Origin of the sequence: Pseudomonas sp. LAMO17WK12:I5, from assembly GCF_900215165.1 — a bacterium.
Taxonomy (GTDB): Bacteria; Pseudomonadota; Gammaproteobacteria; order Pseudomonadales; family Pseudomonadaceae; genus Aquipseudomonas; species Aquipseudomonas putida_A.
The window spans coordinates 1-57,671 of the sequence record NZ_OBDS01000015.1; the positions used below are offsets into that span (position 1 = coordinate 1).

Annotated in this window: 41 protein-coding genes (1 of these 41 running past the window's edge); 24 read left to right on the forward strand and 17 right to left on the reverse strand. The window is 61.4% G+C overall.

Annotation, left to right across the window (positions count from 1 at the left end):
* Positions 1–230, reverse strand: a 230-nt coding sequence (locus CRO59_RS24230) for a DUF6124 family protein (RefSeq protein ID WP_371917842.1), incomplete at its 3' end; no start/stop codon positions are given.
* A 140-nt stretch (positions 231–370) separates the two neighbouring features.
* Positions 371–745 carry a DUF6124 family protein gene (locus tag CRO59_RS24235; protein WP_097090102.1) on the reverse strand — a complete coding sequence of 125 codons (375 nt, stop codon included), beginning with the start codon at positions 743–745 and terminating at the stop codon, positions 371–373.
* Between the two features lie 682 nt (positions 746–1,427).
* Between CRO59_RS24235 and CRO59_RS24240 the strand changes: the two genes are divergently transcribed.
* Both CRO59_RS24240 and CRO59_RS24245 read left to right on the forward strand, forming a co-directional pair.
* Positions 1,428–2,210: an endonuclease/exonuclease/phosphatase family protein gene (locus CRO59_RS24240; RefSeq protein ID WP_027613718.1), complete on the forward strand. Its 783-nt coding sequence runs from the start codon at positions 1,428–1,430 to the stop codon at positions 2,208–2,210.
* A 268-nt stretch (positions 2,211–2,478) separates the two neighbouring features.
* Complete coding sequence (locus CRO59_RS24245; RefSeq protein WP_097090101.1) at positions 2,479–3,549, forward strand: autotransporter outer membrane beta-barrel domain-containing protein; 1,071 nt, start codon at positions 2,479–2,481, stop codon at positions 3,547–3,549.
* A 122-nt stretch (positions 3,550–3,671) separates the two neighbouring features.
* Here CRO59_RS24245 and glgB read toward each other — a convergent pair whose 3' ends face one another.
* From glgB to CRO59_RS24260, 3 genes are all read right to left on the reverse strand, one after another.
* The gene (glgB, locus tag CRO59_RS24250) at positions 3,672–5,903 is read right to left on the reverse strand and encodes a 1,4-alpha-glucan branching protein GlgB (RefSeq protein WP_096797348.1); all 2,232 of its coding nucleotides are present in this window, start codon (positions 5,901–5,903) and stop codon (positions 3,672–3,674) included.
* A gap of 2 nt (positions 5,904–5,905) precedes the next feature.
* Complete coding sequence (gene treS, locus CRO59_RS24255; protein WP_097090100.1) at positions 5,906–9,247, reverse strand: maltose alpha-D-glucosyltransferase; 3,342 nt, start codon at positions 9,245–9,247, stop codon at positions 5,906–5,908.
* Positions 9,248–9,437: 190 nt separating this feature from the next.
* Entirely contained in the window at positions 9,438–11,435 is a 1,998-nt protein-coding gene (locus CRO59_RS24260; protein ID WP_097090099.1) for an alpha-1,4-glucan--maltose-1-phosphate maltosyltransferase, read from the reverse strand.
* A 217-nt stretch (positions 11,436–11,652) separates the two neighbouring features.
* Between CRO59_RS24260 and CRO59_RS28805 the strand changes: the two genes are divergently transcribed.
* On the forward strand, positions 11,653–11,811 hold the full coding sequence (locus tag CRO59_RS28805) for a hypothetical protein (RefSeq protein ID WP_003224520.1): 159 nt from the start codon (positions 11,653–11,655) through the stop codon (positions 11,809–11,811).
* A gap of 105 nt (positions 11,812–11,916) precedes the next feature.
* Here CRO59_RS28805 and CRO59_RS24265 read toward each other — a convergent pair whose 3' ends face one another.
* Complete coding sequence (locus CRO59_RS24265; protein WP_027613723.1) at positions 11,917–12,429, reverse strand: MgtC/SapB family protein; 513 nt, start codon at positions 12,427–12,429, stop codon at positions 11,917–11,919.
* 123 nt (positions 12,430–12,552) lie between these two features.
* Here CRO59_RS24265 and CRO59_RS24270 point away from each other — a divergent pair, with 123 nt between their 5' ends.
* From CRO59_RS24270 to mapR, 3 genes are all read left to right on the forward strand, one after another.
* Complete coding sequence (locus CRO59_RS24270; protein ID WP_027613724.1) at positions 12,553–12,801, forward strand: DUF3203 family protein; 249 nt, start codon at positions 12,553–12,555, stop codon at positions 12,799–12,801.
* Positions 12,802–12,996: 195 nt separating this feature from the next.
* The gene (gene ccoG, locus CRO59_RS24275; RefSeq protein ID WP_097090108.1) at positions 12,997–14,427 is read left to right on the forward strand and encodes a cytochrome c oxidase accessory protein CcoG; all 1,431 of its coding nucleotides are present in this window, start codon (positions 12,997–12,999) and stop codon (positions 14,425–14,427) included.
* A gap of 141 nt (positions 14,428–14,568) precedes the next feature.
* Complete coding sequence (gene mapR, locus CRO59_RS24280) at positions 14,569–15,978, forward strand: GntR family transcriptional regulator MpaR (RefSeq protein ID WP_008087199.1); 1,410 nt, start codon at positions 14,569–14,571, stop codon at positions 15,976–15,978.
* A gap of 134 nt (positions 15,979–16,112) precedes the next feature.
* Here mapR and CRO59_RS24285 read toward each other — a convergent pair whose 3' ends face one another.
* From CRO59_RS24285 to tpx, 7 genes are all read right to left on the reverse strand, one after another.
* Entirely contained in the window at positions 16,113–16,859 is a 747-nt protein-coding gene (locus CRO59_RS24285) for an SDR family oxidoreductase (RefSeq protein ID WP_007968514.1), read from the reverse strand.
* Positions 16,860–16,957: 98 nt separating this feature from the next.
* Positions 16,958–19,036, reverse strand: a complete 2,079-nt coding sequence (locus CRO59_RS24290; protein WP_097090098.1) for a bifunctional diguanylate cyclase/phosphodiesterase — start codon at positions 19,034–19,036, stop codon at positions 16,958–16,960.
* Positions 19,037–19,324: 288 nt separating this feature from the next.
* Positions 19,325–20,794 carry an efflux transporter outer membrane subunit gene (locus CRO59_RS24295; protein ID WP_097090097.1) on the reverse strand — a complete coding sequence of 490 codons (1,470 nt, stop codon included), beginning with the start codon at positions 20,792–20,794 and terminating at the stop codon, positions 19,325–19,327.
* Positions 20,791–23,898, reverse strand: coding sequence for an efflux RND transporter permease subunit (locus CRO59_RS24300; RefSeq protein WP_097090096.1), 3,108 nt, complete (start codon positions 23,896–23,898; stop codon positions 20,791–20,793). The genes CRO59_RS24295 and CRO59_RS24300 overlap by 4 nt, the downstream gene beginning before the upstream one ends.
* A gap of 142 nt (positions 23,899–24,040) precedes the next feature.
* Complete coding sequence (locus tag CRO59_RS24305; RefSeq protein ID WP_097090095.1) at positions 24,041–27,142, reverse strand: MdtB/MuxB family multidrug efflux RND transporter permease subunit; 3,102 nt, start codon at positions 27,140–27,142, stop codon at positions 24,041–24,043.
* On the reverse strand, positions 27,139–28,446 hold the full coding sequence (locus tag CRO59_RS24310) for an MdtA/MuxA family multidrug efflux RND transporter periplasmic adaptor subunit (RefSeq protein WP_097090094.1): 1,308 nt from the start codon (positions 28,444–28,446) through the stop codon (positions 27,139–27,141). The genes CRO59_RS24305 and CRO59_RS24310 overlap by 4 nt, the downstream gene beginning before the upstream one ends.
* Before the next feature lie 175 nt (positions 28,447–28,621).
* Complete coding sequence (gene tpx / locus CRO59_RS24315) at positions 28,622–29,122, reverse strand: thiol peroxidase (RefSeq protein ID WP_041066982.1); 501 nt, start codon at positions 29,120–29,122, stop codon at positions 28,622–28,624.
* A 364-nt stretch (positions 29,123–29,486) separates the two neighbouring features.
* Here tpx and CRO59_RS24320 point away from each other — a divergent pair, with 364 nt between their 5' ends.
* The 16 genes from CRO59_RS24320 (at position 29,487) to CRO59_RS24395 (ending at position 49,531) form a co-directional block, all read left to right on the forward strand.
* On the forward strand, positions 29,487–29,912 hold the full coding sequence (locus tag CRO59_RS24320; RefSeq protein ID WP_097090093.1) for a YciI family protein: 426 nt from the start codon (positions 29,487–29,489) through the stop codon (positions 29,910–29,912).
* A 339-nt stretch (positions 29,913–30,251) separates the two neighbouring features.
* The gene (locus CRO59_RS24325) at positions 30,252–31,043 is read left to right on the forward strand and encodes a hypothetical protein (RefSeq protein ID WP_097090092.1); all 792 of its coding nucleotides are present in this window, start codon (positions 30,252–30,254) and stop codon (positions 31,041–31,043) included.
* A 10-nt stretch (positions 31,044–31,053) separates the two neighbouring features.
* A complete protein-coding gene (locus CRO59_RS24330; protein ID WP_097090091.1) occupies positions 31,054–32,505 on the forward strand; it encodes a DUF1254 domain-containing protein in 1,452 nt (483 codons plus the stop codon).
* A 13-nt stretch (positions 32,506–32,518) separates the two neighbouring features.
* Positions 32,519–33,922, forward strand: a complete 1,404-nt coding sequence (locus CRO59_RS24335) for a DUF1254 domain-containing protein (RefSeq protein WP_097090090.1) — start codon at positions 32,519–32,521, stop codon at positions 33,920–33,922.
* A 12-nt stretch (positions 33,923–33,934) separates the two neighbouring features.
* The gene (locus CRO59_RS24340; RefSeq protein WP_027613736.1) at positions 33,935–34,885 is read left to right on the forward strand and encodes a transporter; all 951 of its coding nucleotides are present in this window, start codon (positions 33,935–33,937) and stop codon (positions 34,883–34,885) included.
* Positions 34,886–34,907: 22 nt separating this feature from the next.
* Positions 34,908–35,888: a MoxR family ATPase gene (locus CRO59_RS24345; protein ID WP_097090089.1), complete on the forward strand. Its 981-nt coding sequence runs from the start codon at positions 34,908–34,910 to the stop codon at positions 35,886–35,888.
* Entirely contained in the window at positions 35,885–36,820 is a 936-nt protein-coding gene (locus CRO59_RS24350) for a DUF58 domain-containing protein (RefSeq protein ID WP_097090088.1), read from the forward strand. Before CRO59_RS24345 ends, CRO59_RS24350 begins: the two co-directional genes overlap by 4 nt.
* Positions 36,817–37,416: a DUF4381 domain-containing protein gene (locus CRO59_RS24355; RefSeq protein WP_097090087.1), complete on the forward strand. Its 600-nt coding sequence runs from the start codon at positions 36,817–36,819 to the stop codon at positions 37,414–37,416. The genes CRO59_RS24350 and CRO59_RS24355 overlap by 4 nt, the downstream gene beginning before the upstream one ends.
* Positions 37,403–38,395 carry a VWA domain-containing protein gene (locus tag CRO59_RS24360; RefSeq protein WP_097090086.1) on the forward strand — a complete coding sequence of 331 codons (993 nt, stop codon included), beginning with the start codon at positions 37,403–37,405 and terminating at the stop codon, positions 38,393–38,395. The genes CRO59_RS24355 and CRO59_RS24360 overlap by 14 nt, the downstream gene beginning before the upstream one ends.
* A 1-nt stretch (position 38,396) precedes the next feature.
* Positions 38,397–39,977: a VWA domain-containing protein gene (locus CRO59_RS24365; protein WP_097090085.1), complete on the forward strand. Its 1,581-nt coding sequence runs from the start codon at positions 38,397–38,399 to the stop codon at positions 39,975–39,977.
* The gene (locus tag CRO59_RS24370) at positions 39,974–41,407 is read left to right on the forward strand and encodes a BatD family protein (RefSeq protein WP_097090084.1); all 1,434 of its coding nucleotides are present in this window, start codon (positions 39,974–39,976) and stop codon (positions 41,405–41,407) included. The genes CRO59_RS24365 and CRO59_RS24370 overlap by 4 nt, the downstream gene beginning before the upstream one ends.
* Positions 41,404–42,426, forward strand: coding sequence for an HAD family phosphatase (locus tag CRO59_RS24375; RefSeq protein ID WP_097090083.1), 1,023 nt, complete (start codon positions 41,404–41,406; stop codon positions 42,424–42,426). Before CRO59_RS24370 ends, CRO59_RS24375 begins: the two co-directional genes overlap by 4 nt.
* Positions 42,427–42,497: 71 nt before the next feature.
* Entirely contained in the window at positions 42,498–44,087 is a 1,590-nt protein-coding gene (locus CRO59_RS24380) for an arylsulfatase (RefSeq protein ID WP_097090082.1), read from the forward strand.
* Between the two features lie 209 nt (positions 44,088–44,296).
* Positions 44,297–46,801: a fused MFS/spermidine synthase gene (locus CRO59_RS24385; RefSeq protein WP_097090081.1), complete on the forward strand. Its 2,505-nt coding sequence runs from the start codon at positions 44,297–44,299 to the stop codon at positions 46,799–46,801.
* Between the two features lie 100 nt (positions 46,802–46,901).
* A complete protein-coding gene (locus CRO59_RS24390; protein ID WP_097090080.1) occupies positions 46,902–48,530 on the forward strand; it encodes a J domain-containing protein in 1,629 nt (542 codons plus the stop codon).
* Entirely contained in the window at positions 48,527–49,531 is a 1,005-nt protein-coding gene (locus tag CRO59_RS24395; protein ID WP_256578487.1) for a DUF3829 domain-containing protein, read from the forward strand. Before CRO59_RS24390 ends, CRO59_RS24395 begins: the two co-directional genes overlap by 4 nt.
* A gap of 48 nt (positions 49,532–49,579) precedes the next feature.
* Here CRO59_RS24395 and CRO59_RS24400 read toward each other — a convergent pair whose 3' ends face one another.
* A complete protein-coding gene (locus CRO59_RS24400; protein ID WP_097090079.1) occupies positions 49,580–50,251 on the reverse strand; it encodes a DUF3313 domain-containing protein in 672 nt (223 codons plus the stop codon).
* 213 nt (positions 50,252–50,464) lie between these two features.
* Here CRO59_RS24400 and CRO59_RS24405 point away from each other — a divergent pair, with 213 nt between their 5' ends.
* Complete coding sequence (locus tag CRO59_RS24405) at positions 50,465–52,825, forward strand: tetratricopeptide repeat protein (RefSeq protein WP_097090078.1); 2,361 nt, start codon at positions 50,465–50,467, stop codon at positions 52,823–52,825.
* A 132-nt stretch (positions 52,826–52,957) separates the two neighbouring features.
* Here the strand turns inward: CRO59_RS24405 and CRO59_RS24410 are convergent, their stop codons facing one another.
* From CRO59_RS24410 to CRO59_RS24420, 3 genes are all read right to left on the reverse strand, one after another.
* Positions 52,958–53,932 carry a hypothetical protein gene (locus CRO59_RS24410; RefSeq protein ID WP_096797325.1) on the reverse strand — a complete coding sequence of 325 codons (975 nt, stop codon included), beginning with the start codon at positions 53,930–53,932 and terminating at the stop codon, positions 52,958–52,960.
* 204 nt (positions 53,933–54,136) lie between these two features.
* On the reverse strand, positions 54,137–54,616 hold the full coding sequence (locus CRO59_RS24415) for a DUF934 domain-containing protein (protein ID WP_096797324.1): 480 nt from the start codon (positions 54,614–54,616) through the stop codon (positions 54,137–54,139).
* A complete protein-coding gene (locus tag CRO59_RS24420) occupies positions 54,613–56,286 on the reverse strand; it encodes a nitrite/sulfite reductase (protein WP_097090077.1) in 1,674 nt (557 codons plus the stop codon). Before CRO59_RS24420 ends, CRO59_RS24415 begins: the two co-directional genes overlap by 4 nt.
* A 348-nt stretch (positions 56,287–56,634) precedes the next feature.
* Between CRO59_RS24420 and ccoN the strand changes: the two genes are divergently transcribed.
* Positions 56,635–57,671 carry the 5' portion of a cytochrome-c oxidase, cbb3-type subunit I gene (gene ccoN / locus CRO59_RS24430; RefSeq protein ID WP_047294666.1) on the forward strand. 391 nt of this gene lie beyond the right edge of the window, so 1,037 of the gene's 1,428 nt are visible here — the first part of the coding sequence; its start codon is at positions 56,635–56,637; the stop codon falls past the right edge of the window.

The following is a 57,671-nucleotide window of genomic DNA, read 5'->3' on the forward strand; positions in this document are numbered from 1 at the left end:
ACCGTGGCCGAGGCCAGGGATTCGCAGGCGTTGGCCAGCAGGGATTCGGTGTCGGTTTGTGGATTGACGAGGAACATGCTGCTGGGGGTGTATGGCGTTGCCATGATGTTCGCGGGCGCGAGGTAGTGGTCGAGGGCGCGTTCGGCGGCTTCGTGGAGTTTTCTGGAGTTGAGGGATTCGTAGGGCGATACCGATTCTGTGACCGGCGGATTGGGTGGGGTTTCGGGCATCAGTTGGAACTCCGATCGAGGCACTTTGGAAGAATGACTTCCTGTAGGAGCTGCCGAAGGCTGCGATCTTTTGATGTTGCTTTTAAAGATCAAGATCAAAAGATCGCAGCCTTCGGCAGCTCCTACAGGGGGCCGCGTGATTAGTTCGGCACGCGGCGGCCATCGAGTACCCGGTTGACCATCAGTTCACTGAGCATGATCACCTGATGCAGCATCAGCATGGCCCGGCGCTGTGGGTTGTCGACGGTGTCGCCGATATCGCGGGCCATGTCGCTGGCGGCGGCTAATGACTCGCAGGCTTCGACGAGCAAGGTTTCTTCGTCCACGGTGGGGTCGATGAGGAAGATTCTGTTCGCCTTGCATGACGAGGTTGAAGGGATCGAGATCTTCAGGGCGCCGGGGTTGAGGTAGAAGTTGATGGCGCGGTCGGTTGCCGCTTTTATCTTCTGCGGGTCGAGGGCCGGGTCGTACGGGATAGGGTCGACGTCCGGGGGGTTGGGTGTGGCTTTGAACATAAATATCTAATTCCTGATTGAGGGCCGCGACCGTTCTCTACTAAAAGAAGGGTGGCGGCTGTGCACAGGTTAGTAGACCGGAGGAATTAGCAAGACCGGCGCGCTCGAGAGCGCCCTGCGCACAACCACCATCGAAGTGCAGGCAATAGATACGCCTGGCTCAATGGGACTCATGCACTTACTAAAACCATACGGGCTACTAAACCCGACCACCGATGGGCAGTGGCAGGGAAACGATATAGCGCAGGGTATGGTCGTGTAAGCCGGCGGATTCTGGCGTACGCGTAGGTAACGGCGCAAGACGTTGTAGCCGGTATGGCGTAACGGTTCGTGTACTTTAAACGTGGTTGCGGGGTTATGTTAATGTGCGGGGTTTGCTCTGTTGTTTTGATGTTGTCTGGCAAGCCGCTTTCGCGAGCAAGCTCGCTCCCACAGTTGGAATGCGTGCATTCAGGTGGGAGGTTGGTCGGCCGTCATCGCTGGCAAGCCAGCTCCCACAGTTTGACCGAGTGCATTCAGTCAGAGATTGGTCGATCGGGAGGCCGCTTTCGCGAGCAGGCTCGCTCCCACAGGTTTCCTGACGGCTCTGGTGATTTGTATTACGGCCTGAGGCATCTGGAAGGAACTGCCCGCTTCCAGACCAGTCGCATGAACAGGAAGCCGTTTTTTCAGAGGAGTGAACGTGTCCAGCGATCCCAAGCGTCACGCCGTAGACGCACCCGTCATCCATCGCCTGCGCGTGTTGACGGTCAACACTCACAAGGGTTTTACCGCCCTCAACCGGCGCTTCATCCTGCCGGAACTGCGCGAAGCGGTGCGCAGCACCTCGGCCGATCTGGTGTTTCTGCAGGAGGTGGTGGGCGAACACGAGCGCCATTCCAATCGCTACCAGGAATGGCCGCAAACCTCGCAATACGAATTTCTCGCCGACAGCATGTGGAGCGATTTCGCCTACGGGCGCAACGCGGTCTACCCCGATGGCCACCATGGCAATGCCCTGCTGTCGAAATACCCGATCCGCGAATACCGCAACCTCGACGTGTCGATCACCGGCCCCGAGCGCAGAGGCCTGCTGCACTGCGTGCTGGACGTGCCGGGCCACGCCGAAGTCCACGCGATCTGCGTGCACCTGAGTCTGCTGGAAAGCCACCGCCAACTGCAGTTGCAACTGCTTTGCCAGTTGCTCGAATCATTGCCCGACGATGCGCCGGTTATCATTGCCGGCGACTTCAATGACTGGCAGCTGCAGGGCAATGCCGCCCTCGCCCGCCGCGATTACCTGCACGAAGCCTTCGAACGCCACCACGGCCGCCCGGCCAAGACCTACCCTGCGCGTTTTCCACTGCTGCGCCTGGACCGCATCTACCTGCGCAATGCCAGCAGCCATGACCCGCAGATCCTCGGCAACAAGCCGTGGACGCACTTGTCGGATCATTTGCCGCTGGCGGTGGAAGTGCATTTGTAAGCACAGACAATGACTTGGATATGTGCAGAAAAACAAACGCTTGCGGCGCATGATTTAGCTGTACCGCTCATCGTGCAGTTTCTTGACGCATGGGCATCACTCTTCTTATCTCTACCTTACTACCCCCGGAATCACTCACCGGGGCGACCCTTCCGGCACTCGCGAAATCGAGCGCCGCGGTTCGCCCCGCTCCATTCGGTCGCCCCTCGTTCGGGGTAGGAGAGACGCCAGAAAAGAGATCCCGCATGCGCTTGCAAGGTAGACCTCCATGAAAAGCTCATTCACCCCACAAGAGATCAAAGTGACGTTTTGCACAGTGTCGAGTTCGATTCTGCTGTGCTCATCCATGGAGGCGCAGGCCGGACCTGCGGCGGATGAAACCACTCCCTGGTATCGCCAGGACATGCCCGTTCTGACCCTGCCGGCGACCGTTGTCACCCCCGAGCCACAACGCCTGAGTCCACGTCCCGATTTGCGCGGCACCGACCTGATCACCGAAGATCTGGCGCCAGCAGCCTGGGACCGGTTGTACGGACAAAGCGCCCGGCAAGCGCAAACCGACGTACTTTCGCCAGGTTTTGCCACCCCCGGCAACGGCGACTTCAAAGGCCCGCCCGTGCTCACCGTGCAAAGCGCCGGCGGTCACACCCAGACGCTCGGCCTGATTGGCGGATACAACCAGATCCAGGCCAACAGCGCCGGCCTGATCAGCAGCCGCGCCCTCGCCGATCCGACCACCGACACCCTGAATCTGCAAGGCCAGAGCCTCGGTGCTTATTACCGTCTGACTGGCGCGCAGGGCTGGCATGTCGACCTGTCGGCCAGCGGTGGCCGGGTCAGCGGTTTCAGTCGTAACGAACAAGGCGCGCGCCAGGCCACCGAAGGCAGTGCAATGACCTTCTCGGTCGAAGGTGGATATCCGATCGGCCTGGGCGGCAACTGGGTGGTTGAACCCCAGGCGCAACTGATCAACCAGCGCATCACCCTCGACACCCCATACGCGGGTTCCGGCAATGCTTCGTCAACGGATCTGTCGGCGTGGAGCGGCCGCGTCGGCGCCCGCCTCAAAGGCAGTTACGATGTGAACGGTCTGCCGGTGGAACCCTACGTGCGTACCAACCTCTGGCATACGGTGTATACCGGCAACACGGTGACTCTCGATCAGGTCGACAAGATCAGCAGCAGTCGCAAGTCATCGACGGTCGAATTAGGACTGGGATTGGTTGCGCGGGTGACGCCGGCGGTCAGCCTGTATGTCAGCGCCGATTACAGCAGCGACGTGGATGACAATGACTTGAACGGGTTGATTGGCAGCCTGGGGGTGCGGATGCGTTGGTGATTTCGGCTTGAGGGGCGATGGCCTCTGAGCTGAAGCCATCGCGAGCAGGCTCACTCCTACAGGGAGACGCATTCCAAATGTAGGAGTGAGCCTGCTCGCGATGACAGCGACGCGGTTGCGGATCAACCCTCCGGCTTGAGAATCAACACCGCCAGCGGCGGCAGATTCAGTTCAAGCGACAACGACTGGCCATGGCTCGGCACCTCTTCGGTAAACGCCCCGCCGCCATTGCCATAATTCGAACCGGCGTAGGTGTCGGCATCGCTGTTGAGCAGTTCGTTCCAGCGCCCGGCAAACGGCACGCCGACCCGGTACGACTGACGCGGCACCGGAGTAAAGTTGGCCACCACCAGCACCGGTTTTCCGTCCTTGCTCCAGCGCAGCCACGCGTACACGCTGTTGATCGCGTCATCGCCGATCAACCACTGGAAACCCTGCGGCGCATCATCCTGGTCGTGCAGCGCCGGCTCCTCGCGGTACAAACGGTTGAGGTCGCCGACCAGTTTCTGCACGCCTTTGTGTTCCGAGTATTGCAGCAGGTACCAGTCCAGTTGCTGATCGTGATTCCACTCGCGCCACTGGCCGAATTCGCAGCCCATGAACAACAGCTTCTTGCCCGGATGGGTCCACATGAAGCTCAGATAGGCGCGCAGGTTGGCGAATTTCTGCCAGCGGTCGCCGGGCATCTTGTCGATCAGCGAGTGCTTGCCGTGCACCACTTCATCGTGGGAGATCGGCAGGATGAAGCGCTCGGACCAGGCGTAGACCAGACCGAAACTCAATTCGTTGTGATGGTGCGCGCGGTACACCGGATCCTGCTGGATGTAGTGCAGCGAGTCGTGCATCCAGCCCATGTTCCATTTGTAGGCGAAACCGAGACCACCCTGCTGGGTGCTCTGGCTGACGCCCGGCCATGCGGTGGATTCCTCGGCGATCACCAGCGCCCCCGGGGCCTCCAGCTCGACCACGTCATTCAAGTGCCGGAGGAAATCGATCGCCTCGAGATTCTCGCGCCCGCCATGGCGGTTCGGCACCCATTCGCCGGCCTTGCGCGAATAGTCGCGATAAAGCATCGAGGCCACCGCATCAACGCGCAAACCGTCGATGTGGAAATGCTTCAACCAGTGCAACGCCGACGCCAGCATGTAGCCGTGAACTTCGGTGCGCCCCAGGTTGTAAATCAGCGTGTCCCAGTCCTGATGAAAGCCTTCCAGCGGGTTGCCGTATTCGTACAGCGCGGTGCCGTCGAACTGCGCCAGGCCATGGGTATCGGTAGGGAAATGCGCTGGCACCCAGTCGAGGATCACGCCGATATCGGCGCGGTGACAGGCGTCGACGAACTCACCGAACTGCTCTGGCGTGCCGTATCGGGCACTCGGGGCGAATTGCGAGAGCAACTGATAACCCCACGAACCACCAAACGGGTGCTCCATGATCGGCATCAGTTCGATGTGGGTGAAACCCAGCTCCTTGACGTAAGGAATCAAGCGCTCGGCCAGTTCCGGCCAGGTGTACTGGCGGGCGACTTCGCCTAGATCGTCCAGTTCGCACTGCCACGAGCCGGCATGCAATTCGTAGATTGACAGCGGCGCTGAATGCTTCTGCCGCTCGCGGCGGCCGTTCATCCAGTCCTGATCCTGCCAGTTGATCTGCAGCGGCGCGGCGACTTTCGACGCGGTGTCCGGCGGCAGGCTGGTGGCCAAGGCCATCGGGTCAGCCTTCAGCGGCAGGATGCCGTGGGCGCCGAGGATTTCGTACTTATACAACTCCCCTGCTTGCAGGCGCGGAATAAACAACTCCCAGACCCCGGATGGATGGCGCAGGCGCATCGGATGGCGGCGACCATCCCACACGTTGAAATCACCGACCACCGACACTCGGCGAGCATTCGGCGCCCACACGGCAAAGCGCACACCGTCGACGCCATCGACGGTGGTCAGTTGCGCGCCGAGGCAGCTGCTCAGATCACGGTGATTGCCTTCAGCGAACAGATACAAATCCATTTCGCCGAGCAACTGGCCGAAGCTGTACGGATCTTCCGCCACCTGTTCGCCGCCGGCCCAACGCGTGCGCAGCAGATACGGCCGCGCCTGATCGAAGTGACCAACAAACAATCCCGGTGTTTCGGTGGCTTGCAGTTCGCCACGCTCTTCACCGCTGTCCTTGTCCAGCACTTCGACTTTCAATGCACCGGGCAGATAAGCGCGGATAAATTGCCCACCGGCACCATCGCCATGCGGGCCGAGAATGGAAAACGGGTCGTGGTGTTCAGCGCGCACCAGGGCGTCGATGTCCCGCGCCGCCGGCAGTAACGCTTCTTTAGCGTGACCCTGTTCCTTGTTCGAGACACTCATGACTACTCTCCACCAAGATCGGAAAAGGGTTTAAGCCCCGTCAATAACCCATACAAGCCGTGCAACGGCACGGGCAGCCACGTGGGGCGATTTTCGGCTTCATAGGCCACTTCATAGGCCGCCTTCTCCAGGCCGAACAGCGCAACCGCAGCGTCGGCACCTGCAGGATCCTGCCAGGCATGATCAAGACTAGCTGCCGCTTGGCGATATGCCTGAACAAATGCCTCGCGCGCCTCACGCAGATAGCGCTCGGCAACGCGATGGCGGGCCGCTTCCGACTCTGGACTGTGATCGACGTTGTGCACGTTGATCGTCATCGCCGCCGCGTAATCGAAGGAACGCAGCACGCCGCTGACGTCCTTGTACGGACTGTGTTTGCCACGCCGTTCGTGCAGCGGCCGCGCCGGTTCACCCTCGAAATCGATCAGATAGGCATCGCCCTTGATCACCAGCACCTGCCCCAGGTGCAGGTCGCCATGCACGCGGATCCGCAAGCCGCCCACAGCTTTCTGCGCAAGTTCCTGCACATGGCCGAGGATGACTTTTTTGTTGTCCAGCAGCCGCGCGACCATTTTCTGATCCGCCGCGCTCAGATGACTCTGATGCTGCTTGAGCAACTTCAACGCATGCTCGACCTGCGCCGCAACGTCCTTGCCAGTGGCTTGGGCGTCCTTGGCACTGGTGGTTTGCGGGGCGAAGTCAGCGTTGTCGCTTGGTGCCGCCAGTACTTGGTGCATTTCGCCGAGACGCTGGCCGAGCATGCCGGCAAAGTCCTTAAGCTCGCCGAGGGCGTTGTAATGCTGCTCCTGCTCGGACATCGCGTCCGCCAGTTCATCACGCAACGCTCGTTCGAGGTTGTTCTGCGTCCATTCCCAGGCATCACCCTGATTGCTCAGATAGCCTTGGGCGATCATCAGCAGATTGTCTTCGCCCGCGCCATCGCGGCGGATCACCGAGCCGAGCAGCGGCGAGATGTTGGCGAAACCGGCCTCGGTCAGGTACGCGCTCATTTCCAGTTCCGGGTGAACACCCGAGGCGACCTTGCGGATCAGCTTCAGCACCAGACTGTTGCCGATCACCACCGAACTGTTCGACTGCTCGGCCGACAGATAGCGCACCTCGGATTCGGCACCGAGGCCGAGTTTTTCAAGCTGCGCGGTCGGCGCGAAACGAATCTCGCCCTGTTCGGAGTTGAGCACGGTGTTGCTCTGCATGCCTTGCAGCACCGCGTGCACGAACGTTTCGAGGCTGAACGCGTCAGTGATCAGACCGACCTGACGCCCGCGACGAACACGCGACAATGCCAGTTGCTGCGGCAACGCCGGCCCGACCTGATCTTCGGCGATGAAGCCGAACGGCAGTTGATAGCGGCTGGTTTGCCCGGCGCTGGTGACTTCGATCTCGCTGAGCAGCACCGGATGCTGCGCGTCGCCGAAGCGCACGCCGTAGGCCAGATTGACCTGCTCGATGGCCGCGTCCTTGCCGGCGAACCAGCGGCGGTTCTGCAGCCAGCTCGGCAGGATGCTCTGCTCCAGGGTGTTGCGGGTCGGCGTTTCGAGAAGTTCCTCCATGCGTTTTTTCAGCACCAGGGTGGTGAAGTCCGGCAGGCTCTGCGCCGGTTCCACGTGCCAGCTCGGCATCTGGTTTTCTGCAGCCAGGGCGAACCAGTAGAAACCGTACGGCGCCAGTGTCAGTAGGAAATTCAACTGGCCGATCGGCGGGAACGCATTACCGCCGAGCATCTCCACCGGGACCATGCCGACGTAGGCCGACAGATCGAGTTCCGCCGCCTGCGCGCTACGCGAGACGTTGGCCACGCAGAGAATGATTTCGTGCTTGCCGTCGGCGTCGGTGAACTCGCGGGTGTAGGCCAGAATCCGTCGGTTGCTCGGCGAGAGCATCTTCAGCGTGCCACGCCCGAACGCCTTGGACTGCTTGCGCACGGCGAGCATGCGTCGCGTCCAGTTCAGCAGCGAGTGCGGGTCGCCGGCCTGGGTTTCGACGTTGACCGACAGATAACCGTATTGCGGGTCCATGATCGGCGGCAGCACCAGACTGGCCGGATCGGCGCGGGAGAAGCCGCCGTTGCGGTCGATCGACCATTGCATCGGCGTACGCACACCGTCGCGGTCGCCGAGGTAGATGTTGTCGCCCATGCCGATTTCATCGCCGTAATACAACGTCGGCGTGCCGGGCATCGACAGCAGCAGGCTGTTGAGCAACTCGACGCGGCGACGATCACGCTCCATCAACGGTGCCAGACGCCGACGAATGCCAAGGTTGATCCGCGCGCGGCGGTCAGCGGCGTAGTAATTCCACAGGTAGTCGCGCTCTTTATCGGTGACCATCTCCAGCGTCAACTCATCGTGGTTACGCAGGAAAATTGCCCACTGGCAGTTGGCCGGAATCTCGGGGGTCTGACGCAGAATGTCGGTGATCGGGAAGCGATCTTCCTGGGCCAGCGCCATGTACATGCGCGGCATCAGCGGGAAGTGAAACGCCATGTGGCATTCGTCACCGTTGACGCCCTCGGCATCGGTGTCGCCGAAGTACAGCTGGGTGTCTTCCGGCCATTGGTTGGCTTCGGCCAACAGCATGCGGTCCGGGTAATTCGCGTCGATCTCGGCACGGATCTGCTTGAGGACGTCGTGGGTCTCCGGAAGGTTCTCGTTGTTGGTGCCGTCGCGTTCGATCAGGTACGGAATGGCGTCGAGGCGCAGGCCATCGATGCCCATGTCCAACCAGTAGCGCATCACCGACAGCACGGCTTTCATCACTTGCGGGTTGTCGAAGTTGAGGTCGGGCTGGTGCGAATAGAAACGGTGCCAGAAGTACTGGCCGGCGACCGGGTCCCAGGTCCAGTTGGACTTTTCGGTGTCGAGGAAGATGATCCGCGTGCCGTCGTACTTCTGATCGTCATCCGACCACACATAGAAGTCCCGCGCCGCCGAACCGGGCTTGGCCTTGCGCGCCCGCTGGAACCACGGGTGCTGATCCGAGGTGTGGTTGATGACCAGCTCGGTGATCACCCGCAAACCACGCTTGTGCGCCTCGGCGATAAAGCGCTTGGCATCGGCCATGGTCCCGTAGTCGCTGTGTACGCCGCGGTATTCGGCGATGTCATAGCCGTCATCGCGACGTGGTGACGGATAAAACGGCAGTAGCCAGATGGTGTTGACGCCGAGTTCGGCGATGTAATCGAGTTTGGCGATCAGGCCGGGAAAGTCGCCGATCCCGTCATTGTTGGAGTCGAAAAACGATTTGACGTGTACTTGATAGATCACCGCATCCTTGTACCAGAGCGGGTCTTTGATAAAGGTGGCTGCCTTGGGTTTCTTCGCCATGTGAAACTCCTGTTCAATTCTGTCAGACCACACGGATGCCCTGTGATGAGGGGCTCTGTGGTGAGGGGATTCATCCCCGACGGGCTGCGAAGCGGCCCTGCTTTTATTCAGTTTTACCCAGTTGTTCTTTGTGGCTGCTGCGCAGCCAGTCGGGGATAAATCCCCTCACCACAAGTTTTTGAGCAAGGTCTTACGCGGCAGTAATCCGCCAAATCCCGAACGGCTGGTACGCCGGGTCAATGCGCATGAACTGATACTTGCCATGCCAATCCCAGCGATGCCCGTTCATCAAGTCCTCACCGTGGGTGGTCGCGTCGTCGGGCAGGCCCATCTCCCACAGCGGCAGTTCGAAATTGGCTTCCTGCACGTTGTGCGGATCGAGGCTCACCGCCACCAGAATGAAATTGCTGCCGTCAAAGCTGCGCTTGCCGAAGTACAGAATGTTGTCGTTCCACGCGTTGTAGATTTTCAACCCCAGATGCGTGTGCAGCGCCGGGTTCTGCCGGCGGATGCGGTTGAGCTGGGCGATTTCGGCAATGATGTTGCCCGGCGCATTGAAGTCGCGAACGCGGATTTCGTACTTCTCCGAATCGAGGTATTCCTCCTTGCCCGGTACCGGTGCCGCCTCACACAGCTCATAACCGGAATACATGCCCCACAGACCCGAGCCCATGGTCGCCAGCGCCGCGCGGATCAGAAACCCCGGCCGCCCTGATTCATGCAGGAACGCCGGGTTGATGTCCGGCGTGTTGACGAAGAAGTTCGGCCGGTAGCATTCGCGCCACGGCGATTCGTTGAGTTCACTGAAGTAGGCCGCCAATTCGGACTTGGTGTTACGCCAGGTGAAATAGGTGTAACTCTGGCTATAACCGACCTTGCCCAGACGCGCCATCATCGCCGGCGTGGTGAACGCCTCGGCGAGGAAGATCACTTCGGGGTGCAGTGCCCGCACATCGGCGATCAGCCATTGCCAGAACGGCAGCGGCTTGGTGTGCGGATTGTCGACGCGAAAGATCTTCACGCCTTCGTTGACCCAGCCGACCACAATATCGCGCAGCTCCACCCACAGACTGGGGATGGCGTCCGGCGCATAGAAGTCGACGTTGACGATGTCCTGGTATTTCTTCGGCGGGTTTTCCGCGTATTTGATCGTGCCGTCGGGGCGCCAGTTGAACCAGCCCGGATGCTGCTTGAGCCACGGGTGATCCTGCGAGCACTGAATGGCGAAATCGAGGGCGATTTCCAGGCCATGCTCAGCGGCGGCGGCCACCAACCGGCGGAAGTCTTCGCGGGTGCCTAGTTGCGAGTGAATCGCCTCATGACCACCCTCCTCGCTGCCGATCGCATACGGACTGCCCGGATCATCGGGACCTGCGGTCAGGGAATTGTTGCGGCCCTTGCGGTGGGCGCGGCCGATCGGGTGGATCGGCGTGAAGTACAACACGTCAAAACCCATGTCCTGAATCATCGGCAGTCGCGAGTGCACGTCGTTGAAGGTGCCGTGACGCTTGGGATCGTCGGTGATCGAGCGCGGAAACAGCTCGTACCAACTGGCAAACTCGGCCAGTTCCCGTTCGACATCCACCGGGAATTCGGCGCTCAGGCTCAGATAGGCACGGTGATCGGCCTGCGCCATCAATTGCGCACTGCGCGAGTGCAGAAACAGCGCCACCTGCTCGGTTTCGAGCAGGCCGGACAATTCATGATGCAAGGCGGCGAGTTGCTCGCTGAGCTGACCGTCGCTGCGCTCGGCGGCCTGCTGCACCATGCTGCGGCCTTCCTGCAGTTCGAGCGACACCGGGACGGCGGCGTTGTGCTTCTTCTCCAGTTCGTACTGGAAACTAGCGAAATGGTCGATCCACGCTTCGATGCAGTACAGATAGCGACCCTGGCGGTCCGGACGAAACTGCCCCTGCCAACTGTTATTGCCCAGCTCGTTCATCACCTCGCTATGCCAGGACTCTTCGCCCTCGGCACGCCAGCGGATGCGCACGGCCAGCTTGTCGTGGCCGTCGGCAAAGACCTTGCTGGTGACGATCACGTCGCGCTCGACGATCGACTTCACGGCAAACTGCCCGCCATCGAGGGTCGGCATGGTGTTTTCGATCACGATGCGCGGCAGCAGCAACGCCTGCGACAGCGGCATGTGCGGGTTGTAGCTCTGCTCTGAAGGTTTTTCAGCAGACATCGAGCATCTCTCCTTAACGCCCCAAGGACGCTCTTGTGCCGGAACAGTGTTCACAATGAGGCACCCGCCCCGACTTGAACTCACTTAGGTTCCGAGCGACCGGCGCGGGGAAAAGTTCACAGGGATTTGCAAGGACAAAAAAGCGGATCGAATTCATCACACGGTGGTCAATCCACTTAAGCACTTCTCACGCCATGTGCCACACGGAGGTCTACAGATGAACATCCCGATCCCGGCCGAAACGCCTGATCCGAACATCGACAAACCCACCCTGCCCGAGACCGAGCCGCAACCGATTCCCGAGCAGGAACCCCCAGGCACCACGCCACCGCCGAAGGAAGAACCGCCGACGACGATGCCCCCCGTCATCGTCTGAGCAGCACGCCCCCCCTGTAGGAGCTGCCGCAGGCTGCGATCTTTGCTTTTAAAGATCAACAGATCACAGCCTGCGGCAGCTCCTACAGGGGTTAGTGCGAGGCAATTACAGATGTTGGTTTTTCTCCCCATCCTTCTCAAACATCCTGACCACCCGTGGCATCACGCTGAAAATCCCAAGCGCCAGCAAAGTGCTGAGCAGCGCCGTCGCTTCCCTGCCCAACCCGGCCGCCACGCCGATCGCCGCCGTCATCCACAACCCGGCTGCCGTGGTCAGTCCTTTCACGTGCCCTTCGTCACCTTCCTGATTCTTCAGAATCGTCCCGGCACCGAGAAAGCCGATCCCGGCGATCACTCCCTGCAACACCCGGCTCATCGCATCGGATTCGGCCCCCGAGGTCTGCGGCACCAGCACAAACAGCGCCGCCCCTAACGCCACCAACATGTGCGTGCGCACCCCGGCGGCCTTGCCCTTGTGCTCCCGCTCGAAACCGAGAATTCCGCCCAGCACCGCCGCCATCAACAGGCGCACGGTGATGCGCGTCAGTTGCGAAGCATCGCCGACATCGGCGAACTCCGCTTGCAGCGTCACCCACACTTCATGCCACCAGGCGTTCATCGCTCCCTCCTTTCTTATTGGTCGTTAGTGGATGGACAGCGGCGACCATTAATCAGTTGCGCAGAACGATCGGCAAAGCGCGCGCCCTAACCTTTCAGGTACTCATGAAAAAAGGACAGCCTCATGCCCGTTCGAATCGATGAATCCAATCCCGAAGCAAAAGTGTGTTTTTTCACCGTCGAAAATGGTGAAGAAATTCGTATCTGCGACACGCTGGAAGTCAAAACCGATAGCGAAAAAGCCATGTCGTTCGTTGAGATTGAAGGCCGGCGCGTTTACATCACCGAAGCAGAGGCGGATGCCTTGACCGTCGCCGGCGCGAAAGACGGTCGCAAGCACCTGAAGGCCGACGAGAGTGATTCGGTGATTTGACTGACCCGGATCAACATCCGGCGCAGACGCCTGCGATAGGCGTTTGCGCCTGCGCCTGCGGGCTGCTTCAAGTTGTCGCAGGATGTGTACCAAACGCCATCTGATACGCTTTTTATTCAAATAGCTGAGTCTGTTATGCAAACAGATCGGCGCTCATAGTTCGTCCGCCTGATGGAGGCTGATGAGCGAATGACCATGAGCGAACAAATCCCCGTCCGAACCGTAGAAGCAAGCCCCACCATAAAAAATGTGCCTGGTCGCCCGATGAAGGCGAAGGCCGGCTCCACCGACAATCACATCCACACCCGCAGTTTCACCGGCCTGTTCCGCACCTTGCGCATCAGCGGCGCGGGCTTTCTGTTTCTGCTGTTCTTCGGCACCGTGTGGCTGAACTGGGGCGGTCGTCAGGCCGTGCTGTGGGACTTGGCCGAAAGCAAATTCCATATCTTCGGCGCGACCTTCTGGCCACAGGATTTCATCCTGCTCTCGGCGCTGCTGATCATCGCCGCGTTCGGTCTGTTCGCCATCACCGTGTTCGCTGGCCGGGTCTGGTGTGGTTACACCTGCCCGCAGAGCTCGTGGACATGGATCTTCATGTGGTGCGAAAAAGTCACCGAGGGCGAACGCAACCAGCGGATCAAACTGCAAGCGGCGCCCTGGGGCCTGAACAAACTGGCCCGGCGCGCGGCCAAGCACACCCTGTGGCTGGCAATCAGCGTGATGACCGGGCTGACGTTTGTCGGCTACTTCACGCCGATCCGGCCGCTGGCCGAAGAGCTGTTCACCCTGCAGATCGGCGGGGTCAGTCTGTTCTGGGTTCTGTTCTTCACCGCCGCCACTTACATCAACGCCGGTTGGCTGCGCGAAGCGGTGTGCATGCACATGTGCCCGTATGCGCGGTTCCAGAGCGTGATGTTCGACAAGGACACCCTGGCGATTTCCTACGACGTCGCCCGTGGCGAAAACCGTGGCCCGCGCAAACGCGACGTGAAGCCCGCCGAAGCCGGCCTCGGTGATTGCATCGATTGCCAGTTGTGCGTGCAGGTGTGCCCGACCGGCATCGACATCCGCGATGGCCTGCAGATGGAATGCATCGGCTGCGCGGCGTGCATCGACGCCTGTGATTCGATCATGGACAAGATGAATTACCCGCGCGGCCTGATCCGCTACAGTTCCGAACGCGAATTGCAGGGCGGCAAGACCCATCTGCTGCGGCCTCGGCTGATCGGTTACGTCGCGGTGCTGCTGGTGATGATCGGCGCACTGGCTCTGGCCTTGGTCGAACGGCCGATGGTCTCGCTGGACGTGACCAAGGATCGCGGGTTGTTCCGCGAGAACGGTCAGGGCCAGATCGAAAACATCTACACCCTCAAGGTCATCAACAAGACCCAGCAGCGCCAGGACTACAACCTGAGCCTGGTGGACGGCGACGGCTTCCAGTTGCAGGGCAAGACCGAACTGAGCCTGGCGCCGGGGGAGATTGTCGATGTGCCGGTTTCGGTGGCGATGACCACGGAGCGCCCGGCCAGCAGCTCGCAGACCTTGAGCTTCAAGATCGCCGACAGCGACGAGCCCGAGATTTATAGCGTGGCGAAAAGCAGGTTTGTGGCGCCGATGAATCGCTGATCCCTTAGACTGCGGCGCGGCCATTCGCGAGCAGGCTCGCTCCCACAGGGTTTTGTGGACACTGATATCCAGTGTGGAAGCGAGCCTGCTCGCGAATGAAGGCACCGCGGTCTTCCAGAATGAACCCAACCCGGACCCAAGATGAAACGCTACGAAAAATTCGCCGACGACATCGCTGAACTGATCCGCTCCGGCGTGCTCGGCCCCGGGCAACGGGTGCCGTCGGTGCGCTACGCCAGCCAGACCTACGGGGTCAGCCCGTCCACGGTGTTCCAGGCCTATTACCTGCTGGAACGTCGCGGTCTGATCCGCGCGCGGCCGCGCTCCGGCTACTTCGTCAACACCCACGCACCGAGTCCGTTCTCGGAGCCGGTGATCAGCAGCCACGTCAACGACTCCACCGAAGTCGACGTCAGCGAACTGGTGTTCTCGGTGCTGGAATCGATCAAGGACCCGAGCACCGTGCCCTTCGGCTCCGCGTTCCCCAGCCCGACCCTGTTCCCGTTGCAACGTCTGTCACGTTCGCTGGCCAGTGCGGCGCGGGAGATGGACCCGCGCATGGTGGTCACCGACATGTCGCCGGGCAATCCGCAACTGCGCCGGCAGATCGCTCTGCGCTACATGGTCGGCGGGCTGATGCTGCCGATGGAAGAACTGCTGATCACCAACGGCGCCCTCGAAGCGCTGAACCTGTGCCTGCAAGCGGTGACCGAGCCGGGCGATCTGGTGGCCATCGAAGCCCCGGCGTTCTACGCCAGCCTGCAAGTGCTGGAGCGCTTGAAACTCAAAGCCGTGGAAATCCCCGTGCACCCGCGCGACGGTATCGACCTCGGCGTGCTCGCCCAGACCCTGGAGCGCCATCCGATCAAGGCCTGCTGGTGCATGACCAGTTTCCAGAACCCAATGGGCGCGACCATGCCCGAGGCGAAGAAACAGGAACTGGTGGAACTGCTGCGCCGGCATCAGGTGCCGCTGATCGAGGACGATGTCTACGCCGAACTCTATTACGGTCAGCAGGCACCGAAACCGGCCAAGGCCTTCGATACCGAAGGGCTGGTGATGCACTGCGGTTCGTTCGCCAAGAGCCTGGCCCCCGGCTACCGCATCGGCTGGGTCGCCGCCGGGCGTTACGCACAGAAAATCGAACGGCTGAAACTGATGACCTCGCTGTGTGCCTCGATGCCGGCGCAAGCGGCCATCGCCGACTACCTGCAACACGGCGGCTACGACCGCCATCTGCGCAAACTGCGCTACGCCCTGGAAGAACAGCAAAGCGCGATGCTCGCAGCGATTGCCCGCTATTTCCCGGCGCAGACCCGCGTTAGTCAACCGGCCGGCGGCTATTTCCTGTGGCTGGAACTGCCACCGCAGATGGATTCGTTGAAGTTGTTTCAGATGGCGTTGGCGCAGGGCATCAGCATCGCGCCGGGGCCGATTTTCTCGCCGACTCAGCGGTTCAGGAACTGCATTCGCCTGAATTACGGCAGCCCGTGGACCGAGGATTCGGAGAAGGCGATGGAGACGTTGGGGCGGATTGTGCGGTCGTTCTGACAGCCCTGTGTTGTCTGGGCTATTGCCTTCGCGAGCAGGCTCGCTCCCACCCTGGATTTGTGCAGGACACAGAACCAATGTGGGAGCGAGCCTGCTCGCGAAGAGGGCCGACCTGACAGCGAAACTCTCTGGACTTAACGCCCTCCACCCAAATCAACAAACGTCCCGGTCGCATAAGAAGCCTTGTCCGACAGCAACCAGACAATCGCCTCCGCCACCTCATCCGGGCGCCCGCCCCGGGCCATCGGAATCGCCGACTCAAGTTTGCTGACCCGATCCGGATCGCCGCTCAATGCATGGAAATCGGTATAGATATAGCCCGGACGCACCGCGTTGACCCGAATCCCCTCACCCGCCACTTCCTTGGACAAACCGATGGTGAAGGTGTCGAGCGCACCTTTGGACGCGGCGTAGTCGACGTACTCGTTGGGCGAGCCCAGGCGTGCGGCGACCGAGGAGACGTTGACGATGCTGCCGCCCTGCCCGCCGTGTTTTGGCGACATGCGCAGGATCGCGTGCTTGGCGCAGAGGATCGGCGCCAGGACGTTGGTTTTCATGATTTTGAGAATGCGGAATTCGGACATTTCATCGACCCGCGACTTGTGCCCGACGGTGCCGGCGTTGTTCACCAGCGCGGTGACCCGCCCCAATTCGGTGTCGACCCGCTGAAACAGCGCGATGACTTCGTCTTCGATGCTGACATCGGCGCGTACCGCAATGGCTTGCGCCCCCAGCGCCCGCACTTGCTCCAGCACGCTTTGCGCGGCCTGTTCATCCGACTGATAGTTGATGCAGATCCGATAGCCCTGCCCGGCAGCCAACAACGCCGTAGCGGCGCCAATTCCGCGCCCGCCACCGGTGATTACCATGACTTTATCCATGCTGGCCCTTCCCCCCAATGCACACGTAACAGTCGGGTTGAAGAATAACCGCCATTGGGCGGTTTTGCATGGGCTCTGATCACCTCACCACAGCAATCTCAAACGACCAACGGCTGCGGATTGACAATGTTCTGCATGAACGCGTCAGCAGGCATCGGATGGCCCAACAGATAGCCCTGCAACGAATCACAGCCCAACTGCGTGAGGAAATCCTGCTGCACGCCGGTCTCCACCCCCTCGGCAACAATGCGCAAACCGAGTGCCTGGCCCAGCGCCACGATCGCCGAGACGATGGCCGCGTCATCGCTGTCATGCTCCAGATCGCGGACAAAACCGCGGTCGATCTTCAGCTCGTTGGCCGGCAAACGCTTGAGGTACATCAGGCTCGAATAACCGGTGCCGAAGTCGTCGATCGACAGGTCGACGCCCATGTCGGACAACTCCTGCAACACCTTCATGCTCGCATCCGCGTCGCTCATGGCCGTGGTTTCGGTGATCTCCAGGGTCAGGCTGTTGGCCGGCAGGTGGTGGGTCGCCAGCGCCTTGGCCACGCTCTGCACCAGCCCCGCGTGGCAGAACTGCAAGGCCGAGAGGTTCACCGCAATGCGCCAGTCGGTGTAACCGAGCACGTACCATTCGCGCATCTGCCGGCAAGCTTCATTGAGCACCCATTCACCGATGGCGATGATCAGGCCGGTCTTCTCTGCCAGATCGATAAATTTGTCGGGCAGCAACATGCCCTGGGTCGGATGCTGCCAGCGCAGCAGCGCTTCGGCACCGACCGGACGACCACTGATGGCGTCGAATTTGGGCTGGAAATACAGGCTGAACTGACTGTGCTCCAGCGCGGCGCGCAGATCCTGCAACAGCTGCAACTGCTTGCGCGCGTTGCTGTTCATCGAGGCATCGAAGAAGCTGTAACCGTTTTTGCCGCTGCCCTTGGCGTGATACATCGCCGCGTCGGCGTTCATCAGCAGTTCCTGAGCGCTCAGGCCGTTGCCCGGGTACAGGGCGATGCCGACGCTGGCAGAAATCTGCAAGTCGTGCTCGGCCACGCGGAACGCCTGACCGAGCAACCCGACCTGACGCGCGGCCAGCCCCAGAGCATCGTCGGGTTCGCTCAGACGCACCAGCAGCACGAACTCGTCGCCGCCAATTCGCGCGAGCGTATCCTGACTGCGCAGATCTTCGCGCAGGCGCACCCCGACTTCACGCAGCAACTGGTCACCCATGTGGTGGCCGAAGGCATCGTTGACCGGTTTGAAACCGTCCAGATCGATAAACATCAACGCAAAACAACCGCCCTGCTCCTCGACCTTCTTCATCGCCTGATTAATCCGGTCGTCCAGCAGCATACGGTTCGGCAGACCGGTCAGGGTGTCGTGCAATGCCAGTTGCGTCAGTTCACGGTTGGCCAGGGTCAGCGAGTGCGCCAGATCGGCGGTACGCGCTTCAAGGCGCGCATCGAGAATTGAGGTGAGCAAGGCGATCGACAGCACCGCCAGCGTGGTGATCAGCACCAGATTGTCGAGGCCATTGCCCTTGAGGCCGTCGAGCGTCGCACCGCAGAAACTGCCATCAGGAAACTGCGCGGCGGCCATGCCGGTGTAGTGCATGCCGACAATCGCGATGCCCATGATCACTGCCGCACCACCACGAATCAGACGCACATAAGGCGAGTGCTGGCGCAGGCGGAAGGCGATCCATAACGCCGCTGCCGAAGCTGCGACAGCAATCAGCAACGAAGCGCCGAACAGGCTCGGGTCGTAATCGATGCCAGGCGTCATGCGCAGCGCGGCCATGCCGGTGTAATGCATTGCACTGATGCCGGCGCCCATGATCAAGGCGCCGAAACCCAACTGCAGGATCGGCAATTTCGGCTGGCTGACCAGCCACAGGGCAAACCCGCAGGACAGCACGGCAATCAGCAGCGACAGCGCGGTAATCGCAATGTCGTAACCCAGTTCGATCGGCAACTTGAAGGCCAACATGCCGATGAAGTGCATCGACCAGACGCCGACTCCCATCGCCAGCGCGCCGCCCGCCGTCCAGAAATGCACTGCGCGGCCACGGGCGCTGGCGATGCGCCCGGTCAGATCGAGCGCGGTGTAGGACGCGAGGATCGCCACACACAAAGAAATGAAAACCAGGGTGAAGGAATAATTACCGATGAGCATGAAGATTCTCGCGACCACCCACGCCGTACTGCGTCCATTCTCGGCCGGGCAAATGCGGCGATTGTACTGATTGCGCAGAAGAACGCACTGACAAAGTAATCATTTTGCCATCAAGCCGATGAAACGCTTGTTTGATGGTTTTGCGAGGCTCTGGCCCGGGCCTCGTTCTCAGGATTCCGGCAATCAGCGCGATTGATGTGGGAGCGAGCCTGCTCGCGAAAAAGCCAGCACGTTCATCGCAGATATCGACCGAACTGACGCCTTCGCAAGCAGGCTCGCTCCCACGGATCAGCGATTGTCGCTGACATCGAGTTGTCCGTCCCAGCCGCCACCCAGCGCCGCAATCAATTGCACACTGGCGATCAAGCGGTTCTGCAGAATGTTCAGCACAGTCCGCTCGTTGCTCAGCGCCGTGGCTTGCACCACAACCACATCGATGTAGGCAATCAACCCGGCCTTGTACTGGTTCTGGGTCAGGCGCAGCGAATCGCGCGCGGCATCCAGCGCTTCCTGACGCACCGCCGCCTCGTCTTCATACACCTTCAATTGCACCAGATAGTTTTCCACTTCACGGAAGCCATCGAGTACGGTCTGGCGATACTTGGCGACGGTCTGGTCGTACGCCGCCTCGGTGCGATCAACTTCGGCCGAACGGATGCCACCGTCGAATATCGGCAAGTTCAGTTTCGGCCCGACCGACCAGAAACGGTTCGGTAGCGTTAAAAGATTTTTCGAGGTACTGCTGCTGTAGCCGCCGCTCATGCTCAAGGTCAGATCGGGGTAATACGCGGCTTTGGCCACGCCGATATTGGCGTTGGCGGCGATCACCGAGCGTTCCGCCGAGGCAATGTCCGGACGTCGCTCCAGCAACTGCGACGGCAGGCTCAGGGGAATCTGCGGCAGATTTGGAATGTTCTGCGTTTCGGCGATGCTGAATTCGGCCGGCGCCTGTCCGGTGAGCACGGCGATGGCATTTTCAAACTGCGCCCGCTGCCAGATCAGGTCGACCAGATCGGCCTGAGTGGTTTTCAACTGGGTCTGCGCCTGCGCCACCGCATCACGCCCGGAAATCCCCGCGCGGTACTGGTTCTGGGTCATTTGCAGGGATTTTTCGTAGGCCGCGACGGTGGCTTCGAGCAGGCGTTTCTGTTGGTCGATGACCCGCAGTTGCAGGTAGTTCTGCACCAGCTCCGACTGCTGGCTCAGACGCATCGCGGCCAGATCGGCGAAGCTCGCCTGGGCGCTGGCCTCGTTGGCTTCCAGGCCTCGGCGCAATTTGCCCCAGATATCCGCTTCCCAACTCACGCCCAACTGCGCGTTGTAGGTATCGCGAATACCGCTGGCAGAACTGCTCAGGCTCGAACTGCTGCTGCCGGTGCCCTGGCTGGAGCGGGTCTTGCCCACGCTCAGGTCGACACTGGGATAAAACGCCCCACGGGCGCTGCGCACTAAGGCCTGGGCTTGACGGAACTGCGCTTCGGATTGCGCGACGGTCTGGTTGGAACTGTTGAGTTTTTCGATCAGGCCATTGAGCTGCTGATCACCGTACAACTCCCACCAGGCGCCGCGCGCCAGCGAGTCGCTCGGATTAGCCTGACGCCAGCCTTCGGCCTCTTTGTATTGCGCGACCTCGGCGGTCTGCGGACGCTGATAGTCCGGGCCGACGGCGCAGGCACTGAGCATCGCCACGCACAGCGACAGGCTCAACAAGCGCGAACCGCGCGCAGTGGCCAGATTGAGAAGCGAACGGTCAGTCATATCGGAGTTTCCAGAGCGGCGTCAGTACGCACGCCGCGCCACTTGTTGAAGCGGTGGCGCAGCTTGTCGAGATAGAGGTAAACCACAGGCGTGGTGTAAAGGGTCAATACCTGGCTGAAGACCAGGCCGCCGATGATGGTCAGGCCCAATGGCTGGCGCATTTCCGCGCCCTCCGCCCGGCCAAGCAGCAACGGCAAGGCGCCGAGGATCGCCGCCAGGGTGGTCATCAGAATCGGCCGCAGCCGTTGCAGGCAGGCGCTGCGGATCGACTCCAGCGGCGACAGGCCCTGATGGCGCTCCAGTTGCAGCGCCAGATCGATCATCAGGATCGCGTTTTTCTTCACCACCCCGATCAACAGGAACAATCCGAGCAGCGAGATCAGGCTGAACTCGCCGCCCAGCGCATAGATCGACAGCAACGCACCGACCCCGGCCGACGGCAAGGTCGAAAGAATCGTCAGTGGGTGAATGTAGCTTTCATACAGCACACCGAGCACCAGATACACCGCCAGCAGCGCGCCGAGGATCATGAACGGCTGACTCTTCTGCGTCGCGGCAAAGGCATCGGCGGTGCCGGCCATTTTCGCGATCACGTCTTCTGGCAGACCGACCTTGGCAATCGCCCGTTCGATCGCGGCACTGCCCTGCTCCACGGTCACGCCTTCGGCCATGTCAAACGCGATGCTTTCGGAAGCGAACTGGCCTTCGTGGCTGACGCGGTCGTCTTCCAGGCTGTTTTCGTAATGGGCGATGGTCGACAACGGAATCCGCGCACCGTCAGCGGTAATCACCTGCACCTGATTGAGCGTCACCGGATCCTGCGCGTATTTCGGATTGACCTCCATCACCACCTGGTACTGGTTGAGGCTGTCGTAGATCGTCGAAATCTGCCGCTGGCTGTAGGCGTTGTTCAACACCGCCGTGACCATGTTCATGTCGACCCCGAGGCGTTTGGCCTGATCACGGTCGACAATCAACGTCACCTGCTGTGCGCCGCGCCCCTCGCGGGCATCAATGGCGGTCAGCTCCGGCAATGCGCGCAGCGCGGTCACCACTTTCGGGTACCACTCGCGCAACGCCCCCAGATCGCCGCTTTGCAGGATGTAGCTGTATTGCGAGGTGGTCTGCTCGCGGCCACCACCGAACTGCAGATCCTGATCCGCCATCAGCATCAACTGGGCGCCGGGCACCTTGGGCATTTCCTTGCGCAGGCGTTCGATGACTTTCTGCGCCGACAGGTTGCGTTCCTTGATCGGCTTCAGCCGTACCAGCATGAACGCGTTGTTGGTGCCGTTGCTGCCGCCGATAAACCCGGCGACGCTTTCCACTGCTTCGTCCTTGAGCACGGCGCGGCGGAAGGTTTCCATTTTCGGCTGCATCACGCTGAACGACAGACCGTCGTCACCCCGGACGAAACCGATCAACTGGCCGGTGTCCTGCTGCGGCATGAAGGTCTTCGGTACGACTACGTACAGCGCAACGTTGACCCCGACCGTGATGATCAGACTAAGCAAGGTCAGACGCCGATGGCGCAGCACCCAATCGAGGCTGGTCGCATATTTGCCGACCATCCAGTCGTTGGTCCGGCGGCTCCAGCGTTGCAAACGGTTTTCCTGGCCCGGCGTGTGCGGCTTGAGCCAGCGCGCGCAGAGCATCGGAGTCAACGTCAGCGAGACCACCAGCGAGACCACGATGGCTGCTGCCAGGGTGATGGAAAACTCGCGGAACAGACTCTCGACAATCCCGCCCATGAACAGGATCGACAGGAACACCGCCACCAGCGACACGTTCATCGACAGCAAGGTGAAACCGACTTCCTTGGCCCCGAGATAGGCAGCCTTCATCGGTTTCACGCCTTCGTCGATGTGCCGGGAGATGTTCTCCAGCACCACGATGGCATCGTCCACCACCAGTCCGGTCGCCAGAATCAGCGCCATCAGCGACAAGTTGTTCAGCGAGAAGCCATAGAGGTACATCACCGCAAAGGTGCCGACCAGCGACACCGGCACTGCCAGCGTCGGAATCAGCGAGGCGCGGAAATTCCCGAGAAACAGGAACACCACCAGAATCACCAGCGCCACGGCGATCAGCAGGGTCATTTCCGCTTCGTGCAGCGTGGCCTTGATCACCGGCGAGCGATCCATCGCCAGGTTCAGCTTGACGCTGGCCGGCAGTACCGCCTGCAACGCCGGCAACTGCGCCTTGATCTCGTTGACCGTCTCGATGATGTTGGCACCGGCCTGACGATTGATCACCAGCAGTACCGCCGCGTCATCGTTGAAGAAGCCGCTGTTGTAACGGTCTTCGACGCCGTCGCTGACCTTGGCCACGTCCTTCAGGCGCAGGGCCGCGCCGTCCTTGTAATGGATGATCAGCGACTCGTAATCCTTGGCCTTCTCCAACTGGTCGTTGGCCTGGATCTGCCACAGGCGCTCGCCGTCTTCGACCGAGCCCTTGGGCCGGCGCACGTTGGCCCCGGCGATGGTCTTGCGCACATCATCGAGCGCCACGCCGTACTGGTTCAGCGCCTGTGGTTCAAGTTCGATACGTACCGCCGGCAGCGAACTGCCGCCGATCTGCACTTCACCCACGCCCTGCACCTGGGACAGGCTCTGCGAGAGGATGGTCGAGGCCAGGTCGTAGAGCTGGCCTTTTTCCAGCACATCCGAGGTCAGCGACAGCACCATGATCGGTGCCTGCGACGGGTTGACCTTCTTGTAGGTCGGCATGCTGCGCATCCCGCTCGGCAACAGGTTGCGTGAAGCGTTGATCGCCGCCTGCACTTCCCGCGCCGCGCCGTTGATATCACGGTCGAGGTCAAATTGCAGAATGACCCGGGTCGAACCCTGGCTGGAACGGCTGCTCATGGTGTTGACACCGGCAATCGCGCCGAACGAGCGCTCCAGCGGCGTCGCCACCGTGGACGCCATCACCTCGGGACTGGCGCCGGGCAGACTGGCCTGGACCACGATCACCGGGAAATCCATTTGCGGCAGCGGCGACACCGGCAACAGACCGAAACTGACACCGCCCAGCAGCATGATCGCCAGACTCAGGAGCATGGTCGCGACCGGGCGCTTGATGAAAGGACCGGACAGGTTCATTGACCAAGATCCTTACTTTCACCGCACTCCCCTGTAGGAGTGAGCCCGCTCGCGATGAGGTCGGCACATTCAATATCGGTAGGGACAGACACACCGCTATCGCGAGCAGGCTCACTCCTACAAGGGGTATGTGTACGGACAGTCATACCGAAACCTCTTCACGGTCGGCATTGGTCTTGCCAAAGCGCCGACCGAGGCGGTCGAAATACAGGTAGATCACCGGCGTGGTGAACAGGGTCAGCACCTGGCTCACCAGCAAGCCGCCGACCATCACCAGACCCAGTGGTTGACGCAACTCAGCCCCGGAACCGGTGGCGAGCATCAACGGCACCGCGCCGAACAGCGCCGCTAGAGTGGTCATCAGAATCGGCCGGAAGCGCAGCAGCGCCGCCTGATAGATCGCCTGCTCCGGCGCCATGCCCTGGGTGCGTTCGGCGTCGAGGGCGAAGTCGATCATCATGATCGCGTTCTTCTTGACGATACCGATCAGCAGGATGATGCCGATGATCGCGATCATGCCCAGGTCATTGCCGCTGAGCAGCAACGCCAGCAAGGCGCCGACCGCCGCCGACGGCAGGGTCGAGAGAATGGTGATCGGGTGGATGTAACTTTCGTAAAGTACGCCGAGCACGATGTACATGGTCACCACCGCCGCCAGAATCAGCAGCAAGGTGCTCGAAAGCGACGCCTGGAACGCTTCGGCCGCGCCCTGAAACTGGGTCTGCACGCCAATCGGCATGCCGATGTCCTTCTGCACCTGATCGATGATGTCCACCGCATGTCCCAGAGCCACACCGGGAGCCAGGTTGAACGACATCATCACCGCAGGGAACTGACCGATGTGGGTGATCGCCAGTTGCGCCTGACGCTCCTCGACATGGGCCAGGCTCGACAGGCGCACCTGCGCACCGTCAGTGGTCTTGACGTGAATCTGATCCAGCGCCGCCGGCCCGATCTTCTCCCCGGCCTGCGCCTGCAGCACCACGCGGTACTGGCTAGCCTGCGTATAAATGGTGGAGATTTGCCGCTGACCGAAGGCGTCATACAGCGCATCGGTGATGTTCTGCACCGAGACACCGAGGCGCGAAGCCGCATCGCGGTCAATCACCAGATAGACCTGCAGGCCTTTATCCTGCAAGTCGCTGGCAACGTCGGTCAGTTCCGGACGCTGGGCCAGGGCTTCGACCAGACGCTCGCTCCACTGGCTGAGCAGTTCAGAATCCGGCGAGGACATACTGAATTGGTACTGGGTGCGGCTGACCCGATCCTCGATGGTCAGATCCTGCACCGGCTGCATGAACAGGCGGATGCCGACCAGTTTGTCCAGTTGCGGTTGCAGGCGCGCGATCACCTCGGTGGCGCTCAGGTCACGCTGGCCGTGGGGCTTGAGGTTGATCAGCAGGCGCCCGCTGTTGAGCGTGGCGTTGTCGCCGTCGACACCGATGTAGGACGACAGGCTTTCAACCGCCGGATCTTCAAGGATTACCTTGGCCAGCGCCTGCTGGCGCTCGCCCATGGCCGCGAAGGAAATCGACTGCGGCGCCTCGGAAATGCCCTGGATCACCCCAGTGTCCTGCACCGGGAAAAAGCCCTTGGGCACCACCATATAAAGCAACACGGTCAGCGCCAGCGTACCGATAGCCACCAACAGGGTCAGCGGCTGGTGTTTGAGCACCCATTGCAACTTGCGCCCGTACGCGGCGATCATCCAGTCGATGAAGCCGCCGCTGGCCCGGTAGAAGCGGCCCTGCTCGTGGGCTTCCGGCTCACGCTTGAGCAAGCGCGCGCACATCATCGGCGTCAGGGTCAGCGAGACCACCAGGGAAATCAGGATCGCTACCGCCAGAGTGATGGCGAACTCGCGGAACAGCCGCCCGACCACGTCAGCCATGAACAGCAGCGGAATCAGTACCGCGATCAGCGACAGGGTCAGGGAGATCAGGGTGAAGCCGATCTGCTTCGCGCCTTTGAGCGCCGCCTGCATCGGGCTGTCACCCTCCTCGATGAAGCGCGCGATGTTCTCCAGCATCACGATCGCATCGTCGACCACGAAACCGGTGGCGATGGTCAGGGCCATCAAGGTCAGGTTGTTGACCGAGAAGCCGGCCAAGTACATCACGCCAAACGTACCGATCAGCGACAGCGGCACCGCAACCGACGGGATGATCGTCGCGCTGGCACGCCGCAAAAACAGGAACGTCACCATCACCACCAGCGCAATGGCGATCAGCAGTTCGTGCTGCACGTCAGTCACCGAGGCGCGGATGGTCTGGGTGCGGTCGGTGAGTACGGTGACATCGAGCCCGGCCGGCAGGTTGTCGGTGATGCTCGGCAGCAACGCCTTGATCCGGTCGACCACCTCGATCACGTTGGCGCCCGGCTGACGCTGGATATTGAGCAGCACTGCCTGATTCTGGTTGGCCCACGCGGCGAGACGTTCGTTCTCCGCGCCGTCGACGATTTCCGCCACATCCTTCAGACGCAACGGCGCGCCGTTCTTGTAGGCGAGGATCAGGTTGGCGTAGTCCTTGGGCGACGTCAGCTGGTCGTTGGCATCGAGCATCGAGACCCGGGTCGGGCCGTCGAAGTTACCTTTCGGCTGGTTGACGTTGGACGCGCCAATCAGCGTGCGCACGTCTTCCAGGTTCAGGCTGTTCGCCGCGAGGGCTTCCGGGTTGACCTTGATCCGCACCGCCTGCCGCTGGCCGCCGGCAATGCTGACCATGCCGACGCCGCTGATCTGGGCGATCTTCTGCGCCATGCGCGTATCGACCAGATCATTGAGCTTGGGCAGGAGCATGGTTTTCGAGGTGATCGCCAGGGTCAGCACCGGGGTATCCGCCGGGTTGACCTTGTTGTACACCGGCGGCGCCGGCAAGTCGGTCGGCAGCAGGTTGGTCGCGGCGTTGATCGCGGCCTGCACCTGCTGTTCGGCGACGTCCATGTTGATGTCGAGGCTGAAGCGCAGGGTCAGCACCGAAGCGCCGCCGGAACTGGTCGAGGCCATTTGCGTCAGGCCCGGCATCTGCCCGAACTGGCGTTCGAGCGGCGCGGTGACGGCACTGGTCATCACGTCCGGACTGGCGCCGGGGTACAGGGTCATGACGCGAATGGTCGGATAATCGACCTGCGGCAATGCCGAGACCGGCAGCAGGCGATAGGCAATCAGGCCGGCCAGCACAATGGCCAGCATGCTCAGGGTGGTGGCTACCGGACGGAGGATGAACAGCCGCGAAATGTTCATGCGCCCTTCTTGGCCTTGTCAGCCGCGGCAGCGTCCGGCGCACTGGCGGCGGGTTTGCCTTGCAGGTGCCCGGTCGGGGTGGTCGGCACCTCATTGCTGTCGTTGACCACTTCGACTTCGCTGCCTTCCTTGAGGCGGTCGGTGCCTTCCAGCACCACGCGATCGCCCGCGGCGAGGCCTTCGGTGACCACAGTGTTGGTGCCGTCACTGGCGCCGATCTTCAGTTGGCGGATGGTGACTTTCTTGTCGCCGTCCAACGCGTAAACGAACGTGCCGTTGGTGCCGAACTGAATCGCCGCCGACGGTGCCAGCACCACGCCTTTGAGGGTGTCGGCCAGCAGATGGACGTTGACGAACTGATTGGGGAACAGCGACTGGTCGCGGTTATCGTAACGGGCCTTGAATTTCAGGGTGCCGGTGGCGACGTCGATCTGGTTGTCGAGGCTTTGCAGCACGCCGCTGGCCTGGATCCTGGTATCGCCGCGATCCCATGCCTCGGCCGGCAGTTTGGCGCCGCTGTGGTAGCGCGCCAATACGGTTTCGAGGCTGTTTTCCGGCAAGGTGAAGACCACGCTGATCGGTTGGGTCTGAGTGATCACCGCAAGGAACGTGGTGTCGTTGGCGGCGACGAGGTTGCCGACGTCGACCTGACGCAGACCGACGCGACCGGCAATCGGCGCGCGGATCTTGGTGAATTCGAGATTGAGCTTGGCGTCGTTGACCGCTGCCTGATTGGTCTTGACCGTGCCCAGGTACTGGCCGACCAGCGCTTCGGCGGTGTCCAGGGTCTGCTTGGCGATGCTGTCTTCCTTGTACAGACCGCGATAACGCTCGACATCGACCTGAGCGTTTTTCAACTGCGCCTGATTCTGCAGCAAGGTGCCTTCAGCCTGGAGCAAGGCGTTCTGGTACGGACGCGGATCGATCTCTGCCAGCAGGTCGCCAGCCTTGACCATCTGCCCTTCCTCGAAGTTGATCTTCACCAGTTCGCCGCCGACCCGGCTGCGCACGTTGATGGTGTTGAGCGCGGTCACCGTGCCCAGCGCCTTGTAATACAGCGGGAAGTCGCCCGTGACCGCCGGGGCCACACGCACCGGAATCGGCCCGGCCGCGCCGCCGAAGCCCGGCCGCATCATCCCCGAACGTCCGGCATGACCGCTCGCCGCCTTGTCGGCGCCCTCCTTGTGGGCCGAACCGGCGGGCCAGAATTTCCAGCACAGGACGGCGATGACCAACAGGACGAGCAGGCTGATCAGCCAGCGACGGGAGTTGCGAGGGGACGATTGCATGGATTGATTAACCATTGGGCGCGTGGGCTTCTTTTACGGGAGGCTGAACGATAAGCACTGATCGGATTTAAGCAAAGCAGCTTTACCGGCAATTTACCTTCAACTTACGTTTCAAGGTGTGAGGCAAAACACTGATACACAAATGAAAACGGCCTGGACAGGGCCAGGCCGTTAACAATTGTAAAAGCGCTTATTTCAGAACGGCGAGTGCTGCGTCGTAGTTCGGCTCTTCAGCGATTTCCTTGACCAGTTCGCTGTGCAGAACGTTGTCGTTCTCGTCCAGAACTACCACGGCACGGGCGGTCAGGCCTTTGAGCGGGCCGTCAGCGATGGCCACGCCGTAGTTTTCGATGAACTCGGCACCGCGCAGGGTCGACAGGTTCTGCACGTTTTCCAGGCCTTCAGCGCCGCAGAAGCGGGCCTGGGCGAATGGCAGGTCAGCCGAGATGCACAGCACCACGGTGTTGTTCAGTTCGTTGGCCTGAGCGTTGAACTTGCGTACCGAAGTCGCGCAGGTCGGGGTATCAACGCTTGGGAAGATGTTCAGCACTTTGCGCTTGCCGGCAAAGTCTTTCAGGGTGACGTCGGACAGATTGCCGGCAACCAGGGAAAAGGCTGGCGCCTTGGAACCGGCTTGTGGCAACTGGCCGTTGACTTGAACCGGGTTGCCTTTGAGGGTGACTTGAGCCATGACTTTAGTCCTTCTTAACGTGGTTATTGAGCATGCAAGAGGCCGAAGTTAACCACGAAATTGTCCGACGACCTATGCCCTGAATGAAAATTGTCAGGGGCCTGCGCAAAAAATTGTATACAACCGCGCAACGATCCTCTGTAGGAGTGAGCCTGCTCGCGATGGCGGTGTATCAGGCAGCTATTCGCTAACTGAAATGACGCCATCGCGAGCAGGCTCACTCCTACAGAGGATCCGTGTGGTCTGTAGTGCTTTTGCTGCTTGTTAAAACGCCGGACTGCATCTTTTATTCAGAGACGTGTCGATTCACGCCCTGCCCGTTCGACTAAGCAGTGAATCAACCCCATTCCCTGGAGAAACCACCATGCGATTCATGATCCTTGTCAAAGCCAGCGCCGATTCCGAAGCCGGCATCATGCCCAGTGAAGAGCTGATCACCGCCATGGGCAACTTCAACGAAGAACTGGTCAAGGCCGGCATCCTCATTGACGCCAATGGGCTGCACCCGAGCAGCAAAGGCGCGCGCGTGCATTTCTCCGGCGACAAGCGCACGGTCATCGACGGCCCGTTCATCGAAACCAAGGAGCTGGTGGCCGGCTACTGGATCTGGGAAGTGAAGTCGAAGGAAGAAGCCATCGAATGGGTCAAACGCTGCCCGAATCCGATGCCAGGCGATTCTGATATCGAAATCCGCCAGATCTTCTCCGCAGAGGATTTCGGCGCCGAGTTCACGCCTGAGGCGCGGGCGCAGGAAGAGCGTGTTCGCGAGCAAGCGAAGAAAAATGCCTGATCCCATGCCGGGTTGAATTTGAAATTGCCATCGCGGGCAAGTCACGCTCCCACAGACATCGAGTCGGTCACAGGATTTGTGAACGCTTCAATACCTGTGGGAGCGTGGCTTGCCCGCGAAAGCGTCAGCACTGACAACACACATTTGATTGATCAGCTCACCACCCGACTGAGACCCCTTAGACAAAACCAAAGAATTAATCCCTTCGACTGGCTAACTCCCGATTAGCTGCTAGCGTGAATCAGACGTGTCCTACAGGCTTGATTAAGAAAGGAATTACGTCCAACGGCCGAGAAGTGCCGGGTCGTCCATGCAGTAGCCACCAGGGAAACGGGGATCATGTCGAAAAAATTGGGGATTCACGCCTTGCTGCTGGCGAGCTCGCTGGCGCCTGTGTTCTGTGCTCTGGCAAATAACGCCGAAGAGGCCAACAAAAGCAACAACCCGCTGAACCTCGCGCCCGGCGCAAACCTGCAGGATTACTACACGCCGAAGCTGTTCGACAGCAACCTGCACACCAACGATGCTTTGCTGCGCGGCACGTTGCCGATTGCGCCCAACGATTTCATCGGTGTGCCGCAATTGCTGCGGGCAACGATGCCGATCAGCACCCGCCCCGATCCGCGCGGCGGCTACAGCACCGGCATCGGCGATCTCAATCTGTTCGACATCTTTCTGCTCAAGACCGACGGCGTGCAGTTGGGTATTGGCCCGCAGATCACCGCGCCGACCGCTGCCGAGGACGAACTGGGCACCGGCAAGTGGCAGGCCGGCCTCGCTGCGGTAGCGATCGATTCGTCGCCGCGCGGCCTGCTCGGTGCGCTGGTGCAGTACCAGAGCTCGTTCGCCGGTGACCACGACCGCGCGCATGTCGAAACGGCAACCATGCAGCCCTTCATCATCCATAACCTGGAAAAAGGCTGGTACCTGCGCTCCACCGGCACCTGGACGTTCGACCTGAAGAACAACACTCACTACATCCCGATCGGCCTGGGTGCGGGCAAAGTCTGGAAGTCCGGGAGCAATATTCTCAACGCCTTCCTCGAACCGCAGTGGACCGTCGAACGCAAAGGCGATGGCGTGCCGCAATTCACCCTGTTCGCCGGGATCAACGTGACATTCGGAAAATAAGGACATCGCCATGCACATCGCTTTACGCGCTGCCGGTTTCAGCCTGATGACCCTGTTCGCCAGCTGCGGCGTCGGTGCCCAGGAGCTCGACACGCGTATCGGCAAGATCGCCATGGAAGGCGAACTGCCGGCCCATGAGTCGATTGCCAGACTCTACGCCGAGCTGGATTTCCAGCAGGCGACCCAAAGTTACCTGTGGGCCTTGCCACTGGTGTCCTACGCGCAGTGGCAGGAAGAGTTTCGCGACAAGCTTGGCGCACGCAACGGCGATCTGATGGTGCTCAACAGCTACGAAGACAAACTCGGCGTGATCACCGCCAACGCCACCACGCCGTACATTCTCGGCTTCGTCGACCTCAGCGAAACCGGGCCGCTGGTGATTGAACTGCCACCGGGACCGACCGCCGGCGGCATCGGCGATTTCTGGCAGCGGGCGATTATCGACATGGGTCAGACCGGCCCGGACAAAGGCCAGGGCGGCAAATACCTGGTGCTGCCACCGGGCGCGGAGCCACCGGCCGATGCCGACAAGTATTACCTGGCCAAATCGGAAACCATGAACGTGCTGGTGGGCTTCCGGGTGCTGGATCCGGATCCGGCCAAAGGCAAGGCGCTGGTCGAGAAATTCAAGATGTACCCGTACGCCAAACGTGCCGAGCCGAGCAAGACCCGCCTGCTGTCGCCTGACGGTAAAAAATGGTCGGGCACCCAGCCGCGCAGCATCGCTTACTGGCAGCGGCTGCACCAGATCATCCAGAAAGAACCGGTGAATGAACGTGATCGCTTCTACATGGCGATGCTCGCCAGTCTCGGCATCGAGAAGGACAAACCCTTCAACCCCAATACCCGGCAGCGTCAGGCCCTGGAGTCCGGCGCGCAGGTCGGTGAGCTGATCGCCAAGGCCAACACCTTTGCCAAGCGCTTTCCTCAGGCGCAGTACTGGCCCGACCGGCATTGGGACACGGTGCTGAACATCGCCGAACCGTCGCAACGCGTGGCCTATTACGACCAGTTGTGGGAACGCAGCGCCTGGTTCTATGAAGCGGTGACCAACACCAAAGGCATGGTCTCCAAGACCCCGGGCCTCGGCCAGACCTATCTTGGCGCCTACACCGACGCCAAGGGTGACTGGCTCGACGGCGGCAAGACCTATCGCCTGCACGTCGGCGCCAACCCGCCAGCCAAGCAGTTCTGGTCGATGACCGTGTACGACATCGACAGCCGTTGCCTGATCGACAATCCGCAGCGCAAGGCCGACCTGTCTTCGCGTCAGGACTTGAAAAAGAACGCCGACGGCTCGGTGGACCTGTACTTCGGCCCAAGCGCGCCCAAAGGCTTCGAAAACAACTGGGTGCAAACCGTGCCCGGCAAGCACTGGTTCAGCTATTTCCGCCTGTACGCGCCGACCGAAGCCTATTTCGACAAGAGCTGGAAACTCGACGACATCACGGTCGTGCAATGAATAAGGACGCTGCATGAACACACGCAATCTATGGCTGACCGGTATCACCCTCGCCCTGAGCTGTAGCGCCTGGGCCGATTTCAGCGCCAGCCCCGAAGAAGCCCGAGGCATCGCCAGGGAAGCCTATCTGTATGGCTTCCCGGTCGTGGAGATGTACAAGACCCTGTACACCCAGGCCGTGGACAGCAAGAGCCCGAACTTCAAGGCACCGTTCAACCAGATCGGCAACACCGCCAAGGCCTTCACCGCCAAGGACACCGCGTTCGTCACGCCGAACGCCGACACGCCCTACTCGTTCGTCTGGATGGACTTGCGCAGCGAACCGCTGATCCTGACCTTGCCGCCGATCGAAGAACACCGTTACTACTCGGTGCAACTGATCGACGCCTACACGCAGAACTTCGCTTACCTGGGCACCCGCAGCACCGGTAATAACGGTGGCCACTTCATGATCGCCGGGCCTGACTGGCAGGGTCAGCAACCGATCAACATCGAGCGGCTGGTGCGCAGCGAAAGCAACATCGCCTACGCGCTGTACCGCACGCAGCTGTTCGACGAAAAAGATCTGGGCAAGGTCAAGCAGATCCAGAAAGGCTACAAGGTCGAGCCGCTGAGCCACTACGTAAAACAGAAGGCCCCGGCGCCGGCGCCGAAAGTCAGTTGGCCGAAACCGACGCCGACCATGAGCGAAACCCCGGAGCTGTTCCGCTACCTGAACTTCATGCTCGCCTTCACCCCGCCGCAGGATGTCGAAAAAGACCTGCTCGCACGCTTCGCCAAAATCGGCATCGGCGCCGGTCAGCCATTCGACCTGAAAACGCTCAGCACCGAGCAACGCAAGGCCCTCGAAGACGGCATCAGTGACGCCAAGGCCGAATTCGCCGCGTTCAAGAAAGACAAGGTCGACACGCACGAAATCAGCAGCGGTGACCTGTTCGGCACCCGCGATCACCTCAAGGGCAATTACCTGTATCGCTACGCCGGCGCCAACATGGGCATCTTCGGCAACTCTGCCGAAGAGGCGAACTACATCGGCTATTTCGTCGATAAGGACGGCCAGCCGGCCAACGCAGCGAAACACGACTACACCCTGCATTTCGACAAAGGCGCCCTGCCCCCGGCCGACGCTTTCTGGTCGCTGACCATGTACGACGGCAAAAGCAAGTTGCTGGTGGCCAACCCGCTCAATCGCTACCTGATCAACTCGCGGATGCTGCCGGATCTCAAGCTCGATGCCGACGGCGGACTGACCCTCTACGTGCAGCACGACAATCCCGGCAAGGACAAGCAGGCCAACTGGCTGCCGGCACCGAACGGGCCGTTCTACGGCGTGTTGCGCCTGTACCTGCCGAAACCGGAAGTGGCCAGCGGCGAGTGGAAGATGCCATTGCTCAACCCGGTCAACTCAAAACAATAAACGGAGCCAGTGATGGTCAAGCCTTACGTTGTGCGTCCGCTGCTGGCGCTGTGCATGATCGGCAGTACTCAACTCTATGCAGCCGAGGGCGGCGTGGGCCGGCCGATCACCGGGCAACAAGTATATTCCAACGCCGGGATCATCCCGCCCGAGCCGGGCTGGGTAGTTTCGGTCACCAGCATCTGGTACGACGGATCGCTCAAGGGCAGTCGTGGCGCGCCGATTTCCGGTGAAGTCAGTGCCGGGATCGACATGAAAGTCTCCTACACCATGACCAACCTGACGCACATCTGGGACACCGGCAAAGGCCCATGGAACTTCGCCTCGGCAATCGGCGTTCCAGTGCAGTACACCGACATTGACGCGGCCATCACCGGCCCGCGCGGACGTACCCTCGGCACCAGCGATTCCGGGACTCAGTTCGCCGACGCGCTGGTCACACCGATTGCCGCCGGCTACCACTTCGACGAGCTCAACCACATCGCGTTCTCCCTGCCGATCTACGTGCCGACCGGTGCCTACAACGACAATCGCCTGGCCAACCCGGGGCAGAACAATTACACGTTCATGCCCACCGTGGCCTTCACCCATCTGGACGGCAAGGGTGGCGAGTTCACCCTGTCCAGTGGCCTGGAGTTCTACACCGAAAACACTGCCACCGATTACCGCAACGGCAATATTTTCACCCTCGACGCCTTGTGGACTCATGGCTTCGGCAGTGGCTGGAGCGCCGGTCTGGCGGCGGGTTATATCCAGCAAATCACCGACGACAAGGGGCAGACCGCCGACAGCCTGAATGGCTTCCGTGGACGCTCCGTCGGCGCCGGGCCGGTGGTCGCCTGGGCCGGAAAATTCGCTGACGCTCAGGCCAACATCAGTGCGCGTTGGGTGCCGGAGTTCGACACCAAGAACCGCCCTGAAGGCAACGGAATTGCCGTCAACATGACCCTGGCGTTTTTCTAGACCGGCCACAAAGGACTGTCCCATGACCACACTCACCGACCTCAATGCCCTGCAAGCGAGCATCGCCGAAGCCGTACTCGGCCAGGATCAGGTCATTCGGCAGATCCTCCTTGGCCTGCTGGCCAACGGGCACTTGCTGCTGGAAAGCCTGCCGGGGCTGGCCAAGACGCGCACGGTCAAGGCGCTGGCCACGCATCTGGACGCGAAGATGAGCCGCATCCAGTTCACCCCGGACTTGCTGCCCTCGGACATCACCGGCGCCGAAGTGCTGCATCAGGTCGCCGGGCAAAACGAGATCCGCTTCCAGCCCGGTCCGCTGTTCGGCAATCTGATCCTCGCCGACGAGATCAACCGCGCCCCGGCCAAGGTCCAGGCGGCGCTGCTGGAAGCCATGGAGGAACGGCAGATTACCGTGGCCGGCACCAGCCATGTGCTGCCGGAGCTATTCATTGTGGTCGCCACGCAAAACCCGATCGAGCAGGAAGGCACTTATCCGTTGCCGGAAGCGCAGATGGACCGGTTCCTGATGAAGGTGCTGCTGGATTACCCCAGCGCCGACAATGAAAGCCAGGTGCTGCGCCTGTTGCGCGCCGAGGAGTTTGCCCAAGGCGCGAACTCCGCGCCGGGCAAAGGCTTCAGCCTGTCACAGGAAGTGATCTTCGCCGCGCGCAAGGAGGTCAGCGCGGTGCACGTATCACCGGCCATCGACCGCTACCTGATCGACCTGATCAATGCCACTCGCCACCCGGCCGATTACGATGAAGACCTCGGACGCTGGATCAGCATCGGTGCCAGTCCCCGGGGCGGCATCGGCCTGGATCGTTGCGCGCGGGCCGACGCGTGGTTGCAGGGCCAGGATTTCGTCTCGCCGGACAACGTGCGCGCCGTGGTGCATCCGGTGCTGCGTCACCGCCTGCAATTGAGCTACGACGCGGTCGCGGACGGCGTGACGGCCGATCAGGTGCTCGACCGTTTGCTGGATAAAGTGGCGATTCCGGCATGAACACGGAGGGCCTGGTCTACGTCTCTCTCGCGCAATTGATGGCGCTGGAGTTCAAGGCCCGTGACCTGAGTTTTCTGGCGCGTCAGCCTCAAGGCAGCATCCTTGCCGGCAATCATGCCTCGCGCCTGCGTGGCCGTGGTTTGAACTTCGATGAGTTGCGCCGCTATCAACCCGGCGATGATTTGCGCCATCTCGACTGGCGTGCCTCGCTGCGCACCGGCAAACCGGTGGTACGCACTTTTACTGAAGAGCGCGACCGCCCGGCGTTGATCGTGGTCGATCAGCGCATGTCGATGTTCTTCGGCTCGCAACACAGTTTCAAATCCGCCCTCGCCGCTGAACTGGCGGCACTGGCGGCGTGGATGGTGTTCAACGCCGGTGACCGGGTCGGCGGTCTGGTGTTCAACGATCAGCGCATCGACTGCATCGCGCCGTTGCGCAGTCGCAAACGGGTCGAAGCCCTGCTCAGCCGCGTGGCGCAACAGAATCAGGCGCTGAACGCGGCCAATCCCGACGCCGAAGACGAGGATCAGTTGGACAAGGCCTTGCAGCGTTGCCTGGCGTTGGCCGGTCACGACCATTTGATCTGCATCGTCAGCGACTTCGCCGGGGCGGGTGAACGCACCTTGCAATTGATGCGGCAACTGCGCGCGCACAACGACGTGATTGCCCTGCAAGTCTACGATCCACTGGCCTTGAAGCTGCCGAGCGATGGCCGGCTGCTGGTCACCCAAGGCCAATTGCAGGTGGAACTGGCTGTCGAGAAACGCAGCGTGCATCAGCCGTTGGGTGATTATCTCGGTGGCCGCCTTAAGGACGTCGCCACCCTGCTGCGCCGCAGTCAGGTGCCGCTGATGATGTTCAGCACCGCCGAAGAGGCCCACGCGCAATTGCGCGCCGAGCTTGGCAAGTCTGCCGGCCCACGGCGATGAACCCGAATATCCCCGACATCAGCCAGCTCAAGGAGCTGAGCCTGCCGGCGCCGGTGAGTTATGCGCCGCAGACCTGGGGCTGGTGGCTGTTGCTGACGCTGTTGGTTGTGCTGGCGTTGATGGTTGGCGTGCGGCGTTATGTGCAGTGGCGACAGGATCAGTATCGGCGCGAAGCGCTGGTGCGATTGACGCAGTTGCGTGAGCGCAGTGATGACCTTAATGCCCTGCGCGAGTTGCCCGAACTGCTCAAACGCGTGGCCCTTTCGATGCCAACCCAATCCCGGAATTGGAACGCAACCCCTGTGGGAGCGGGCTTGCTCGCGAAGGCGTCGGCACATCCAACATTGATGGCGCCTGACACAGCGCTTTCGCGAGCAAGCCCGCTCCCACAGAGTCCTGCGGCGCTGGGGGGAGATGAGTGGCAAGCCTTTCTGCAGCAGCACTGCAAAACCAGGCTACCCGACGACTTCAGCGATCAACTGGCCCTACTCGCTTACGCCCCCGACGCCACCTTGCGCGCCCTCCCCGCCGAACAGCGCCAGGCGCTGTTCGACACCTGCCAACATTGGGTGGAGCAGCACCATGTGGCAGCTTGATTACCCGTGGTTGTTGCTCCTGCTGCCGCTGCCGTGGCTGACCTTGCGTTATCTACCGGCGTATCAGGAGGCGCGCAGCGCCGTGCGCGTGCCGTTTTTCGGCGCCATGAGCCGCGCCGTCGGGGAAGCGCCGAGCCGGGTCGGCAATCGTCAGAACCCCTGGCAAATGCTGCTCAATCTTCTGGTGTGGACGTTGATCCTGCTCGCCGCCGCGCGCCCGGTGTTCGTCGAAAAGCCCATCGAACGCCAGCAACCGGTACGCGACCTGATGCTCGCCATCGACCTCTCGCAATCGATGGAGACTGAAGATTTCAGCAATGCCGATGGCCAGAAAATCAATCGCCTCGCCGCCGTCAAACAGGTGGTGCAAGGCTTCATCGCCAAGCGCAAGGATGACCGCATCGGTCTGATCGTGTTCGGCAGCGGCGCCTATCCGCAGGCACCCCTGACCCTCGACCACGCCAGCCTTGCGCTGTTGCTGGCCGACACTGGTATCGGCATGGCCGGGCCCAACACCGCCATCGGTGATGCCATCGGATTGAGCCTGAAGCTGCTCGACCAGGCGCACGAACAGCAAAAGGTGCTGATCCTGCTCACTGACGGCAACGACACCAGCAGCGCGATCACCCCCGACCACGCCGCGGAAATGGCCGCCAACAAAGGCGTGGTCATTCACACCATCGGCATCGGCGACCCGACGGCGTCCGGCGAGGCGCAGGTCAATCTGCGCGGGCTGCAACAGATCGCCCAAACCACTGGCGGGCAGTTCTTTTGCGCCGAAGATCGTACGGCACTGGATCAGGTCTACAGCACCCTCGATCGCCTCACGCCGCATCAAGTGAAAACCCTTAGCCATCAGCCGCAACGCGAGTTGTTTCATTGGCCGCTGGGCGCGGCGCTGACGCTGTTGGCGCTGTATCACCTCGGTGCCCTGCTGCGCCCGCGCCTGGCGCTGGCCCGCCAGCGGCAGGAGGCCTGAGATGGAGATCAATCTCAGCGACTTCCACTTTTTACGCCCGCTGTGGTTGCTGCTCGCGCTGTTCGCCGCGCTGCTGCCGCTGCTCTGGCGCCGCAGCCGCGACTTGCAACGGCGGCTGCGCAGCAACATCGCCGAACACTTGCTGCCGCACCTGCTGGTCACGCCAACGGATCAGCAGCGTCTGCGCCCGGTGCACTGGCTGTGCGCGGTGTTGGCACTCGGGGCGCTCGCCGCCGCCGGGCCGACCTGGGAGCAGGATCGCCCGGACTTTCTGCAGAATCGCGCGCCGCTGATCGTCGCCGTGGATCTGTCGCCATCGATGGACGCCAGCGACGTGCCACCGACGCGCCTGCAAGCGGCCAAGCACAAACTCCACGACCTGATTCAGCGTCGCGCCGGCGCCCGCACCGCACTGATCGCCTATGCCGGCAGCGCGCATCTGGTGTTGCCGCCGACCGACGATCCGGCGCTGCTCGACACCTTCATTCAGGCGCTGGGCACAGGTCTCATCGACAAACCGGGCAAGGACGTTAGCGCCGTCATCGAGCAGGCCAAACGCCTGCTCAGCGCCGAGCAAACCCCGGGCAGCCTGCTGTTGATCACCGACGGCGCTGACGTTGCACAGCTCGATGGTCTCGGCAAACAACTCGACGACAGCCAATTGCAGGTACTGGTACTGGCGGTGGGCAACGCGGATGGCGGCGTGATTCAGGGCGCCAATGGCCAGCCGGCAGTCGACAGCAACGGGCGTCCGCTGCTCGGCCATTTCGATCCGGCGGCACTCAAGCAATTGGCCGCCGCCCTTGACGCGCCGCTGGGCAGCCTCACCCTCGACGACGATGATCTGGACTGGATTGAGCTGCACGCGCAACAACATTTCCAGAGTGCCAGCGCCGAACAACAGCAATTGCACTGGAAAGACGCCGGTTACTGGCTGTGCTGGCCTCTTCTATTGTTGGCGCTGCTCGGTGTGCGCAAGGGCTGGAGCATCAACTGGGTACCGGCGCTGCTGTTGGCCACAAGCCTTGGCTGGCCTGCTGCACCCGCCCAGGCCAGCGCACTGACCGACGCGTTCTTCACCCGCGATCAGCAAGGGCGCTGGGCCGCCGAGCATGAGCATTGGCCGCAAGCGGCGGCGCTGTTTGTCGATCCGTACTGGAAAGGCGTGGCGGCCTATCACGCAGCAGATTACGACCTCGCACTGGCGACCTTCGCCCGGCTGGACACGGCGCAAGCGTGGTTCTACCTGGGCAACATTTACGTGCGGCGCTTCAAGTTCGATCAGGCGATCGCCGCCTATACCCAAGCCTTGCAACGGCAACCGCAGTTCCCTGAAGCCACGGCCAATCTGGCGCTGGCGCAGGCGTTGCTCAAGGACACCGACAGCGCCGAAAAGAACGCCCCCGAGACCAAACCGGACGAAGTGAAATTCGACAAGGCGCCGGGCAAGGGCCAGAGCAAAAAGGTCGAGACCGAGCAGGCGACGTCCGATGCGTTGTGGCTGCAGAACCTGAGCACCTCGCCGGCGAAGTTTCTCAAGCAGAAATTCAGTTTGCAGGATCAGTCGGGGGCCAGGCCATGAACCGGGTTGGCTTCATCGCTGGCAAGCCAGCTCCCACAAGGTTTTGCGCTGTTAACTCGATTGGCGAAAACACAGACACCCCCTGTGGGAGCTGGCTTGCCAGCGATGAGGCCAGATCTGCCAGCAAAAAAATCTGCACCTTGCTCATGACCGGCTTGCTCAGCCTGAATGCCTCTGCCGCCGAACCCCAACTGAAAATCCAGGCGCACCTGCAACCCGCCGAAGGCGCGATGGTCGGCGGACTGCTCGAGCTGCAAGTCGACGTGCTCACCGACACCTGGTTCACCAGCGCCGCCACCCTGCCCGAGCTGAAACTCGACGGCGCCCTGGTCACGCCGCCGGACGGCCAGGCCCAACACCTGAATCAGACCATCGACGGGCAATCCTTCAGCGGCTTGCGCTACAGCTACCTGATCACCCCGAATGTCGCCCGCCGCTTCGATATTCCGCCGTTGACGGTCAGTGCGACACCCGGTCAGGCCAGCACAGCAATCAGCGCCCAAAGCCAACCGTTGCACTTCAGCACCACCCAGCCACCCGGCTTCAAACCCGGAGAAACGCCGTTGGTGGCCAGCGATGTGCGCCTGAGCCAAAGCTTGATCAACTCGGCAACCCCGTTGAAAACCGGTGACAGCATCACCCGGCAACTGATCCTGCAAGCCGATGGCGCACTGGCGATGGCTCTCCCGGTTCCGTCATTGGCTGACGTGGCCGGCCTGAGTCGTTATCTGCAGACCCCGCAAGTCACCCGCCTGGATGACGGTCGCGGCAACGTGCTCGGTGGTCGGCGCATCGACGCCGTCACCTACCGCATCGACAAGGCTGGCGCCTACACCCTGCCGGCCATCGCAGTGAAATGGTGGGATGTCAAAACGCAGCAGAGCCGAACGGCGCAGGTGCCCGCCATATCCTTTGAGGCCACAGCCAATAGCGCCTATAAACCGGTGTTTTCGATCACCGAGGATCTCCAGCAACTCGGCCGCAACAACCCGCATTTTTCCATGCGCTGGCTGCTGTGGCTGGCGCTACTCGCCGTGTGCATTGGCGTCGGTTATTGGCTGCGTCCGGCGCTGATGCGCGCCCGGCGCCAATGGCAGGCACGCAAGCACGCGCGTCGACTGGCCTGGGAGCAATCGGCGGACTTCGCCTGGCAGCAGATCAACCCGCAGCTGCAGGCGCAACCGGCGCAACTGAGCGCGTTGTACCTGTGGCTGCGGCGCAGTCGCTTGGGGCTGCAGCTGACGAATGCCGGCCCGCGACTGCAAGGCCTGTTGCGCGGGCTTTATGGACGTGATCCACAGACTGCACAAACACTCGCTCAACTGCATGAATCGTTGACTACGCTTCACAGTCAGGCCGCCCAACAGCAGCGCAAACCGGCTCCGGCCCTGCGCCCGCTCAACCCCGTTCATGAAAGGGATTTCCCATGACCCATCCACCGCAGCAGCGTCAACGTTTCAGCCTTGCGCTGGTGTTTGCGCTGGCATTGCCACTGCTGGCCCAGGCCAGCGAGCCACTGCCGTCATGGAACGACGGCCCGGCCAAAAAACACATCATCGAGTTTGTGCAAGCCGTCACCGATCAGTCCGGCAAAGATTTCGTCAAACCCGCCGATCGCATTGCCGTGTTCGACAACGACGGCACCCTGTGGAGCGAGCAGCCGATGTATTTCGAGTTGCTGTTCGCCCTCGACGAAGTCAAGCGCAATGCGCCGCAGCACCCGGAATGGCAAACCACCCAGCCATTCAAAGCCGTGCTGGAAAACGATCATCAGGCCCTGGCCGCCGCCGGCATGGACGGGATTATCAAGATCTTCGGCGCCACCCACACCGGCATGACCACCGAGGCTTTCGACGATTACGCCAAGACCTGGCTGAGCCAGGCTCGACATCCGAAAACCGGCAAGCCCTACACCGAGATGATCTTCCAGCCGATGCTGGAAATGCTCGACTACCTGCGCAGCCAGGACTTCAAGACCTACATCGTTTCCGGCGGCGACACCGGCTTCATGCGCGCCTTCGCCGAGAAGGTTTACGGCATCCCGCCGGAACAGGTGATCGGCACCACGTTCGTCACCGCGTTCCAGTTCAAGGACGGCCAGGCCTCGATCCTGCGCACCCGGAAACTGGCACACAACGACGACGGCCCGGGCAAACCGGAGAGCATTGATGCAGTGATCGGCAAACGGCCGATCCTCGCGTTCGGCAATTCCGACGGCGACCTGCAGATGCTGCAGTGGACCGCCGCCGGCCCCGGCAAACGCTTCATGGGGCTGGTGCACCACACCGACGCCAGACGCGAGTGGGCCTACGACCGAAAATCCGATATCGGGCGACTCGACAAAGCCCTCGACGAAGCGAATTCCCGTGGCTGGACCGTGGTGGACATGACGACCGAATGGCGCCGGATCTACCCGTTCGATCCACCGGCAACCGGGCAGGTGCAATAAGAAAAAGCGTGATGCAGGACTGCAAGAAACGTAAGTCGCAACAACGACCCCCGCGATAAGGAGCAAGTCAGATGACTCGCATACGCAAGTGGCTACCGAAACTCGCCCTGGTGGCAACCTCGGTGATGGCGCTGTCGGCAACGGCCACAGCGGCTGAGAAACCCAACATTCTCGTCATCTTTGGTGATGACATCGGCCAGACCAACATCAGCGCCTACTCCATGGGCGTGGTGGGCTACAAGACCCCGAACATCGACCGGATTGCCAAAGAAGGCATGATGTTCACCGACTATTACGCGGAGAACAGCTGCACCGCCGGACGATCCTCGTTCATCACCGGCCAGACGCCGCTGCGTACCGGCCTGTCGAAAGTCGGTGCGCCGGGAGCGACGGTGGGCCTGCAAAAGCGCGATATCACCATCGCTCAGGCGCTCAAGTCTCAGGGATACGCCACCGGTCAGTTCGGTAAGAACCACCTTGGGGACAAAGATGAATACCTGCCGACCAACCATGGTTTCGACGAGTTCTTCGGCAACCTCTATCACCTGAACGCCGAAGAGGAACCCGAACGCCCCTACTGGCCCAAGGATGACCCGGACTTTGTCAAAGCCAACTCGCCACGGGGCGTAATCCACAGTTTCGCCGACGGCAAGATCGAGGACACCGGCGCGCTGACCACCAAGCGCATGGAAACCATCGACGACGAAACCACCGCTGCCGCGCAAGCGTTCATCGAGAAACAGGCCAAGGCCGACAAGCCGTTCTTCGTCTGGATGAACACCACGCGCATGCACCTGTTCACCCACGTGCGTGACTCGATGAAGGGCCAGAGCGGCATGCCCGGCAACGAATACGCCGACGGCATGCTGGAACACGACGGTGATGTCGGCAAATTGCTCAAGACGCTCGACGACCTGAAAATCGCCGACAACACGATCGTGGTCTACACCACCGACAACGGCCCGAACCAGTTCTCCTGGCCGGACGCGGCGACCACGCCGTTCCGTAACGAGAAGAACTCCAACTGGGAAGGCGCCTACCGTGTACCGGCGATGATTCGCTGGCCGGGCAAGATCAAACCGGGGGAAGTGTCCAACGAGATGTTCTCGGGCCTGGACTGGTTCCCGACTTTGCTCGCTGCTGCCGGTGACGCCGAGGTGAAAGACAAGCTGCTCAAGGGCTGGGCGCCGACCTCCGGAGGCAACAACTTCAAAGTGCATCTGGACGGTTACAACCAGTTGCCCTATCTGACCGGCCAGCAACCCAACGGTGAGCGTAAGGAGTTCTACTACTTCAACGACGACGGCATGCTGGTTTCAATGCGCTTTGGCAACTGGAAGGCCGTTTTCGCCGAGCAGCGAGCGCCGGGTGGTTTTGCGGTGTGGAGCAATCCGTTCACGCCCTTGCGCGTGCCCAAGATCTTCAACCTGAGAATGGACCCGTACGAGCGGGCCGACGTGGTTTCCGATCAATACTACGACTGGTCGACCAAGAACGTTTATCTGGTCGCCGTTGCGACAACCAAGGCAGCACGCTTCCTGCAGACCTTCATCGAGTACCCGCCAAGCCAGAAACCGGCGAGCTTCAGCATCGACCAGATTCGTGCTGCGGTTGACGCGAAGATTGAAGAGAAAATGAAAGCGGCTCCGGCTGCACAGTAAGACCGTTGAACTGCCGCCCGCCCTCAGGGGCGGGCGGCCCTGTTTTCACCTGAGACCGCGCCGGCCCCAATCGCTGGCAAGCCAGCTCCCACAGGTATTTCTGTCGACCACAACATGAGTGTTCACTGAAAATCCCTGTGGGAGCTGGCTTGCCAGCGATGAGGCCCGCACCGTCACAGATATTGTGTGATTTGAACAAGGCCCCCCGCATGCCCTCACGTATCGCCAGCAAGCCGTCGGCCATACCCACCACGCAAGCCGCCACCCCGGCGCTGCTGATCCCCGCCCTGCTGTTGTGCATCTCTGGCGCCGCCGCGCTGGTGTATCAGGTGCTGTGGATCAAGCAGTTGTCGCTGGTGGTCGGCGTCGAGGTCTACGCCATCACCACCGGCATCAGCGCGTTTTTTGCCGGGCTGGCCATCGGCGGCTGGCTGTTCGGGCGCTGGGCTGATCGCCTGCAGCAACCAGTGTTGCTCTACGCCGGGCTGGAAGTGCTGGTGGCGATTCTTGGTGTTGGCACCACGGTTGCGATGAGCCTGGCGGCCAGCCCGTTTGCCTGGTTGCAAAGCCATGTCGGCCTGCTGGCCTGGCTGTTGCCCTTCGCGCTGGTGGGGATTCCGGCGGTGTTGATGGGCGGCACGCTCCCGGTATTGGTGCGCTCGCTGGCCGCGGATCCGGGCAGGGCCGGCGGTCAGCTGTATGCGGCCAACACCCTCGGCGCGATTGTCGGCACCCTGCTCGCCGCGTTCGTGCTGATCGCCACCCTCGGCGTGCGCGGCAGTTCGCTGTTTGCCGCAATGCTCAATCTGCTGGCCGCAGCCGCTGCGCTGTGGTTGCAACGTCAGCAGCCGACGCCGGTGGCGGCTGCGGTCAAACATCACACCGAGAAAGCCGCGGACCGCACGGCGCTGTGGCTGTACGCCATCGCCGGCGGCGTGGCGCTGGGGTATGAAGTGGTCTGGTCGCAGTCGATCGTGCAGTTCATGAGCACCCGCACCTACGCTTTTGCCGTGGTGCTCGCGACGTATCTCACCGGGCTGTTCATCGGCAGCGCTCTGCTCGCCCGCCGCGTCGAGCGCATTCGCGATCCGTGGGGCTTGTTCGGACTGTTGATTGCCGGTGCCGGGCTCGTCGCCTTGCTGGAAATCGCCCTGCTCGGACGCTGGCTGGTGTTGGCCCAGAGTCAGGCCGAGAGCTGGCTGCTGGCCTTGGGCGCCAGCGAACTGGCCGGTATGAGCGCACGTTTCGCCGTGGCGGCGCTGAGCATCGTGTTCGTGCCGACGCTGTTGCTCGGCGCGGCGTTTCCGCTGGCCCTGCGCTTGAGTGTGGGGCGTGAACGCGTCGGTCGCGATGTCGGGGCCGTGGTTGCGTTCAACACCCTGGGCGGGATTGTCGGGGTGATGTTCTGCGGTTTTCTGCTGATCCCGCTGCTGGGGCTGGTGCGCACGCTGGGCTTGCTGGCGATCATCGCGGCCGGCATCGGCTACGTGGCCGTCCGCAAGGGTCATCACGTCAAAAAAGGCCGGCGTCAGGCCGTGGTCGCGCTGGGGCTGCTGTCGGTCGTGCTCGCCGTGCTGACGCCAGTGGACAAACTCGCCAGTCTGCTGCCCGGTGCGCGTAACGGCACGCTGGCGTTCTACGAGGAAGGCCGTGGCGGCACCGTGGCGGTGGTCGCTCAGGGCCGTGGTGAGAACAGCTTCCACCGCCTGTACATTCAAGGCGTGTCCAACACCGGCGACGCCATGCCGTCGCTGCGCTACATGCGCATCCAGGCGCTGCTGCCACTGCTGATCCATAACGGCGAGCCGCGCTCGACGCTGGTGATCGGCTTCGGCACCGGGATCACCGCCGGCGCCCTGCTGCGCTATCCGGGCCTGGAACAGCGGGTGGTCGCCGAACTGCTGCCATCGGTGGTCAAGGCCGCGCCTCTGTTCAAGGGCAACTTCAACGCTGCCAACGATCCCGGCGTCGAGGTGCGCCTGCGCGATGGTCGTCAGGAACTGTTGCGCAGCCCGCAGACCTACGACCTGATCACCCTCGAACCGCCACCGCCATCGGCGGCCGGTGTGGTCAATCTGTACTCGCGGGATTTCTATCAACTAGCGGCCAGTCGCCTGGAGCAACAAGGCATCGTCGCGCAGTGGCTGCCGCTGCCGACCCAGAACATCGACGATTCGCGCGCACTGGTACGCAGCTTCCTCGACGTGTTCCCGTATGCCTCGCTGTGGACCAGTGAGTTCCACGAGATGCTGCTGGTCGGTTCGCTGCAGCCGATGCAACTGGACGCGGCGAAAATCACCGAGCGCTTCCAGCAGGCCAGCGTACGCAGCACCTTGCAGGATGTCGGGATTGGCTCGGCACCAGCGTTGCTCGCGACCTGGGTCACCGACCGCGCAGGCCTTGAACGCTTTGCGGTAAACGCGCCGGCGGTGACTGACGATCAGCCCCGAATCGAATACGCGCCGTGGGTGCGCAGCAAGGAAATCACCCGGGTGCTGCCGGCGCTGCTGGATCTGTATGTGCCGCCGCCACTGGTGAATGCCGATACCGGGTTCACTGAGCGAATGGAGACCCACCGCCAGCGTCTGCTGCAGTTCTACCGCGCGAGCCTGCATGCGTACAACGGCGACCGCGATGCCTGGGGGCGGGACATGAGCGAAGTGATGCAGAGCGACGGTGGCAATCCTTACTTCCGCTGGTTCGTCGGCAAATGAGCAACGGCTGAGGACTTTTCGACGCGAAACAGGTAGGGTGCGCAAAATCAAATTGCCATCACTGGATCGCGTCGCAGGTTTTCATGGAGTTGTATACGCAATGAGTTGCTGGACCGTCCTGGGCCTGACGCCCGACGCCGATACGCGCAGTATCAAACGCCAATACGCTGCCCTTCTCAAAAAGACCCGTCCGGACGACGACGCCGAAGGTTTTCAGCGCCTGCGTGACGCGTATGAGCAGGCCCTCAACTACAAAGAATGGGCACAGTTTAACGACGACCAGCAGGATGACGACGGCAACTGGGACCTTACCGGTCTGACGGTGGTAGAAGTCGACGCGCTGCAGCAGGTGACGCGTTCGCTGGCGGGCATCAGCCTCGACGAACTGGTCCAGCGTCATTCGATGGCCGTTCAACAGGGTTGCGCGCATATCCTCGAAGACACTGTCCTGCAGCACTGCATCGAGCATCCCGATACATCGGAATCTCTGGTGGACTGGGCGATTCCCACATTTCACTGGTTCAGTGCCTGGCAGCGCCTTGAACTGGACGAGGAATCGATCACGCTTCTGCTCGCTCAGCAGCGCGAGCGTATCGCTCGCCCCCTGCGTGACGCCCTTGAACTAGAGGACGACGAAGATTTTCTGCAGGCGTACAAGTCTTGCACGCAGTACCTATGGCTCGAAGCAGAAGTGCACCGGCAATGGCTCAACCTGCTCCTCAGTCAATTGCTGCTGGATAGCCGTTACTGGTCCTCAAACCTTTTCGAACAGGTATGCGCCGGCCAGGGCTGGCACCCAGGCCCAACCAACCGTTGCCCCGAGAATGAATGGACGCGCCTGCTCGCCCGTCATGAAGCGCCGATTTTTCTCGCGCGGCAGCGCCAGCTTGCCGAGGCACCGCTCGCCACGCCTGAACACCGCGCCGCGCGCATGCTCCTGGGCAACGGCCCCTTCAATCAACGTCGCGCTCTGGCCCGACGCCTGCGCGAAGAAGACTGGGCGCAGTGCCGTAAGTTGAGCTCGGCGCTGTACGCCAATAACCCACAGGTCTGGGCGGAGATGCCCGGTGGCACCGCGTTCTTCTGGCGCGACTGGGAATTGAGTTTCAACGATTGGCCGACATACGTGGGTGTCGTGCTGGCTTGTCTGATCGGCTCTTTTACCCACTTCATCCCGCAGGGCCTGCGCGTCAGCGGGCTGATCAACATTGTCATGATCACGACGGTCGTATTTGCCGTGATCGCAGCCGGGCTCAATTGGCTGGTGCATGACCTGGCCCATCGCTGGTGGTTACTGGATGACCGGCTCAGTGCACGCCTTCGCCTGGGCTTGCGCTCCGACTCGCCGCCGTTCGGAGTTCTGCGCGACCTCATTCCCTGTGCGCTGATGGCAGCCGGACTCAGTTGGCTTTTCGGTCCGATCGCTGGCGTTGTATACACCGCAACCCTCGCAGTTTTCGGGCTGGTACGGCGGCGCCAGGTCAAACCGCAGGTCTCCTGGGAGCAGAGCAGCCCAATTCTGAAAATCTGTCTGACGAGTCTGGGGATAGTGGTTCTGGTCGTTGTGCTGGGTGTCATCAACGTGATCGCCAGCCAAGGCACGGTCAACCGTAATCAGGGGTTGCAACCCTGGACTGAACGTTCGTGCAGCCGTATGCCGGCGACCACCACCGAATGCAACGCACCGGCCACCGTTGAGCAGTGGTACGGCAAGGAGGCGCGACCGTGAAAAACGCGAACTTGTTGTTCCCCATTGGTCTGGTGATCGCCGTTGTCGTGATGGGATTGATGGGGGCCAGTCGGCCCTTCTCACAACTCGACCTCTGGCTGGACGGACGCGATGCGCCGATCACCGCCCAGGCCAATGCCCTGAGCCCGCTCATCAGCTGCGTCAACCGGGTCGACGTGCAATGGCGAGTGGCTTACGACCGTTACAAGAATCCCCAGCCGCCTCAGCCTCACAACCAGCAATGGATGCTTGGCCTCAAGGATTTCGACGACAGCGATGCGTTGAATGTGCGTGACATACAGCGCGACGTCTGCTCTCAAGGCCTCGCCGAAAAACTTCAATTACTGGCCTACCAGCCCGAATTGGCGCGAAAGGCAACTGAATACGCCCGCTCGCTGAATACACTCGCGACGGTGATTCCGGTCGGCCGGATTTACAGGGAAGCCAGCTTTTCGACCGGGTCGCAAAACCCGGCGGCCATCATTGTCGAATCTGCATTCATCGAGTCCGCTGCGAGCGGTTACATCAAGGCGTCAACGGCCCTGAGAGAAGCCTTGCTGCCACTGGACGCCGCGCAACGCCCCGAACAGCTGAAACGGATGGAAGCGCGTCTGGGCAAGGATATCCATTGGTATTTACTGGCATACATGATCCAGGCCCGAGAAACTATCGACTTGCTCGATGAAGGCATGAGAAACCGCACACTGACGCCACAATTGCTGGCCGACACCACGGCAAAGCTGCAGCAGGCATGGGATCGTCGGGCACCCTTCCTCGTCTCGCAAAACAACGCGTTCAGGACGAAGACGGACGCGGCGCGGGATCTGTGGTTCCACATCGGCGAGCCAGCGACCCGCTATCTGGCGGCGTTGAACACACTGCACAAGGACTGGCAGGACCACGCACCACCGCAGCAACTGAGCGACGACTTCCACGCAGTCAACCGGAGTTACGACGGTCTGCTCAGTCATTACAACCGCCAGGCCCGAGCCGAGTTCTGAAGAAACACGCACGGGATCGTTCGCCCTGAACGATCCCGCTGGCGGATCTTACTTCGACTTGAGCTTGAGATAGGACTGATGCATGTCCGCCGCCCAGCCATCGATCACCGCTTTGACGTCATCGGCTTTCATTACCTGAGTGTCGTTTGCCAATGGTTTGCCAGTGCCCTTGCGCACAACCTGGGCCACAACCTTATTGCTGCCGCCGTCGAGAAACACCGCTTCGGTGGCGAGTGTGGTTTCCTGATCGCGGATACCGCTGGCCGTGCTGACCGCTGCCGCAACCAGCGCAACCGGGATGATTTCATACGGTTTGAGGCCTTCGGTCTGGCTGCTCACGGCAGTAATCGCCGCACGTACCACGATTACACCGGGGCCAGGGCCGTTGGCCAATGGCAAGGACTTGCTGATTTCGCGCTTTAGCGCTTGATCGTAGTAGCTGGTGATGCCGTTGAGGGTCTGTTGCGGAATCTTCACCGTCGCTTGCGGCTTGGGATAGAGCTGGGTCGGCTCGACGTAGACGCTGGTAAACCGGTTGATGTCGAGCTTCGGATCGACCCAACGCATTACCTCGGCACCGGACGGTGATCTGGCTTCCCGGAGCTGGCTGTAGTCCTTGAGAAATCCGGAGTACTGGTCAGGCTCGACAACCTTACTCGAACACCCCGCCACTCCAAGCGTGGCGATGCAGAGGGTGCTCATCATCAGTGCAAGCTTCATGCTGTAACTCCTGTCAGAAAGCCGAAGAAATTGCTTGGGGGAGTTACAGTTATAGCCAATGCCCGCGTATTTGCCCTGCAAACATTGAAGATTCACACGTGGTTGCGCAGTTGATCACAACCGCCATTTGACAGACAGCGACTCATCCGGCAAAGCTGCATCGAGCTTGAACGCACGCCAGCAGGCCAATGCACCTGGACCACGGAAGTCGTAATGCCCAAGCATAAAAATAAAGTCGTACTGCCTGATCCTGATTCATCCCGACAGCCCCTTTCACGTTACCTGTTCCCCCTCACCATCGGCGTGCTGCTGGCCGCAGTGGCGGGAATTGGCTGGTTTCTGTTCAGCCCCGCGCCCGCGCCGTACACGGCCCCGCCGATCAGCGCGGCGGCGCCTGTCGTCGCCAGACCGCAACCTGTGGCGCAGAAGCCCGCGACCATGGTCGATGAGCAACAATGCCAGGGCTGTCACACCGAGCAGGTCAAGGACTGGCAAGGCTCGCATCACCAATTGGCGATGCAGGCCGCGAATGGCGAAACCATGCTTGGCGACTTCAACAACGTCACCTTCAAGGCCGAAAACGAGACCACCCGTTTCTCACGCAAGGGTGACGAGTTCTGGGTCAATACGCCGGGCATCGATGGCAAGAACGCCGATTTCAAGGTCGCCTACACCTTCGGCATCGCCCCGTTGCAGCAATACCTGATCAACGTCGGCGAAGGCCGTTTACAGGCGCTCGGCGTGGCGTGGGATACCGAGAAACACCGCTGGTTTCACCTTTACCCCGGCCAGGGCGTGAACTTCAAGAATCCGCTGCACTGGAGCAAGCCGAGCCAGAACGCCAACTTCATGTGCGTCGAGTGCCACACCACCGGCTTCAAGCGCAATTTCGATGCGGCCAGCAACACGTTCAACAGCCAATGGAACAGCCTCGGTGTCGGCTGTCAGGCCTGCCACGGTCCGGCCTCCAATCACCTGCAATGGGCGCAGAAAAAAGACGACCTGATCCACAAGGGTTTCGTCGTCGACCTGAAGGACAAGAACGCCAGCGTCGAGATCGAAACCTGTGCCCGCTGCCATGCGCGCCGGGCGCCGCTGGGCGATGGCTACACCGTCGGCAAGCGCTTGATGGACGACTACCTGCCGAGCACCCTCACCCGCGAACTGTATGCGCTGGACGGCAAGATCAAGGATGAGGTGTTCGAACACGGCTCGTTCCTGCAAAGCAAGATGTTCGACAAGGGTGTGCGCTGCAGTAACTGCCACAATCCGCACAGCACTGAACTCAAGGCGCCGGGCAACGCCGTGTGCCTGCAATGCCACAACACGGCGGGCAAGACTTCGGTCGCTGGCGTCGACGGCAAGGGCCTGCAAGCGAAGAACTACGATTCCATCGAACACACCCGCCACACCCTGGGCCAGCCCGGCTCGCAGTGCGTGGATTGCCACATGCCCGGCAAGTTCTACATGGGCAACGACTTCCGCCATGACCATAGCTTCAGCATCCCCAACCCGGAACGCGCGCAAAAACTCGGTACGCCCGATGCGTGTCTCAGCTGCCATCAGGGCAAGGCCGGTGACAAGATCACCGCGCAGTTCAAGCTGTGGAATGCCTCCGCATCGACACCGCAGGCACCGCGCTATGACGAGAGCCTGTGGCTGATCCGCAACGGCCAGCCGGGTGCGGCGGACGCTTTGCATGAGCAATTGCAGCGCAGCGATCTGCCGGCAATTCAGCGTGCGACGTTACTCGCCGAACTGCCGCTGTACCCAAGCGATCAATCGCTGAAACTGGCGACCCGGGATCTGCAGAATCCGGCGCCGCAGGTGCGCGAAAGCGCAGTGCGGGCGATCAGTGCCTTCCTGCCACCCATCGAGCACGCATCGTTGTTGACGCCACTGCTCGGCGATCCGGTGAAAGCCGTGCGCATCGTCGCGGCGCGGGATCTGCTCAGCGTCGCGCGCAACAGCGGCCTCGGCGCCGCGCAGGACAATTGGGACGCGGCGATTGCCGAGTATGAGGCGGTGCAGAACAGTCTCGCGGAACGGGCCGAGGCCAACCTGAACTTGGCGATGTTGTATCAGGCCAGTGGCCGCGCATCCGAAGTCGAAGGGTTGCTGCGCACGGCACTCAAACGCGATCCGGATTTCTACCCGGCACTGGTGACGCTGGTGCAATGGCTGGAGGCCAATGGCCGAGGTCAGGAAGCGCAGAGCCTGCTGGACGACAGCCTCAAGGCGCACCCGGAGGCTGCGTTGTTGCAGCACACCCGTGGCCTGTCCTTGATCCGCGCCGGCAAGACTGCCGAAGCCATGACCGCGCTGCACAAAGCCGCGCAACTGGAGCCGCAGAACGCGCAATACGGTTACGTGCTGGCGGTGGCGTTGCACGACAGCGGCAAGGTGAGCGAGGCGTGTGATGAGCTGGAGCGTTTGCTCAAGGTGCAACCGGCGAACCGCAATGCACGGCTGTCGCTGATTCAGTACTACCTGGAGAACAGCCAGGAGCCGAAGGCGCAGGTGCTGTTGCAGGGCTGGAAGAAGATGAACATGGGGGATCCGGCGCTGAAGTGAGCGCTGATCCCTTGTGGGAGCGGGCTTGCTCGCGAATGCATTCTCTCAGCCAACATCAAGGGTGACTGATGTACCGCATTCGCGAGCAAGCCCGCTCCCACAGGGTCAGTGATTGGTCTCAAACACTGAGTGTTACCAGGACGACGTCGCCCCACTCTTCAACGCCATCTCCCGGCGGCTGTTGGCGCGCATCGCCTTGATCAGCGATACCGAGCCCACCAGCAGGATCGCCGCGCCGAACAGGAAGTCGATGTTGTACAGCTGGAAGTCCTGCACCGGCCCCACCAGCAGCACCCGCACCACGGCAATCGTCACCAACGTGGCGAGGAAATCGATCCCCGGCTCGTCGCGATAGAACACGTGCAACAGCGGCAGGCACAGCACCAGCAGCAACAACAGCACCACGACCTTGAACGAGCCTTTGCGCTCGACGCTGAACGCGCATTCGTGCGGGCCGTAAGCCTTGTAATCCTCGTCGCGGATCATCGAGTTCTTCTCGTTGATGTACTCGACGCGGTTGTATTTCTGAATCGGCGTGAAGGTGTTGGACATCTCCATCAGCGTGGTGATGTTCTTGAAGCGCAGGTCGATGCGCTCGCTGCCCTTGAGGTAATACAGCACCGGTTTGTAGCCGTAGCGATAGGTGTCGAAGGGGAATTCGGTGACCTGGCCCTGGACGCCGATCGGCCGCGGCTCAAGCTCGGCGTAGGCGCTTTTGGTCGGTGACGCGAGGTTGCGGCTCAGCGGCTGAACCTTGACCTGTTCGAGGAAGATCGGCGTCACGCCGTACGACCACTGCAACGGTTCCAGGCGCAGACGCAGTTCGTTGCGGCCCAGGTCGTAACGGTTGAAGGTGCGTTCGGAGACCACCAGCGAGCCACTGAGCATGAACTCGCCGCGCAGGTTGTTGGTGACGCGCAAGGTCAGTTGATCCTTGCCCAACAGCGCCGCTTCGGTGGACGGCGGCGCGCCGCACCACGCGGTGCTTTCACCGGCGCCGCCCAACTGGCCGTCGCGGTTTTCCTTGAACACATAGAAGTAACTGGCCCACAGCGTCAGCATCAATAGCAACGCGGTGAGGCCCAAAATTTTTTTGCCCGCACTCACTACCCAGACTCCCTTCTTCGTTCCGTCGTCCAGCCGAAAACCCGCTGGCGACGGGGACTCTACCAAAAGGCCAGCATCGACCCAAGGAAAAATCCGGGAATGGTGCGGGATGTAAGGGTTTCCCCGGTGTAGAAGGGGCCGCTAGACAATTGTGGTGAGGGGATTTATCCCCTCACCACAAAGTATCTATCAAGCAATGGATATTCAGCGTCTGCGGAACAACGGCCGTGGCTCGATCACCGAGCGGCCGTACAGCACGCTCATGCCGGCCAGTCCCTTCAGCGCATCCTCAGCCGATTTGTCCTCGCGCACCGCGAAGCTGTCGAACCCGCACTGGCGCATATGGCTGAGCTGATCACGCAGCACATCGCCAATCGCCCGCAACTCGCCAGCCCAGCCAAACCGGCTGCGCAGCAGGTACGCCTGGCTGTAGGCGCGACCGTCGCGAAAGCTCGGGAAATCCAGGGCAATCAGCGGCAGCGAGGCCAGCCACGGCACCACGCTTTCGACTTCGTCGTCCGGCCCCAGCCACACCGCGTGGGTCGAGGGCGATTGCAGCCAGTGCGCCAGCGGCAGGATCAGCAACCCTTGCGGCCTGCCCTGCTCCGGCTCGCGAACCAGCGTCCATGGGTCGTCCTCGATCAGGCGTGCGACACCTTGCTCCAGACGCAGCAGATTGTTCATGCCGACGCCTCCAGCACTTTCGGGTAGACGCGTTCCTTGAAAGGCTCCAGGCCAATGCGCGCCACGGTGTCGACAAACAACTCCTCGCTTTCGCGGTAACGCACAAACGTACCGATGATCCGTTCGATCACCTGTGGCACTTCGGTCGCGCTGAACGACGGGCCGATGACCTTGCCCAGTGCACTGTGCTTGCCCTGCGCGCCGCCGAGGGTGATCTGATACCACTCGCTGCCGTTCTTATCCACGCCGAGGATGCCGATATTGCCGATGTGGTGGTGGCCGCAGGCGTTCATGCAGCCGGAGATGTTCAGGCTGATGTCGCCCAGGTCGTGCAGGTAGTCGAGGTTGTCGAAACGCGCCTGAATCGCCTGGGCAATCGGGATCGACTTGGCGTTGGCCAGCGCGCAGAAATCGCCGCCCGGGCAGGCGATGATGTCGGTCAGCAGGCCGACGTTGGCGCTGCCCAGATTGTGCTCACAGGCCAGTTGCCAGAGCTCATACAGGTCAGACTTTTTTACGTCGGGCAGGACGATATTTTGCTCATGGGCAATGCGAATCTCGCCAAAACCGAATTGCTCCGACCAGTCGGCCACCGCGAGCATCTGCTGGCCGGTGACATCACCCGGTGGTGCACTCAGACCCGGTTTGGTCGACAGCACTACGCTGGTGTAACCCGCTTTTTTGTGCGGCTGCACGTTGCGCGCGACCCAGCGGGCGAACGCCGGGCTTTCAGCCAGGCGCGTGCCGAAGTCCAGATCGGTGTCGGCCAGGGTGTGATAGATCGGCGGCACGAATGCCCGGGCGACCCGCTCATACTCGGCCTCGGTCAACTGCGCAGGGCCGTCCTTGAGGTGCTGCCACTCCTCTTCGACTTCCTTGGCGAACGCTTCGATGCCCAGCGCCTTGACCAGAATCTTGATCCGCGCCTTGTACTTGTTGTCGCGCCGGCCATGCCGGTTGTAGACCCGCAGTACCGCCTCGACATAGGACAGCAGATGCTGCCACGGCAAGCCTTCGCGGATCTGCAGACCAAGGATCGGCGTGCGCCCCAACCCGCCGCCGACGATCACCCGCAGCAACATCTGCCCGTCGCGCCCCGGATAAAGATACAGGCCGATGTCATGCATCATGATCGCCGCGCGATCCTGCTTCGCCGAGCAGATGGCGATCTTGAATTTGCGTGGCAGGAAGAGGAATTCCGGGTTGATCGTCGACCACTGCCGCAAGATCTCGGCCAACGGGCGCGGGTCGATCATTTCGTCCGCCGCGACCCCGGCAAAGGCTTCGGTGGTGATGTTGCGCACGCAGTTGCCGGAGGTCTGGATCGCATGCATGTTGACCTGCGCCAGGCGTTCAAGGATGTCCGGCACCTGCGCCAGTTCGATCCAGTTGAATTGCAGGTTCTGCCGCGTGGTGAAGTGGCCGTAGCCGCGATCATAGTCGGCGGCAATGCTCGCCAGCGTGCGCATCTGCTCGGCACTCAGGGTGCCGTAAGGAATCGCCACCCGCAGCATGTACGCGTGCTTCTGCAGGTAGAGGCCGTTTTGCAGGCGCAGCGGCAGGAACTCTTCCTCGCTCAACTCTCCGGCCATGAAGCGCTCGACCTGATCGCGAAACTGCGCAACGCGCTCGAACACCAGTGCGCGGTCGTAATCATCGTATTGATACATGCAGCGGCTACCCCATCAGAATTGTGCGCAATTCCTGTAGGAGTGAGCCTGCTCGCGATTGCGGTGTGTCAGGCAACTGCTTTGTTGACTGACACACCGCAATCGCGAGCAGGCTCACTCCTACAGATTTTGCCAGCACTATGCAGGTGCAGCGCAGCACGCAACAGATTCAGCTGAAACGATAAAAACCATATCAGGGCGCGGCAGAACGCCGCAGGCAGCAGTTAAATCTGATCCGTACAAATGAAAGATTCCTGAGCCTGTTTTGTTTCCGGTGCTGTTCCTACAGTGCAGCTCGTGCCAGACCGGGTGGCCTGGCAAGACTTTGCAACCGTGGAAGAACTGACCATGAGCACAGCAACAATCGGACAGGCTTATAACTACAAGGTCGTCCGCCAATTCGTTATCGCGACGGTTTTCTGGGGTGTCGTCGGCATGGCGATGGGGGTCTGGATCGCCTCGCAACTGGTATGGCCGGACATGAACCTCGACCTGCCCTGGACCACCTTCGGCCGCTTGCGGCCACTGCACACCAGCCTGGTGATTTTCGGTTTCGCCGGCAGCGCGCAATTCGCCGCCAGTTACTACGCGGTGCAGCGCACCTGCCAGGTGCGGTTGTATTCGGACAAGCTCGCGGCCTTCACTTTCTGGGGCTGGCAATCGGTGATCGTGATCATGCTGATCACCCTGCCGCTGGGCTACACCACCACCAAGGAATACGCCGAAATCGAATTCTCCGGCGCGGTGTGGATGGCGGTGGTCTGGGTCGCGTACGCCATCGTGTTTTTCACCACCGTGGTGCAGCGCAAGACCAAACACATCTATGTCGGCAACTGGTTCTTCGGCGCGTTCATTCTGGTGATCGCCATGCTGCACGTGGTCAATCACCTGTCGATCCCGGTGGACTGGTTCAAATCCTATCCGGTGTATTCCGGGGCGACCGACGCCATGGTGCAGTGGTGGTACGGCCATAACGCGGTGGGTTTCTTCCTGACCACGGGCTTTCTCGGAATGATGTATTACTTCGTGCCGAAACAGGTGAATCGCCCGGTCTATTCGTATCGGTTGTCGATCGTGCATTTCTGGGCGCTGATCACCCTGTACATCTGGGCCGGCCCGCACCACTTGCACTACACCGCGCTGCCGGACTGGGCGCAGTCGCTGGGCATGGCGATGTCGCTGATCCTGCTGGCGCCGAGTTGGGGCGGGATGATCAACGGCATGATGACCTTGTCCGGTGCTTGGCATAAGTTGCGCACCGACCCGATTTTGCGCTTCCTGGTGCTGTCGCTGGCGTTCTACGGCATGTCGACCTTCGAAGGCCCGATGATGGCGATCAAAACGGTCAACGCCCTGTCCCACTACACCGACTGGACCATCGGCCA

Excerpts from the sequence above, each read along its gene's own strand:
- CRO59_RS24235 (WP_097090102.1), bottom strand. The coding sequence starts at position 745 with ATGTTCAAAGCCACACCCAACCCCCCGGACGTCGACCCTATCCCGTAC.
- CRO59_RS24245 (WP_097090101.1), top strand. The coding sequence starts at position 2,479 with ATGAAAAGCTCATTCACCCCACAAGAGATCAAAGTGACGTTTTGCACA.
- glgB (WP_096797348.1), bottom strand. The coding sequence starts at position 5,903 with ATGAGTGTCTCGAACAAGGAACAGGGTCACGCTAAAGAAGCGTTACTG.
- treS (WP_097090100.1), bottom strand. The coding sequence starts at position 9,247 with ATGGCGAAGAAACCCAAGGCAGCCACCTTTATCAAAGACCCGCTCTGG.
- CRO59_RS24260 (WP_097090099.1), bottom strand. The coding sequence starts at position 11,435 with ATGTCTGCTGAAAAACCTTCAGAGCAGAGCTACAACCCGCACATGCCG.
- CRO59_RS28805 (WP_003224520.1), top strand. The coding sequence starts at position 11,653 with ATGAACATCCCGATCCCGGCCGAAACGCCTGATCCGAACATCGACAAA.
- CRO59_RS24265 (WP_027613723.1), bottom strand. The coding sequence starts at position 12,429 with ATGAACGCCTGGTGGCATGAAGTGTGGGTGACGCTGCAAGCGGAGTTC.
- CRO59_RS24270 (WP_027613724.1), top strand. The coding sequence starts at position 12,553 with ATGCCCGTTCGAATCGATGAATCCAATCCCGAAGCAAAAGTGTGTTTT.
- ccoG (WP_097090108.1), top strand. The coding sequence starts at position 12,997 with ATGAGCGAACAAATCCCCGTCCGAACCGTAGAAGCAAGCCCCACCATA.
- mapR (WP_008087199.1), top strand. The coding sequence starts at position 14,569 with ATGAAACGCTACGAAAAATTCGCCGACGACATCGCTGAACTGATCCGC.
- CRO59_RS24285 (WP_007968514.1), bottom strand. The coding sequence starts at position 16,859 with ATGGATAAAGTCATGGTAATCACCGGTGGCGGGCGCGGAATTGGCGCC.
- CRO59_RS24290 (WP_097090098.1), bottom strand. The coding sequence starts at position 19,036 with ATGCTCATCGGTAATTATTCCTTCACCCTGGTTTTCATTTCTTTGTGT.
- CRO59_RS24295 (WP_097090097.1), bottom strand. The coding sequence starts at position 20,794 with ATGACTGACCGTTCGCTTCTCAATCTGGCCACTGCGCGCGGTTCGCGC.
- CRO59_RS24300 (WP_097090096.1), bottom strand. The coding sequence starts at position 23,898 with ATGAACCTGTCCGGTCCTTTCATCAAGCGCCCGGTCGCGACCATGCTC.
- CRO59_RS24305 (WP_097090095.1), bottom strand. The coding sequence starts at position 27,142 with ATGAACATTTCGCGGCTGTTCATCCTCCGTCCGGTAGCCACCACCCTG.
- CRO59_RS24310 (WP_097090094.1), bottom strand. The coding sequence starts at position 28,446 with ATGGTTAATCAATCCATGCAATCGTCCCCTCGCAACTCCCGTCGCTGG.
- tpx (WP_041066982.1), bottom strand. The coding sequence starts at position 29,122 with ATGGCTCAAGTCACCCTCAAAGGCAACCCGGTTCAAGTCAACGGCCAG.
- CRO59_RS24320 (WP_097090093.1), top strand. The coding sequence starts at position 29,487 with ATGCGATTCATGATCCTTGTCAAAGCCAGCGCCGATTCCGAAGCCGGC.
- CRO59_RS24325 (WP_097090092.1), top strand. The coding sequence starts at position 30,252 with ATGTCGAAAAAATTGGGGATTCACGCCTTGCTGCTGGCGAGCTCGCTG.
- CRO59_RS24330 (WP_097090091.1), top strand. The coding sequence starts at position 31,054 with ATGCACATCGCTTTACGCGCTGCCGGTTTCAGCCTGATGACCCTGTTC.
- CRO59_RS24335 (WP_097090090.1), top strand. The coding sequence starts at position 32,519 with ATGAACACACGCAATCTATGGCTGACCGGTATCACCCTCGCCCTGAGC.
- CRO59_RS24340 (WP_027613736.1), top strand. The coding sequence starts at position 33,935 with ATGGTCAAGCCTTACGTTGTGCGTCCGCTGCTGGCGCTGTGCATGATC.
- CRO59_RS24345 (WP_097090089.1), top strand. The coding sequence starts at position 34,908 with ATGACCACACTCACCGACCTCAATGCCCTGCAAGCGAGCATCGCCGAA.
- CRO59_RS24350 (WP_097090088.1), top strand. The coding sequence starts at position 35,885 with ATGAACACGGAGGGCCTGGTCTACGTCTCTCTCGCGCAATTGATGGCG.
- CRO59_RS24355 (WP_097090087.1), top strand. The coding sequence starts at position 36,817 with ATGAACCCGAATATCCCCGACATCAGCCAGCTCAAGGAGCTGAGCCTG.
- CRO59_RS24360 (WP_097090086.1), top strand. The coding sequence starts at position 37,403 with ATGTGGCAGCTTGATTACCCGTGGTTGTTGCTCCTGCTGCCGCTGCCG.
- CRO59_RS24365 (WP_097090085.1), top strand. The coding sequence starts at position 38,397 with ATGGAGATCAATCTCAGCGACTTCCACTTTTTACGCCCGCTGTGGTTG.
- CRO59_RS24370 (WP_097090084.1), top strand. The coding sequence starts at position 39,974 with ATGAACCGGGTTGGCTTCATCGCTGGCAAGCCAGCTCCCACAAGGTTT.
- CRO59_RS24375 (WP_097090083.1), top strand. The coding sequence starts at position 41,404 with ATGACCCATCCACCGCAGCAGCGTCAACGTTTCAGCCTTGCGCTGGTG.
- CRO59_RS24380 (WP_097090082.1), top strand. The coding sequence starts at position 42,498 with ATGACTCGCATACGCAAGTGGCTACCGAAACTCGCCCTGGTGGCAACC.
- CRO59_RS24385 (WP_097090081.1), top strand. The coding sequence starts at position 44,297 with ATGCCCTCACGTATCGCCAGCAAGCCGTCGGCCATACCCACCACGCAA.
- CRO59_RS24390 (WP_097090080.1), top strand. The coding sequence starts at position 46,902 with ATGAGTTGCTGGACCGTCCTGGGCCTGACGCCCGACGCCGATACGCGC.
- CRO59_RS24400 (WP_097090079.1), bottom strand. The coding sequence starts at position 50,251 with ATGAAGCTTGCACTGATGATGAGCACCCTCTGCATCGCCACGCTTGGA.
- CRO59_RS24405 (WP_097090078.1), top strand. The coding sequence starts at position 50,465 with ATGCCCAAGCATAAAAATAAAGTCGTACTGCCTGATCCTGATTCATCC.
- CRO59_RS24415 (WP_096797324.1), bottom strand. The coding sequence starts at position 54,616 with ATGAACAATCTGCTGCGTCTGGAGCAAGGTGTCGCACGCCTGATCGAG.
- CRO59_RS24420 (WP_097090077.1), bottom strand. The coding sequence starts at position 56,286 with ATGTATCAATACGATGATTACGACCGCGCACTGGTGTTCGAGCGCGTT.